The organism is Nonomuraea sp. B10E15, assembly GCF_039871615.1.
GTDB lineage: Bacteria > Actinomycetota > Actinomycetes > Streptosporangiales > Streptosporangiaceae > Nonomuraea.
Genome location: NZ_JBDPMB010000039.1, coordinates 1 through 52,594 on the forward strand (window position 1 = coordinate 1; position 52,594 = coordinate 52,594).

At 70.0% G+C, this 52,594-nt stretch carries 47 protein-coding genes; 22 read left to right on the forward strand and 25 right to left on the reverse strand.

The window, feature by feature from the left end; all coding sequences use genetic code 11:
• Window positions 1-112: 112 nt before the first annotated feature.
• Complete coding sequence (locus ABGB14_RS47970; protein WP_347650568.1) at window positions 113-526, reverse strand: DUF3616 domain-containing protein; 414 nt, start codon at window positions 524-526, stop codon at window positions 113-115.
• A 170-nt stretch (window positions 527-696) separates the two neighbouring features.
• Here ABGB14_RS47970 and ABGB14_RS47975 point away from each other — a divergent pair, with 170 nt between their 5' ends.
• From ABGB14_RS47975 to ABGB14_RS48005, 7 genes are all read left to right on the forward strand, one after another.
• The gene (locus ABGB14_RS47975) at window positions 697-1,458 is read left to right on the forward strand and encodes a hypothetical protein (RefSeq protein ID WP_347650569.1); all 762 of its coding nucleotides are present in this window, start codon (window positions 697-699) and stop codon (window positions 1,456-1,458) included.
• Window positions 1,459-1,496: 38 nt separating this feature from the next.
• Complete coding sequence (gene ftsH, locus ABGB14_RS47980) at window positions 1,497-3,443, forward strand: ATP-dependent zinc metalloprotease FtsH (RefSeq protein WP_347650570.1); 1,947 nt, start codon at window positions 1,497-1,499, stop codon at window positions 3,441-3,443.
• A 66-nt stretch (window positions 3,444-3,509) separates the two neighbouring features.
• Window positions 3,510-4,130: a DUF937 domain-containing protein gene (locus tag ABGB14_RS47985; protein ID WP_347650571.1), complete on the forward strand. Its 621-nt coding sequence runs from the start codon at window positions 3,510-3,512 to the stop codon at window positions 4,128-4,130.
• Between the two features lie 16 nt (window positions 4,131-4,146).
• On the forward strand, window positions 4,147-4,728 hold the full coding sequence (locus ABGB14_RS47990; protein ID WP_347650572.1) for a nucleoside triphosphate pyrophosphatase: 582 nt from the start codon (window positions 4,147-4,149) through the stop codon (window positions 4,726-4,728).
• A gap of 10 nt (window positions 4,729-4,738) precedes the next feature.
• Window positions 4,739-5,497 (forward strand): EI24 domain-containing protein, encoded by a 759-nt coding sequence (locus ABGB14_RS47995; RefSeq protein WP_347650573.1) that lies wholly within the window; start codon window positions 4,739-4,741, stop codon window positions 5,495-5,497.
• Window positions 5,498-5,760: 263 nt separating this feature from the next.
• A complete protein-coding gene (locus tag ABGB14_RS48000) occupies window positions 5,761-6,144 on the forward strand; it encodes a DoxX family protein (RefSeq protein ID WP_347650574.1) in 384 nt (127 codons plus the stop codon).
• Window positions 6,145-6,272: 128 nt separating this feature from the next.
• On the forward strand, window positions 6,273-7,373 hold the full coding sequence (locus tag ABGB14_RS48005; RefSeq protein ID WP_347650575.1) for a DUF4192 domain-containing protein: 1,101 nt from the start codon (window positions 6,273-6,275) through the stop codon (window positions 7,371-7,373).
• Between the two features lie 106 nt (window positions 7,374-7,479).
• Here the strand turns inward: ABGB14_RS48005 and ABGB14_RS48010 are convergent, their stop codons facing one another.
• Complete coding sequence (locus ABGB14_RS48010) at window positions 7,480-7,824, reverse strand: hypothetical protein (protein WP_132641993.1); 345 nt, start codon at window positions 7,822-7,824, stop codon at window positions 7,480-7,482.
• A gap of 181 nt (window positions 7,825-8,005) precedes the next feature.
• Between ABGB14_RS48010 and ABGB14_RS48015 the strand changes: the two genes are divergently transcribed.
• Window positions 8,006-8,557, forward strand: a complete 552-nt coding sequence (locus ABGB14_RS48015; protein WP_347650576.1) for a DUF1707 and DUF4870 domain-containing protein — start codon at window positions 8,006-8,008, stop codon at window positions 8,555-8,557.
• 158 nt (window positions 8,558-8,715) lie between these two features.
• Here the strand turns inward: ABGB14_RS48015 and ABGB14_RS48020 are convergent, their stop codons facing one another.
• The 4 genes from ABGB14_RS48020 to ABGB14_RS48035 all read right to left on the reverse strand — a co-directional run bounded on the left by ABGB14_RS48020 (window position 8,716) and on the right by ABGB14_RS48035 (window position 13,977).
• Window positions 8,716-8,958: a septal ring lytic transglycosylase RlpA family protein gene (locus tag ABGB14_RS48020; RefSeq protein ID WP_347650577.1), complete on the reverse strand. Its 243-nt coding sequence runs from the start codon at window positions 8,956-8,958 to the stop codon at window positions 8,716-8,718.
• A gap of 1,292 nt (window positions 8,959-10,250) precedes the next feature.
• Entirely contained in the window at window positions 10,251-11,774 is a 1,524-nt protein-coding gene (locus ABGB14_RS48025) for an ATP-dependent DNA ligase (RefSeq protein WP_347650578.1), read from the reverse strand.
• Between the two features lie 269 nt (window positions 11,775-12,043).
• Window positions 12,044-12,418, reverse strand: a complete 375-nt coding sequence (locus ABGB14_RS48030; RefSeq protein ID WP_132516184.1) for an FKBP-type peptidyl-prolyl cis-trans isomerase — start codon at window positions 12,416-12,418, stop codon at window positions 12,044-12,046.
• A gap of 119 nt (window positions 12,419-12,537) precedes the next feature.
• A complete protein-coding gene (locus ABGB14_RS48035) occupies window positions 12,538-13,977 on the reverse strand; it encodes a GuaB1 family IMP dehydrogenase-related protein (RefSeq protein WP_347650579.1) in 1,440 nt (479 codons plus the stop codon).
• A 97-nt stretch (window positions 13,978-14,074) separates the two neighbouring features.
• Here ABGB14_RS48035 and ABGB14_RS48040 point away from each other — a divergent pair, with 97 nt between their 5' ends.
• Window positions 14,075-14,527, forward strand: a complete 453-nt coding sequence (locus ABGB14_RS48040) for a GyrI-like domain-containing protein (RefSeq protein ID WP_347650580.1) — start codon at window positions 14,075-14,077, stop codon at window positions 14,525-14,527.
• A 21-nt stretch (window positions 14,528-14,548) separates the two neighbouring features.
• Here the strand turns inward: ABGB14_RS48040 and ABGB14_RS48045 are convergent, their stop codons facing one another.
• The gene (locus tag ABGB14_RS48045; RefSeq protein ID WP_347650581.1) at window positions 14,549-15,067 is read right to left on the reverse strand and encodes a helix-turn-helix domain-containing protein; all 519 of its coding nucleotides are present in this window, start codon (window positions 15,065-15,067) and stop codon (window positions 14,549-14,551) included.
• An 83-nt stretch (window positions 15,068-15,150) separates the two neighbouring features.
• Here ABGB14_RS48045 and ABGB14_RS48050 point away from each other — a divergent pair, with 83 nt between their 5' ends.
• Window positions 15,151-16,374 carry an FAD-dependent monooxygenase gene (locus ABGB14_RS48050; protein WP_347650582.1) on the forward strand — a complete coding sequence of 408 codons (1,224 nt, stop codon included), beginning with the start codon at window positions 15,151-15,153 and terminating at the stop codon, window positions 16,372-16,374.
• Here the strand turns inward: ABGB14_RS48050 and ABGB14_RS48055 are convergent.
• Window positions 16,371-17,492 carry a CaiB/BaiF CoA-transferase family protein gene (locus ABGB14_RS48055; protein ID WP_347650583.1) on the reverse strand — a complete coding sequence of 374 codons (1,122 nt, stop codon included), beginning with the start codon at window positions 17,490-17,492 and terminating at the stop codon, window positions 16,371-16,373. The two genes, ABGB14_RS48050 and ABGB14_RS48055, sit on opposite strands and share 4 nt — an antisense overlap.
• Window positions 17,493-17,745: 253 nt before the next feature.
• Between ABGB14_RS48055 and ABGB14_RS48060 the strand changes: the two genes are divergently transcribed.
• The 4 genes from ABGB14_RS48060 (at window position 17,746) to ABGB14_RS48075 (ending at window position 23,008) form a co-directional block, all read left to right on the forward strand.
• Window positions 17,746-19,281 carry a serine/threonine-protein kinase gene (locus ABGB14_RS48060; protein WP_347650584.1) on the forward strand — a complete coding sequence of 512 codons (1,536 nt, stop codon included), beginning with the start codon at window positions 17,746-17,748 and terminating at the stop codon, window positions 19,279-19,281.
• A complete protein-coding gene (locus ABGB14_RS48065; protein WP_347650585.1) occupies window positions 19,278-20,246 on the forward strand; it encodes an NAD(P)-dependent oxidoreductase in 969 nt (322 codons plus the stop codon). The genes ABGB14_RS48060 and ABGB14_RS48065 overlap by 4 nt, the downstream gene beginning before the upstream one ends.
• Window positions 20,247-20,391: 145 nt before the next feature.
• Entirely contained in the window at window positions 20,392-21,741 is a 1,350-nt protein-coding gene (locus ABGB14_RS48070) for an FAD-binding oxidoreductase (RefSeq protein WP_347650611.1), read from the forward strand.
• Window positions 21,742-21,748: 7 nt separating this feature from the next.
• A complete protein-coding gene (locus ABGB14_RS48075) occupies window positions 21,749-23,008 on the forward strand; it encodes a cyclopropane-fatty-acyl-phospholipid synthase family protein (RefSeq protein ID WP_347650586.1) in 1,260 nt (419 codons plus the stop codon).
• A 47-nt stretch (window positions 23,009-23,055) separates the two neighbouring features.
• On the opposite strand, the gene ABGB14_RS48080 is transcribed toward ABGB14_RS48075, so the two are convergent.
• The 6 genes from ABGB14_RS48080 to ABGB14_RS48105 all read right to left on the reverse strand — a co-directional run bounded on the left by ABGB14_RS48080 (window position 23,056) and on the right by ABGB14_RS48105 (window position 29,109).
• Window positions 23,056-23,679 carry a DUF6069 family protein gene (locus ABGB14_RS48080; RefSeq protein ID WP_347650587.1) on the reverse strand — a complete coding sequence of 208 codons (624 nt, stop codon included), beginning with the start codon at window positions 23,677-23,679 and terminating at the stop codon, window positions 23,056-23,058.
• Between the two features lie 147 nt (window positions 23,680-23,826).
• Window positions 23,827-25,122 carry a PHB depolymerase family esterase gene (locus ABGB14_RS48085; protein ID WP_347650588.1) on the reverse strand — a complete coding sequence of 432 codons (1,296 nt, stop codon included), beginning with the start codon at window positions 25,120-25,122 and terminating at the stop codon, window positions 23,827-23,829.
• A 154-nt stretch (window positions 25,123-25,276) separates the two neighbouring features.
• Window positions 25,277-26,227 carry a phosphotransferase gene (locus ABGB14_RS48090; protein WP_347650589.1) on the reverse strand — a complete coding sequence of 317 codons (951 nt, stop codon included), beginning with the start codon at window positions 26,225-26,227 and terminating at the stop codon, window positions 25,277-25,279.
• 10 nt (window positions 26,228-26,237) lie between these two features.
• Window positions 26,238-26,903: an HAD family hydrolase gene (locus ABGB14_RS48095; protein WP_347650590.1), complete on the reverse strand. Its 666-nt coding sequence runs from the start codon at window positions 26,901-26,903 to the stop codon at window positions 26,238-26,240.
• A 35-nt stretch (window positions 26,904-26,938) separates the two neighbouring features.
• On the reverse strand, window positions 26,939-27,487 hold the full coding sequence (locus ABGB14_RS48100; RefSeq protein WP_347650591.1) for an AAA family ATPase: 549 nt from the start codon (window positions 27,485-27,487) through the stop codon (window positions 26,939-26,941).
• A gap of 86 nt (window positions 27,488-27,573) precedes the next feature.
• Window positions 27,574-29,109: a long-chain fatty acid--CoA ligase gene (locus tag ABGB14_RS48105; protein ID WP_347650592.1), complete on the reverse strand. Its 1,536-nt coding sequence runs from the start codon at window positions 29,107-29,109 to the stop codon at window positions 27,574-27,576.
• A 196-nt stretch (window positions 29,110-29,305) separates the two neighbouring features.
• On the opposite strand from ABGB14_RS48105, the gene ABGB14_RS48110 reads away from it, so the two are divergent.
• Window positions 29,306-30,847, forward strand: a complete 1,542-nt coding sequence (locus ABGB14_RS48110; protein WP_347650593.1) for a GMC family oxidoreductase N-terminal domain-containing protein — start codon at window positions 29,306-29,308, stop codon at window positions 30,845-30,847.
• Window positions 30,848-31,015: 168 nt separating this feature from the next.
• Here the strand turns inward: ABGB14_RS48110 and ABGB14_RS48115 are convergent, their stop codons facing one another.
• Window positions 31,016-32,200: a transposase gene (locus tag ABGB14_RS48115; RefSeq protein WP_347650594.1), complete on the reverse strand. Its 1,185-nt coding sequence runs from the start codon at window positions 32,198-32,200 to the stop codon at window positions 31,016-31,018.
• Between the two features lie 180 nt (window positions 32,201-32,380).
• Between ABGB14_RS48115 and ABGB14_RS48120 the strand changes: the two genes are divergently transcribed.
• Together ABGB14_RS48120 and ABGB14_RS48125 are read left to right on the forward strand one after the other, a co-directional pair.
• The gene (locus tag ABGB14_RS48120; protein WP_347650595.1) at window positions 32,381-33,277 is read left to right on the forward strand and encodes an alpha/beta hydrolase; all 897 of its coding nucleotides are present in this window, start codon (window positions 32,381-32,383) and stop codon (window positions 33,275-33,277) included.
• Window positions 33,278-33,364: 87 nt separating this feature from the next.
• Window positions 33,365-34,606, forward strand: coding sequence for a cytochrome P450 (locus tag ABGB14_RS48125; RefSeq protein WP_347650596.1), 1,242 nt, complete (start codon window positions 33,365-33,367; stop codon window positions 34,604-34,606).
• Window positions 34,607-34,622: 16 nt separating this feature from the next.
• Here ABGB14_RS48125 and ABGB14_RS48130 read toward each other — a convergent pair whose 3' ends face one another.
• The gene (locus ABGB14_RS48130) at window positions 34,623-36,545 is read right to left on the reverse strand and encodes a hypothetical protein (RefSeq protein ID WP_347650597.1); all 1,923 of its coding nucleotides are present in this window, start codon (window positions 36,543-36,545) and stop codon (window positions 34,623-34,625) included.
• A 465-nt stretch (window positions 36,546-37,010) separates the two neighbouring features.
• Between ABGB14_RS48130 and leuS the strand changes: the two genes are divergently transcribed.
• The gene (leuS, locus tag ABGB14_RS48135) at window positions 37,011-39,458 is read left to right on the forward strand and encodes a leucine--tRNA ligase (RefSeq protein WP_347650598.1); all 2,448 of its coding nucleotides are present in this window, start codon (window positions 37,011-37,013) and stop codon (window positions 39,456-39,458) included.
• Here the strand turns inward: leuS and ABGB14_RS48140 are convergent.
• Both ABGB14_RS48140 and ABGB14_RS48145 read right to left on the reverse strand, forming a co-directional pair.
• Entirely contained in the window at window positions 39,455-40,423 is a 969-nt protein-coding gene (locus tag ABGB14_RS48140; RefSeq protein ID WP_347650599.1) for a TIGR03557 family F420-dependent LLM class oxidoreductase, read from the reverse strand. The genes leuS and ABGB14_RS48140 overlap by 4 nt on opposite strands.
• Before the next feature lie 52 nt (window positions 40,424-40,475).
• Entirely contained in the window at window positions 40,476-40,901 is a 426-nt protein-coding gene (locus ABGB14_RS48145) for a hypothetical protein (RefSeq protein WP_347650600.1), read from the reverse strand.
• A 147-nt stretch (window positions 40,902-41,048) separates the two neighbouring features.
• Here ABGB14_RS48145 and ABGB14_RS48150 point away from each other — a divergent pair, with 147 nt between their 5' ends.
• On the forward strand, window positions 41,049-44,198 hold the full coding sequence (locus ABGB14_RS48150) for a PDZ domain-containing protein (RefSeq protein WP_347650601.1): 3,150 nt from the start codon (window positions 41,049-41,051) through the stop codon (window positions 44,196-44,198).
• An 81-nt stretch (window positions 44,199-44,279) separates the two neighbouring features.
• On the opposite strand, the gene ABGB14_RS48155 is transcribed toward ABGB14_RS48150, so the two are convergent.
• Window positions 44,280-45,605, reverse strand: a complete 1,326-nt coding sequence (locus ABGB14_RS48155; protein WP_347650602.1) for a hypothetical protein — start codon at window positions 45,603-45,605, stop codon at window positions 44,280-44,282.
• Window positions 45,606-46,406: 801 nt separating this feature from the next.
• Here ABGB14_RS48155 and ABGB14_RS48160 point away from each other — a divergent pair.
• Window positions 46,407-46,571, forward strand: a complete 165-nt coding sequence (locus tag ABGB14_RS48160; protein WP_347650603.1) for a hypothetical protein — start codon at window positions 46,407-46,409, stop codon at window positions 46,569-46,571.
• 5 nt (window positions 46,572-46,576) lie between these two features.
• Here the strand turns inward: ABGB14_RS48160 and ABGB14_RS48165 are convergent, their stop codons facing one another.
• Genes ABGB14_RS48165 through ABGB14_RS48180 form a run of 4 tightly spaced genes read right to left on the reverse strand, consistent with a single transcriptional unit; the run spans window position 46,577 to window position 50,509 of the window.
• On the reverse strand, window positions 46,577-46,900 hold the full coding sequence (locus tag ABGB14_RS48165; RefSeq protein ID WP_347650604.1) for a helix-turn-helix transcriptional regulator: 324 nt from the start codon (window positions 46,898-46,900) through the stop codon (window positions 46,577-46,579).
• Window positions 46,897-48,075: a site-specific integrase gene (locus ABGB14_RS48170; protein ID WP_347650605.1), complete on the reverse strand. Its 1,179-nt coding sequence runs from the start codon at window positions 48,073-48,075 to the stop codon at window positions 46,897-46,899. The genes ABGB14_RS48165 and ABGB14_RS48170 overlap by 4 nt, the downstream gene beginning before the upstream one ends.
• 47 nt (window positions 48,076-48,122) lie before the next feature.
• The gene (locus ABGB14_RS48175; protein WP_347650606.1) at window positions 48,123-49,577 is read right to left on the reverse strand and encodes an SAVED domain-containing protein; all 1,455 of its coding nucleotides are present in this window, start codon (window positions 49,575-49,577) and stop codon (window positions 48,123-48,125) included.
• The gene (locus ABGB14_RS48180) at window positions 49,574-50,509 is read right to left on the reverse strand and encodes an AAA family ATPase (RefSeq protein WP_347650607.1); all 936 of its coding nucleotides are present in this window, start codon (window positions 50,507-50,509) and stop codon (window positions 49,574-49,576) included. Before ABGB14_RS48180 ends, ABGB14_RS48175 begins: the two co-directional genes overlap by 4 nt.
• 122 nt (window positions 50,510-50,631) lie before the next feature.
• Here ABGB14_RS48180 and ABGB14_RS48185 point away from each other — a divergent pair, with 122 nt between their 5' ends.
• A complete protein-coding gene (locus ABGB14_RS48185; RefSeq protein WP_347650608.1) occupies window positions 50,632-51,177 on the forward strand; it encodes a winged helix-turn-helix domain-containing protein in 546 nt (181 codons plus the stop codon).
• Entirely contained in the window at window positions 51,174-51,707 is a 534-nt protein-coding gene (locus tag ABGB14_RS48190; protein ID WP_347650612.1) for a transposase, read from the forward strand. The genes ABGB14_RS48185 and ABGB14_RS48190 overlap by 4 nt, the downstream gene beginning before the upstream one ends.
• A gap of 12 nt (window positions 51,708-51,719) precedes the next feature.
• On the opposite strand, the gene ABGB14_RS48195 is transcribed toward ABGB14_RS48190, so the two are convergent.
• Complete coding sequence (locus ABGB14_RS48195; protein ID WP_347650609.1) at window positions 51,720-52,178, reverse strand: hypothetical protein; 459 nt, start codon at window positions 52,176-52,178, stop codon at window positions 51,720-51,722.
• Window positions 52,175-52,474: a hypothetical protein gene (locus ABGB14_RS48200; protein ID WP_347650610.1), complete on the reverse strand. Its 300-nt coding sequence runs from the start codon at window positions 52,472-52,474 to the stop codon at window positions 52,175-52,177. Before ABGB14_RS48200 ends, ABGB14_RS48195 begins: the two co-directional genes overlap by 4 nt.
• Window positions 52,475-52,594 lie beyond the last annotated feature (120 nt).

Below are 52,594 nucleotides of genomic sequence, written 5' to 3' on the forward strand. Positions count from 1 at the left end.
GCACCCAAGACGGCCTGTCCAAGAAAGAGATCATCCGCTGCCTCAAGCGCTACATCGCCCGCGAGCTCTATCGGGTCATCACCAGAACTGATCATGAACCCAGTGCTTGACATCAATAGGAGCATCCAGGGGTCCGCTCGTCGAGGAGCGGCAGGCGTACGAGGATGAAGCGGTTCTCCTCCCTGACCACCGTGGCCAGCCGGTCGGCGGCCTTGGCGGGGTCCTTCGACTTGACCTTCTTGCGCTTGAGGCTGTGCGAGCCGGCCAGCCAGAGGTGGCCGTCGGCGCGGGCGAGGCCCTCGATGTCGGCTTCGTCGACGGGGCCGGCCGGGAGGTCGACGTGGTCCGCCAGCTCGAACGTGCGCTGGGCGCCGAAGTGGTCGCCCGTCCACGCCAGGTGCTCGAACGTCGCGGTCTCGTCGCCGGCGATCCAGAGGCCGGTCGCGCTCTGCCTGATCGCTGAGAGGTTTGTATGGGTTTGGGCTGCTCTGGAGGCTTGATCGAAGCGCAGCTCCACCTGTTCCACGACGCCATGATTGCACTTCGGTCGCTTCGAGGACGCCATGGCGGGATATGTCGTACGCTCCGCTCGTGCTCGATGGGGAAGATGAGATCAAGGGTTCCCGCGTGAGAACCGCTTCCAGACCTTGGGTCCCTGCTTCTCCGCCCAAACGCTCCCGCATCGGTGATCTCCGCATGCGGGTGGTGTACCGGGGGCTCGCCGTGGCCGCCGCCGTCGTGGCCGTCGCCGTGACGCTGGTCGTGGTGGTGCTCCCGTCAGGGCCGGACGAGGTCGCGGCGGGGCCGGTAACCGCGCCGCCGGCCGCACCGTCCTCGTCCGGCCCCGCACCTTCCCACGCGGCCGGCGAGCCCGTCGAGGCGGCGAAGGCGTCACCCACTCCCGGCGCCTCGCTCGCGCCCGGCTACACGGCCATGGAGGCGCTGTACGCCGACCCGCGCGTCCCCAAGCTGACCTCCAAGGTCAGGAGGGTCAAGGTGCGCCCGCCCGCCAGGCGGGTCCTCAAGGACCGGCGCACCGGGCTGGCCGTGCCGAGGCTGGGCCGGCCGTGGAAGGCGCACAATCCGGCGCCGTACACCACCAAGCAGGTGCTGCCCAGGCAGCGCGGCACGAGCCTGCGCGGGGTCCTCGTGACCTGCCCGCTCCCGATCATGGAGCAGAAGTCGCGGCGCGACACGGCGCTGCTGGCCGCCCGCTGGACGCTCAACCACCACCCCAAGGGCTCCCGGATCACCTGGCTGGCCGCGCAACCGGTCAAGCGCGGATGGATGCTGATTTATCGGGTGAAGTACGGAAAACACTCCTCCCGGGCGGCCGTCGTCGTCATGGACGGGGGAATGAGCAAGCCCGGCCTGGCGTTCGTCACAGTGCCTGACACGCAGCGCAAGCACTGGCCCGATGTCGGCCGCGTGGCCGCAGGGGTACGTGTCCTAGGCTAGAAAGATCATTGAATGCGGCGATATGGGGGAGTGACGCCGTGGAACGCTCTGGAGCGCCGCAGCCATCCGACAAGGGCAAGGGCAAGCCGCCCTGGCGCTCGGAAGGCCTGCCCGGCACACCCGGAGGGCGACCCAAGATCAACTGGTGGCGGTTCGCCGTCACCCTTCTGATCGTGTACGCGGCCTTCTTCGTGGTCTCGTCGTTCGTCGACAGCGGCTCGGTCGAGACGATCTCGTACACCGAGTTCACCAAGCAGGTGAACGCGAAGAACGTCAAGGACATCTACGCCGAGGGCCTTTCCGTCGAGGGCGACCTCAGATCGGCGGCGAAGAACCCCGAGAGCAACGAGTCCTACACCAAGTTCGCCACCGAGATCCCGGCCTTCGCCAACACCGACCAGCTCGACCAGCAGCTGGCCAACGGGCAGGTCGAGATCACCTCCAAGCCGATCACGCGCGGGTTCTTCTCCAACCTGCTGTTCTCGCTGCTGCCCGTGCTGCTGCTGGCGGGCCTGTGGATCTGGATCATGCGGCGGGGCGCCAGCATGATGGGCGGCGGCGGCCTGGGCGGGCTCGGCAAGTCGAAGGCGGCCAAGCCGGTCGAGGCCGGGCAGGTGCGCGTCACGTTCGACGACGTCGCCGGCATCGACGAGGTCGAGAACGAGCTCGTCGAGATCGTCGACTACCTCAAAGACCCCGACAAATACCGCAGGCTGGGTGCGAAGCTGCCCAAAGGCGTGCTGCTCGCGGGCCCGCCGGGAACCGGCAAGACGCTGCTGGCCAGGGCGGTCGCGGGCGAGGCCAAGGTGCCCTACTTCTCGGCCAGCGCCTCCGAGTTCATCGAGATGATCGTCGGCGTGGGCGCCTCGCGCGTGCGCGACCTGTTCGAGGAGGCGCGGAAGGTGGCGCCGTCGATCGTGTTCATCGACGAGATCGACGCCATCGGCCGGGCCAGGGGCGGCGCCGGCGGCGTCGGCGGGCACGACGAGCGCGAGCAGACGCTCAACCAGATCCTCACCGAGATGGACGGCTTCTCCGGGGCCGAGGGCGTGATCGTCATCGGGGCCACCAACCGCCCCGAGATCCTCGACCCGGCGCTGCTGCGTCCCGGGCGCTTCGACCGTACGGTGCAGGTGGGCCTGCCCGACGCGGCCGGCCGCACCGCGATCCTGGCGGTGCACACGAGGGGCGTGCCGCTCGACCCCGAGGTCGGCCTCGACCAGCTCGCCAAGACCACCCCCGGCATGACCGGCGCCGACCTGGCCAACCTCGTCAACGAGGCGGCCCTCCTTGCCGCCAAGCGCGGCAAGGAGAAGGTCTCGACGGCCGACTTCACCGACGCGCTGGAGAAACTGCAGCTCGGCGCGGCCCGCAGCATCGTCATGCCGGAGGACGAGCGCACCAGGACCGCCTTCCACGAGGCCGGGCACGCGCTGCTCGGGATGCTCCAGCCGGGCGCCGACCCGGTCAGGAAGATCTCCATCATCCCGCGCGGCCGGGCGCTCGGCGTCACGCTGTCCACCCCGGACAGCGACCGCTACGCCTACGACGAGCAATATCTGCGCGGGCGCATCACCGGCGCGCTCGGCGGCATGGCGGCCGAGCAGGTCGTGTTCGGCGTCATCACCACCGGCGCCGAGAACGACCTCGAGCAGGTCACGATGATCGCCCGCGGCATGGTCGGCCGCTGGGGCATGTCGGAGAAGATCGGCCCGCTGACCATCCTGCCCAACGACGGCCAGCAGCCCCAGGCCTCGCCTGTCACGCTCGCCATGGTCGACGAGGAGGCGCGGCGCATCGTGGACGAGTGCTACGAGCGCGCGGTCCAGGTGCTCAGCGACAACCGCGACAAGCTCGACGCGATCGTGGAGGCGCTGCTGGAGCACGAAACCCTCGACGAGGCCGGTGCGTACGCCGCCGCGGGCCTGCTGAGCCGGTCCGCGGACACCGCCGGGAGCCGGCCGAGGGAATTTTCCGAGAATTAGGCAATCCGGACGTTGACGCCGATTGTGGTCGGGGCAGATGTTCCGACAACGATCGGGGGACTTGTCGTGACACTGACTGACGAGCTTCTCGCCGAGCTCGGAGACTCAGGGCTGGAACAGGTCGCCGGGATGCTCGGCACCGACCCGGCCACGGCCCGCATCGTGACCCAGGCCGTCGCGGGCACGATCATCGGTGGCATGGCCCGCGACGCCGAGCACCTTGACGGTGCCGACGCCCTGCTCAGCGCGCTGGACGACCACAAGGACACCGACCCGTTCAACGGCGACGTGGCCTCGCTGACCCGCGACGGCCACAACATCCTCGGCCACGTGTTCGGGGGCCAGGGAACCGAGCGGGCGGCGGCCGGGCTGTCGCAGCTCGCCGCGGTGAACCCCGGGGCCATGATGAAGCTGCTGCCGCTGGTCGCCCCCATGATCATGTCGCTGCTCGCCGACCGCGCCGCCGGGCGTCACCTGGACGCGCGCGCCCTGGCCGACGAGCTCGACCACGAACGGTCCACCCTTCCCGCGAAGCTGGGCGACCTGGTGACGACCCTGCTCGACGGCATCTTCGGCGGCACGCCCGCGCAGCGGACCAGCCCGTACGACACGGCGGCCATCACCCGCGGCCGCAGGAGCGCGGGCAGCCGTGAGATCACACCGGGCACGGCGACCCCCGACTGGTGACCGGTAGGCTGTGCGAGTGATCGTTCTGGCCTCAGCCTCCTCCGCCCGCCTGGCTCTTCTGCGCAGCGCGGGCCTCGACCCCAAGGTCATCGTCAGCGGCGTCGACGAGGAGGCCTATTCGGCCTACTCACCGGCGGCGCTCAGCCTGGTGCTGGCCAAGGCCAAGGCCGAGGCGGTCGCGAGCGGGCTGGACGAAGGGCTGGTCATCGGCTGCGACTCGATCCTCGAGCTCGACGGCCGCCCCTACGGCAAGCCGGCCACACCCGAGGAGGCCCTTGAGCGGTGGCGGCTGCTGCGGGGCCGCACGGGGCGGCTCGTCACGGGCCACTGCGTCATCGACGTCGTCGCCGGCCGGCAGGCGGCGGAGACCGCCACCACCGTGGTGCACTTCGGCCGGCCCTCGCCCGAGGAGATCGCCGCCTACGTCGACACGGGCGAGCCGCTCTCCCTGGCCGGAGCCTTCAGCATCGAAGGGCGCGGCGGATGGTTCGTCGAAGGGATCGAGGGCGACCACGGCAACGTGCTCGGCATCTCGCTGCCGCTCCTTCGCGACCTGTTCGCGGAGCTCGGCTACGCGGTGACGGCTTTCTGGCGCTAGCCTGCCGGACATGCGATCAGTGCGTGACTTCTTCTCCGGCGTGGGCTTCTTCCTCCAGGGGTTCGGCTGGGTCTCTCGCAACGGGCGCTGGTGGCTGTTCGGGCTCATCCCGGCGCTCATCGCGTTCGCCGTCTACGTGGTCGCGCTGATCTTCCTCGGCACCAACGCGACCGATCTGGCCGCGTTCCTGACGCCGTTCGCCGACTCGTGGAGCTGGCGGGAGGCGTTCCGCGCGCTCGTGGGCGTCGCCCTGTTCCTGGGCGGTCTGGCGCTGGCGGTGCTGACCTTCGTCGCGCTCACGCTGGCGATCGGTGATCCGTTCTACGAGAAGTTGTCGGCGGCGGTCGACGTGCTGGAGACGGAGGAGGAGCAGCCCTGGTGGCGCACTCTGCCGCGGTCCATCCGCGACAGCCTGGTCACGCTGTTCTACGTGCTGCTCTTCACGGTTCCGCTGTTCGCGCTCGGGTTCGTACCCGTGGTGGGGCAGACGGTGGTGCCGGTGCTGGGAGCGGCCGTTTCCGGATTTTTCATGACAGTGGAGCTCACCACCCTGGCCCTGGAACGGCGCGGCATGGCCCGCAAGGAACGCTTCGCCCTCCTCCGCGCCAACAAGGCGGGCACGCTGGGGTTCGGAGTGGCCGTGTTCCTGCTCTTCCTCATCCCGTTCGTGGCGGTCATCGCCATGCCCGCCGCCGTGGCCGGCGCCGCCCTCCTCGTACGCACCCGCCTGGCCCCGGCCTCCACCCCCAGCCCTGACCCGGCGCCCTGAGGTGCTTCGGGGGGCCCGGGCTCACCTCTCCCCACGTAAAACATCAGGACCTCGCCGAGCTCGTCGGCTGATCGAGTGCGCCGCCGTCGCGTGACTGTCGGGTGGCCGCCAGGAGACGCCGGTCGCCCCGCTGCGGGGTTCGCGAGCTCGTGAGGTGCGCCACGTCCTCAGCCCTCCGGCTGACCTGCGGCCTTGCCGATGTCACAGCCCGAGGTGGCTTCTCGTCATGGGAGGTGCACGCCCTTTCGTTTCAGGAGTAGCTGATGAACCTCACCTTGTGGATCGCCGCCGGACTGCTGGCAGCCGTGGCCTTGCTCGGCGGCTTCACCAAGACCTTCGTCCCCCAGGCAAAGCTGGCCGCGAGCCATGGCGGGGGGTGGACCGGGGAGGTGAGCGCCGGCTTCGTCAAGACCCTGGGCATCCTGGAGGTCCTGGCCGCGGCGGGCTTCATCCTGCCCGCCGCGCTCGGCATCGCCCCGGTGATGGTGCCGGTGACCGCCGTCTGCTGGATCCTGTTGATGATCGGCGCGGGGATCACCCACGGCCGCCGCGGCGAATACCCGCTCGTGGCGCTGAACGCGGTCTACCTGGCGCTCGCGGCCTTCGTCGCCTGGGGCCGCCTCGCCGTCGAGCCCTTCGCCGGCTGACCCCGGCAGCAGGGTGGAGATGTGCCGGCTGCCGGGTTGTCCACAGCCTCAGCCCGCCCCCTCGCTCCATCCCCAGAACGACTTTCGGTTCTTCCGGCCCCCGCCCGCCCTCGGCACCCTTGGGGCCCATGACGACCGACAGCTCCACCCCCGCTCCCGCCTTCACCGACGAGCCCCGCCTCACCCTGGCCGGCCCCTCCGACGTCCTCGCAGCCGTCCCCTACCTGGTGGGTTTCCACCCGAAGACCTCCCTCGTGGTGATCGGCATCGACCACGGCACGACCAAGGTCGTGGCCCGATGGGGTCTCCCGCTGGAGCCCGGCACCCTCGACCCGCTGGCCCCCCTCCTGCAGCGGGAGAGCGTCACGGAGATCGTGATCGTGGGCTACGGTCCCGGCGAGGTGGTCACCCCCGCGGTCGACGAGGTCAGGCGGCTGGCTCCACGGGCCGGCGTCCGCGTGGGGGAGGCACTACGCGCCCATGAGGGCCGCTACTGGTCCTACGTCTGCGACGTCCCCAGATGTTGCCCTGCGGACGGCACCACCTACGACCCGTCCACCAGCCGGATCGCCGCGGAGGCGACGGTCCGGGGCCTGGTGGCCCTGCCCGACCGCGAGGCGCTGGAGCACACGCTGGCCCCTGTCACGGGTCCGGTGCGCATGGCGATGCGGCGGGCCACGTCCGACGCCGTCGCGGAGGTCAGGGCCGGGCTCACCGCCACTCCCGACCTCGACGCCCACGCCCGGCAGTTCGTCTCGGAGGGCCTGGCCAGGGTCCGGTCGGCGGTGCGGACCCACGCCGGTGGCGGCCGCCTCGACGACGCCGAGGCCGCCAGGCTCGGCCTGGACCTGGCGGTCATCCGCGTCCGCGATGAGGCCTGGACCCTCATGGACGAATCCCACGCGTCCCTGTGGAAGGATCTGACGCGCAGGCTGGAGCCCCGCTTCACGCCACCGGCCGCCTCCCTCCTGGCCATGGCGGCCTGGCGGGCGGGAAACAACGTCCAGGCCACCATCGCCCTCGAGCGCGCCCTGACCGTCGACCCCGGCTACTCGATGGCCAACCTCCTCATGCACGCCCTGCAGAACCTGCTCTCACCGAGCGTCCTGCGAGACCGTCTCCCCACCCCGGCCGAGCTCGACGCCGCCATGGGCCCCGTCCACGCGGTGTGGTTGCTGCCCCTGGTCAACCTGCTCGACGACGAGGCACCGCCGCCACCTCTCGAATAGCCGTCCACCATGGTCCTACTCTTGAGGGCCGTGCGCGGTGAAGGGATATGACCCTCGGCCGTCTGGAAAATCGCACGGAGGAATATCCGAATTCCGGATGTCCGGGTTAGAGGGTGTCCTCCTCGCGGCGGCGGCGCTCGTTGTAATCGCGCATCCGCCGCGGATATCCGGTGAGCTGAACGTCGTACACCGGCAGGGCAAGATTGCGAGCGACCTTGCGGATGACGGCCGGTGAGCCGACCCTCCGCCTGGTCCACTCGCCGTCGTCGGCCACCGCCACAGCGGTCGTGTCGGTGGCGAAAGTCTCTGGCTCGACGTAGAACTCGACGCCACGCCGCGAACGGGCAAAGGCGATGAGCGCTTCGATGTCGGCGTCTGTCGCCTCTCGGTCGAACTTTGCGACTTTGGGGCCGCGCAGCCGACGCAGGCCGTAGCGGTCGCGCCATCTCATGAATCCTTTTTATACGATCTGAGGGCTCCGCGCCGGGGGATGATCTAAGGGACGGATCGGGGATTCTCCGGATAGCACCCGGGCCTTCGAAGACGCAGTATGGGGGGAGACCGTTCGATTCTCACCGAGGAGAGGCATGGCGATGATGGCTGGGGTACCGACAACCCCTGGGCCGGGACAGGTGCCGCCAGCTCAACTGCGCGTCACCCACCAGGACCGAGAGCACGTGGTGGAGCACGTCAAGGCCGCCTACGCTGAGGGCCGCTTCGACAAGCTCGAGTTCGACGACCGGCTGGAGCGCGCGATGACGGCGCGCACGCACGGTGACCTGATGCCCATCATGACCGAGATCTACGGCACCCAGGCCGTGCCCCAGCTCGCCCCTCCTTCCGCGGCCGAAGTCCGCCACGAGCGCGTGCCGGAGAGCAACGAACGCCTCGGCGCCGCGCTCGGCCACATGGTGCTGCTGCTCGGCGTACCGATCGTGGCACCGCTGATCCTGCTGCTCACCGGGGGCAAGACCTCCCCCTACATCCGCCGGCAGGCGCTGGAGGCGCTCAACTTCCAGATCACGCTCGTAGGAGCGTCGATCTTGCTGCCCTTCACCATCATCGGCATCGTGCTGGTGCCGATCATCTGGGTCGTGGCGGTGGTCCTCGCGATCGTCGGCGGCGTCTCGGCCCTGACGGAGGGAAACTTCCGCTACCCGATGACGCTCCGCCTGGTGAAGTGACACGACGTTTCGTCCCGCTTCTTTCGCGTACGCCCCGCCGAGGCCCTGACCTCCGCGGGGCGCGTCGCGTCCTTCCCCGCACACGCCCGCTCCCGAGCTCCCCAACCGTCCGGTGCACGGCCGACCGCCGTTCTTCCGCTGGCCGGCTGTGGCCAGGGTCAGCGGGCCAGCACCTGATACTTGACCTTCATCACACCGGCACTGGTGTTGCCGATGGCGGCGAAGGCGGCTCTGGACAGGTCGAGGCAGCGGCCGCCGATGTACGGGCCGCGGTCGTTGATGCGAACCGTGACCGTCTCTCCGCTGGCCGGGTTGGTCACGCGGACCTTGCTGCCCAACGGGAGGGTCTTGTGCGCGGCGGTCATCGCCGAGGGGTTGAAACGCTCGCCGCTGGCCGTCATCTGGGGGTCGCCATTAGAGCCTCCTGAGGGGACCGTCGCCTGCAGGCGATGGGGGAATCGGGAGCGGGAGGGCCGCCAAGGCCCGGGCGTTCTGTGGCGGAACCTCGGACACCGTCGCCTCCTGCGGATAGGATGGTGCTTGTGCTTTCGGGCATCGGTCAGGGCTTGGCCGTCGTCTCCCGCGTAAGCGGGGCGAGAAGCCGCTTCCTTCAGGGAGCGGAGGAGTCACAGTAGGAAGCGCCGCACCTGCCGGACGACAGCACACGGAGCTTGGGCTTCGAGGAACGCGTCTTCGGCTCGGGTGATCCGGGCTTCGCCGTCGCCTGGGATTCGGTCTTCGCTCCCGGTCCCCGGGATTCAGCCTTCGCCCCGGTCCCCTGGGACTCCATCTTCGCGCCCGGACGCCGCGCGCCAGGGCCGGGGGTCGCCGTCACCGACCCGGACCCCTGGGAGCCGGTGTTACCACCGGACTCAGGGGATGTCGTCGTCTTCGGGTGGGCCGCCGGGGTCCTGGAGAGGGGGACGGTTGCGGGCTGTTCCGGCGGGCGGCTTCGCCGGGGGTGCTGGCCTGACCGGGAGCGCCCATCGAGCGCCGGAAGGGGTCGTCGTCGCCGAAGGCGGCCCACGCGGTCGTCGAGGCGGCGCAGACGACGGCGGCGCCGGCTGCGACGGCGGTCCACCGCTTGGCGGGAGAGAGCTTGCGGTCATGCGGAGACGGCTTGCGGGAATGCTGGCCCAACGTAAACCACGGGTCCTACATAGGGGATAGGGCTAGGAAGGGCCGGGCGCGAGGGGGCGAGGGCGTACGGCGGCCGATCCGCGGGCGGGCTGGGGGTCCCGCGCGACGAGGACGAACATATGCGACAAACGGCGAGTAAAGATGGGACATTAAGTGACTCATCTCACGGGCTCGCCCCAGCGGTGTGGCAGCCGGCCGAGGAGCGGCACGTGTACGTCATCGAGGACGCCGCTCGCGCCGGAGGCGGTGTGGCATGATCGGGCCGGACGATCCGGTGCCCGAGGCGGACGGGACCGCGGGGCAGGGGCGCGGCCGGCGGAGGGGAGCGGAGCGGTCGGGCAGGCGGAGGGGAGCGAGGCAACATCCGTCTTTCGCGACGCCGGCCGCGACTGGCGGGCCGGAAGACTCCGCGACGCTTCCTGACGGTTGCCTCCACGCAGAGCGCGTCCCGCGGCCGCGGCCGCGAGCGGGGCGTGCCGGTCCGTGCTTGAGGGGCGCGCTCGTACCGACGCCCTCCACGGCCCGTCGCCGGTGGGCGGCGAGGCCGTGTGGATCACAACATCAGCGCGCGTACGGTCTCCACCGTGTCGGCGTCCTCGACCCGCTTGTCGGGGCGGTAGCGCAGGACGCGGGCGAAGCGCAGGGCCATGCCGCCCGGGTAGCGGGGTGAACGCTGCACCCCGTCGAAGGCGATCTCCACGACCACCTCAGGTCGCACCCTGACCGTCCAGCCGTCGGTGGGGCCTTCGGCGAGCTCGAGGAAACGCTCGGTCTGCCAGGCGAGCAACTCGTCCGTCATGCCTTTGAAGGTCTTGCCGAGCATCACGAACCCGCCATCGGGGTCTCTGGCCCCCAGGTGGAGATTGGACAGCTTGCCCTGGCGCCGCCCGTGACCCCACTCGGCCGCCAGCACGACCAGGTCGAGCGTGTGACGCGGCTTGACCTTGATCCAGCCGGCGCCACGGCGGCCCGCCGCGTAGGGGGAGGCCAGGGACTTGACCACCAGGCCCTCGTGGCCGGCCTTCACCACGTCGGTGAAGAACTGCTCGGCCTCCGTCACCTCGTCCGCGATCAGCCGCGGGGTCAGCAGACCCTGGGGGACCAGGCGGGTCAGCGCCTCCTGGCGCCGGGCGTAGGGCTGGTCGAGCAGGTCGGCGCCGTCGACCCGCAGCGCGTCGAAGAAGAACACGCTGAGCGGCGTCCGCTCGCGCAGCCGCGCGACGTCGGTCTTGCTGGACACCCGGCTCGCCGTCACCTGGAACGGGTGCGGCCGCCCGTCGGGGCGCAGGGCGATCACCTCGCCGTCGAGCACCAGATCGTCCGCGGGCATCGCGAGCACGGCCTCGACCAGCTCGGGAACCTGCGGCGTGATGTCGTCGAGCGTGCGGGTGAAGACCTTGACCTCCGAGCCCGCGCGGTGGGCCTGCACCCTGACCCCGTCGAGCTTCCACTCCAGCGCCGCGGGCGTGCCCGCCTTCTTGAGCGCGGCCGCCACGTTGGGCGCGCTGCCCGCCAGCATGGGCGAGACCGCCCGCCCCACCTCCAGCCGGAACGTGTGCAACGCCGCCACCCCGCCGGCCAGCGCGGCAGCCCCGACGGCGGGCAGCGAACCGCGCAGCGTGAGCGCGCGGCGCACGTCGCTCGCGGGAGCGCCGGACGCCTTGGCCACCGCCTCGATCATCACGCCGTCGAGCGCGCCCTGCCGCAGCTCGCCGTGGAGCAGCCGGCTCATGAACTGCTGCTCCTGGCTGGTCAGCCCCGCGAACAGCTGCGCCACCAGCGTCTTGCGCGCCGTTTGCGAGCCCTGCCCGGACACCGCCTTGATCGTGCTCAGCAACGCGTCGACGGCGGTCAGCGTGGCGGTGGCGGCCAGTTTGGGCTGGGGGAGATCCTCCAGCGTGCGCCAGCCGACGCCCACCTGCCGCTGGGGCAGCTCGCCCGAGAGATAGGAGATGGCGATCTCGGCTTCGCCGGGGCCGACCCGGCCCAGCAGCTCCGCCAGATGACCGATCTTGCCCAGCCTGGCGGACGTGCGCGTCACCGCCTCGGACACCCGGACCACGTCGATCAGAAGCACACGTTCATGGTGCCTCACGTGGCCGACATTTCCGTCCACCGGGTGCAAGGATTCTCAGTGATTCGCCCGGTGCGCGATCGACGCGAGCGCTCGGGCGCAGGAGAACCGCTCCGCCGAGCGCCGGGCCTGTGGCGGCTTCCGCAACCCCGGCCAGGTGGTGGCTTGCGCGCCGGGCCCGAAGGATGGCTCCGCTGGTGGTGTCGGAAGGTGGCCTTCGGGACCGGCTTCGACCGGGTGACCGGGCAGGCCTTCCCGGAAGGAGGGAGACGCTAGCTGACGCCGAGCAGGTCGACGACGAAGATGAGCGTCTCGTTCGGCTTGATGCGGGCGCCCGCTCCGCGGCTGCCGTAGCCGAGGTGCGGCGGGATGACCAGCTTGCGCCGGCCGCCGACCTTCATGCCCGCGACGCCCTGGTCCCAGCCGGCGATGACCCGCCCGCCGCCGAGGGGGAACTCGAACGCCTCGCCGCGGTTCCACGACGCGTCGAACTCCTCCCCGGTCGAGAACGCGACGCCCACGTAGTGGACGCGTACGTTGTGGCCGGGCTTGGCCTCCTGGCCGTCGCCGACGGTCAGGTCGACGATCTCCAGGTCGGCGGGCGGATTGCCTCCGGGAAAGTCGATCTCGGGCTTCTCGAGTGCCACGTAGTGCTCCTGTTGACGATGAGAACTGACCCGACGACTCTATGCGCTCGGGACATCGTCGTCGTTCGTGACTCCGCCGATTCCCGACCCGGGCGGGCCGCTGTTGCGGGGACGCGCGGTCACCAGCTCTGGTGCAGGGGCATGCCTTCGGCGTAGCCGGACGAGCTCTGGACGCCGACGACCGCCTGCCGGTGGAACTCCGCCAGGTTGGAGGCCCCCGCGTACGTGCACGACGAGCGCAGCCCGGCCACGATGGCGTCGATCTGGTCCTCCACGCTGGGCCGTTTCGGATCCAGGTACATCCGGGACGTCGAGATGCCCTCCTCGAACACGGCCTTCCTGGCCCGCTCGAACGCCGAGTCGTCGGCCGTCCTGAGCCGCACGGCCCGCGCGGAGGCCATGCCGAAGTTCTCCTTGTACTTGCGCCCGTTGGCGTCCGTACGGGTGTCTCCCGGCGACTCGTACGTGCCCGCGAACCAGGACCCGATCATCACGTTGGAGGCGCCGGCGGCCAGCGCCAGGGCGACGTCGCGCGGGTGCCGCACGCCACCGTCCGCCCACGCGTGCCGCCCCAGCCGCCGGGCCTCGGCCGCGCACTCGACGACGGCCGAGAACTGCGGCCGGCCGACCCCGGTCATCATCCGCGTGGTGCACATGGCGCCGGGGCCCACCCCGACCTTGACGATGTCGGCCCCGGCGGCGACGAGATCGCGTACCCCCTCGGCGGTCACCACGTTGCCGGCCGCGACGGGGACGGGGGCGTCGAGCGCCTTGACGGCGCGGAGCGCGGAGATCATCTTGTCCTGGTGGCCGTGGGCGGTGTCCACGACCAGGCAGTCGATCCCGGCGTCGAGCAGTTCCGCGGCCCTGGCGGCCACGTCGCCGTTCACGCCGACGGCGGCCGCGATGAGCAGCCGGCCCTGGGGGTCGACGGCGGGCTGGTAGAGGGTGGCGCGCAGCGCGCCCATGCGGGTGAGGATGCCGACCAGCCGCCCGGCGGCGTCGACGATGGGCGCGAGCCGGTGGCGGCCCTCGTGCAGCCGGTCGAAGGCCGTGCGCGGGTCGAGCCCGGCGGGCAGCGTCAGCAGCTCGCTCGACATGACCTCGGAGAGCTGGGTGTACATGTCCACGCCCTCGCAGTCGGCCTCGGTCACGACGCCGACGGGCTGGTTGTCCCAGTCGACCACGATGACGGCGTTGTGCGCCCGCTTGGGCAGCAGTTGCAGCGCCTCGCCGACCGTGTCGTGCGGGGTGAGGGTGAGCGGCGTGTCGTGCACGAGGTCGCGGTTCTTGACCCAGTCGACCACGTTGGCCACGACGTCCAGCGGGATGTCCTGCGGGATCACGGTGATGCCGCCGCGCCGCGCCACGGTCTCGGCCATGCGCCGGCCGGCGACCGCGGTCATGTTGGCCACGACGAGGGGGATGGTGGTGCCGGTGCCGTCGTTGGACGAGAGGTCGACCGCGAGCCGCGAGCCGATCGAGGACCGCGACGGGACCATGAAGACGTCGCTGTAGGTCAGATCGTACGGAGGCTCGAGGTCATTGAGAAATTTCACGTTCATCCATCTTATGTGGTGACAGGGTGTGCCAAGGGTTTCCCCCTTTCTCGGGGGCTTATGATCGGCCGGGACACTTTTGGGGGAGGGAGGGCCTGTGGACGTCACCGAACGGGCCGAGCTGACCGTGGTCGGCTTCGCCGTACGTACCACCAACGCCGACGAGAAGGATCCGGAGCGGGCCAAGCTGCCCGCGCTCTGGAAGCGAGCGGGTGCGCCGGGGGCTTTCGCGCACGTGCCGGGACGCGTGGACGAGAACCTCTACGCCGTGCTGACGGACTACGAGAGCGACCACAACGGGGCTTTCACGCAGATCGTCGGCATCGGCGTGCGCACCGTGCCGCGGTTGCCCGAGGGCATGGTGGCCGTCCGGGTGCCGGCGGCCAAGTCGCTGAAGCTGGAGGCCCGCGGCTCGATGCCGCAGGCGCTCGTGGAGGCGTGGCAGCAGGTGTGGCACTACACCGAGTCGGGCGGTTCGCCGGCGCGCGCGTTCACCACGGATCTGGAGGTGCACCACCGCGACGGCGCCGACCTGTTCATCGCCCTCTAGCGAGGGCCGGACACGGGTGGATCAGAGGCCGAGCGCGGCGGCCGCCGCCTTGACGGCCGTCGGCTTGACCTCTTCGATCGGCCGGTCGGCGTACTCGACCGTGCAGTCGGACATGCCGCCGAGCGCCACCGTGGCCCGGATGCGCTGCTCCTGCGTGACGTCGGCGCCGAGCAGCAGGCCCACGAGCCGGCGCCGCCAGTCGAACAAGCGGTCGGTCAGGTCGAGCTGGCCCAGCGTGGCCAGGTCGCTGAGCACCATGACGAGCACCTGGCGGTGCCGCCAGATCATCTCGAAATAGTCATCCAGCAGCTCGCGCGGGTCGCCGGGCGCTCGTGCCGTCACGAACCTGTCGTGGTCGTCGATCAGCGGCTGGACGATGCTGCGCACGAGGTCGTCGCGCGAGGCGAAGTGGTAATAGAGCGCGGGCTTGGTGATGCCCAGCCGGTCTGAGATCTGGCGCAGGCTGGTGTTGCGCACGCCCTGCTCGGCGAACAGTTCGCGGGCGACCGCCTGGATGCGGGCCTTGGTGTCACTGGGCATGAGCCAAGGCTATCCCTTACCTATCGTTAAGTAAGGGGCCGTGCTAGCGTCGCACTTACCATCCGTTAAGTAAGGAGAGTGCGGTGCGAATCCTCATCTCGGGGGCGAGCGTGGCGGGACCGGCGCTGGCGTACTGGCTCAGCAGGTACGGCTTCGAGGTCACCGTCGTGGAACGCGCTCCCGCGCTGCGGAAGACGGGCGGCCACGCCATCGACCTGTTCAGGCCGGCCATGGACATCGTCGAGCAGATGGGCGTGCTGCGGCAGGTCCTGGACAGGAGGACCGGCACGGATGTGCTCACGATCTACCGGGAGGGGCACGCGCGCCCCGTGAACGTGGAGGTGCGCCGCCTCATGGCGGGGGTCTCCGACCGGCACGTCGAGATCATGCGCGACGACCTGAGCGAGATCTTCTACGACGCCACCCGGCACGACGCCGGCTACGTCTTCGGCGACTCCATCGCCTCGATCTCCGACGGCGGGGAGGTGGTCTTCGACAGCGGCAGGACAGGCGCGTACGACCTGGTGATCGGCGCCGACGGCCTGCACTCGAACGTGCGCCGCCTGGTCTTCGGCCCCGAGTCGCGCTTCACCTCGTGGATCGGCGCCTACCTGGCCGTCGCCTCGGTGCCCAACCACCTGGGGCTCGACGGCCGGATGGAGGGCGTGACGGGGGCCGGCAGGATGGCGGCGCTCTACGGCGCGGCGCACATGGCCGACGCGCGGGCCGTGTTCCTGTTCAGGACCCCGGAGCCGCTCGACTACCACTACAGGGACGTCGCCCGCCAGAAGGAATGCCTGCGAGAGCACTTCGCCGACGCGGGATGGGAGGTGCCGCGGCTCATGGAGGAGCTGGACCGTACGCCGGCCTTCTACTTCGACTCGATCACCCAGCTCCGCCTGGACACCTGGTCACGGGGCCGGGTGACGCTGGTCGGGGACGCCGGCTACTGCCCGGGCCCGGCCGTCGGGGGCAGCACGAGCCTCGCGGTTGTGGGGGCGTACATCCTGGCGGGCGAGCTGGCCGCCCACGGCGGCGACCACACGCGGGCCTTCCCCGCCTACGAGGCGGAGATCGGCGCGTACGTGCGCCGCAGCCGGGCCTTCGCCATCGCCGCGGCCAGGCGCCTGGTGCCCGGCAGCCGGTTCGAGGTGTGGGCGCTGGTCCAGGCCGCGCGGCTGATCGATCACCTGCCGGCCGCCGTGACCAGGGCGGCGAGCAAGATCGGCGCTGCCAAGGGGGTGCGCCTGCACGACTCGATCACGCTGAAGGACTATGCGGCCCACGCCGTGGCGACGGCACGCTAGGCGAGCACTCCCTGGGCGCGCAGCTTCTCCGCCTCCTCCGGTGACAGGCCCCAGCCCGACAGGTCGGCCTGGCGGGTGGCGGCTGACAGGTCCTGGGCGGGCACGCCCAGCAGGCGGGGCGCGGGCACGGGATGGGTCACGCCGCCGACCTCGACGAACGAGCCTCTGGCGACGTTGTGCGGGTGCGCGGCGGCCTCCGCCATGGACAGCACGGGGGAGACGCACGCGTCCGAACCCTCGAAGAGTGCCTCCCACTCGGCCCGCGTCCGCGTCCTGAACTCCGCCGCCAGGCGGGCCCTCAGCGCCGGCCACTGCGCCCTGTCGTTCCTGTCGGGCAGGTCGGCCAGGCCCATCAGGGTCACCATCGCCTCCCAGAACTGCGGCTCCAGCGCCCCCACGGCGACGTACCCGCCGTCGGCCGTCTCGTAGGTGTCGTACTGCGGGGCGCCGGTGTCCAGCAGGTTCGTGCCGCGCGGCCCCCAGAGGCCGCTCTGCACGGCCTGGTAGAACATGGAGAACAGGATGGCCGCGCCGTCGACCATGGCCGCGTCGACCACCCTGCCCCTGCCGGTGCGCTCCCGTTCGAACAGGGCGAGCAGCACGCCGTACGCGAGCATGAGCCCGCCGCCGGCGAAGTCGCCGAGGATGTTGATCGGCGGCGTCGGCTTGTCACCTTCGCGGCCCAGCATCGACAGGACGCCGGAAACGGCGACGTAGTCGATGTCGTGCCCGGCGGTGGGGGCGAGCGGCCCGTCCTGCCCCCAGCCGGTCATCCGGCCGTAGATCAGCCGCTCGTTCACGGCGTGCAGGTCGTCCGGCCCGATGCCGAGCCGCTCGGCCACCCCGGGCCGGAACACCTCGATCACCACGTCGGCGTGCCGGGCCAGCTCCTTGAACGCCGACACGCCCTCCGGGATCTTCAGATCCAGCCCGACCGTGCGCTTGCCGCGGTCCATGACGTCGGTGCGCGGCCGGTCGGAAACCGCCTTGACACGGTCCACACGCAGGACTTCCGCGCCGTGATCGGCTAGCATCATCCCGGCGAACGGCCCTGGAGCGAGTCCGGCGAGTTCCAGCACGCGCACTCCGGCCAGCGGGCCACGGCGATCATCAGGCATGTACGTCTCCTCGGTGTGAGCCCAGCTCCAGTAGAACAACCTTCGGTCGCCTGTGGCAAGCCGCCCATCCGAGCCTCGCGACCTTCGCGACCTTCCCGCGAAGTTGGGGGAGGTATGGGAAACTTGCCCACTGTTCGGATGGTCTACAGGCGGCCGCGTACGACGGCCGTCTGCAGAAGGCGTACGCGTCTCCACGGACTCCCGCGTCCAGCGGTCGTCCCGTGGCAGGCGCCCGCCGCTACAGGGGTAGGACATGGTTTCGGAGAGCAACCACCTCATCGCAGGTCGCTACCAGTTGCTGCGCGAACTGGGCCGCGGGGGGATGGGCGTGGTCTGGGAAGGCCGCGACACCTTGCTCAATCGGCAGGTGGCCGTCAAGGAATTGCTGCTGCCCGAGGGCTTCTCGCCCGCCGACCAGGAGCGGCAGCTCCTGCGTACGGCCCGCGAGGCGCGCACCGCGGCCCAGCTCAACCATCCGTCCGTGGTCGCGATCTATGACGTGGCCGAGGACGGTGGCCGGCCGTGGATCGTGATGGAGCTCGTGCGGCACCCGTCGCTCGAGGAGGTCGTGCTCACCACCGGCGCCCTGCCCGTGCGCGAGGCGGCGGGCGTCGGACGGCAGGTGCTGTCGGCGCTGAAGGCCGCGCACGAGGCCGGCATCCTGCACCGCGACGTCAAACCCAGCAACATCCTGCTGGCCGACGACGGCCGCGCCGTGCTCACCGACTTCGGCATCGCCACCGCCGAGGGCGACGCGTCGCTCACCCAGACCGGCATGGTCACCGGGTCGCCGAGCTTCCTCGCTCCTGAGCGGGTCCGCGCCGCCGACGCCGGACCAGCCTCCGACCTGTGGTCGCTGGGGGCCACGCTGTACGCCTGCATGGTGGGGCGCTCGCCGTTCGAGCGCGGCGAGCCCATGGCGACGCTCAACGCGCTGCTCAACGAGGAGCCCGACTACCGCAGGATCCCGCCGGCCCTGCACGAGGTGCTGCGCGGCCTGCTGCAGAAGGAGCCCGAGGACCGGATCGACGCGGAGGAGGCCGACCGGTTGTTCGCGGCCATCATCGCGAACCGGCCCACGCACGACGACCAGCACGTCGAGGAGAGGAAGCCGGGCAGGCGCCGCGGCCGGGCCCTGCTCGCGGCCGGCGCCGCGGCGGTTCTGGTCATCGCGGGCGGCACGGTGGCCTACCTCGAGTTCGCCGCCCCCGCGGAGGGCACGCCGCGCACCACGACGCGTCCGGCCGCGGTGAGCAGCCCGCTCACGCCGGTCGCCACGGCGACGCGGCCGAGCGCCTCGCCGACGCCCACGCCGAGCGCGACCAGGGCCGTCCCGATCGTGCGGGCGTGGAAGTCGCGGGACGGCTGGTCGATCATGCGGCCGACGGGCTGGCGGGGCGCGCTCGCCGAGGCGTACACCGAGTGGACCCGCCGGGACAGGAGCGCGCACCTCGGGGTCGAGGCCGTCTACGCCGAGCTCGACCCGCACCAGATCATCCGCGACTCCGAGGAGACGTTCAAGCAGAACGCCGTCAACGTCGTCGACCGCGGTCTCAGGAGGGTCACCCACCAGGGCGTCAAGGCCGTGGAGTGGGAGTTCTCCTGGACCGCCGGCGAGGCGGGCGACGCGCGCTGGGTGCGGCCGGGCGTCCGCTACCGCGAGGTGCGCAGGGCGGTCGCGATCGGCGACACCGCCTACATCCTGTCCTGGACGGTCACCGAGGGGCAGTGGCGCCGCAACAGGGAGCTGATGCGGCAGGTGATCAGCAGCTTTACCGTAGGCGCATGAAACCCTGGAACCTGCTCGCCCTGCCGCCGCTCCCAGAAGAGGTGACGCGCCGCCTGCTCGCGCCGCTCGGCGACCGGGTGGCCGTGCGCGTTCCCGCGGCCCGCGAGCGCGAAGCGCTCCTGGCGGCGCTCCCGGAGGCGGAGATCGTGCTCGGCGACTGGACGGGCACGCTCGCGCTGGACGCCGAGGCGGTCGGCGCCGCGCCCCGGCTGGCGTTCGTGCAGCAGCCGTCCGTGGGCGTCGACGGCCACGACCTCGACGCTCTGGCCGCGGCCGGGGTGCCCCTGGCCAACACCCCCGGCGTCAGCGCCGTCGCGGTGGCGGAGTGGTGCCTGGCCGCCACGCTGTCGCTGTCGCGCAAGCTGGCCGCCGCCGACGCGGCCGTGCGCGCGGGCGAGTGGCCGCAGCAGGGCCTGCAGCCCCAGGAGATGCGCGGCCGCCGCGTCGGCGTGGTCGGCTACGGACCGATCGGCGCGGAGTGCGTCACGTTGTTCCGCGCGCTCGGCTGCGAGGTGTCCTACTGGACCCGCACGCCGCGCCCCGACCCCGGCTTCGAGGCCCTGGACACGCTCGTGGCCACCGCCGACGTCGTGGTCGTCGTCATCGCGCTGTCGGACGAGACCCGTGGCCTCGTCGACCCGGCACGCATGAAGCGGGGCGCCCTGCTGATCAACGCGGCCAGGGGCGGAGTCGTGGACCAGGGTTCGCTCGCTGAGGCGCTGCGCTCCGGGCACCTGGGCGGAGCGGCACTCGACGTCTTCGACGTGGAGCCCCTGCCACCCGGCGATCCGCTGCGCCACCTGCCGGACGTGCTGCTCTCCCCGCACGTCGCGGGCGTCACTCCCGAGGCCACCGGCCGCCTTCTCACGGCCACCCTGGACAACCTGGCCGCGGCGGTCGAGGGCAGAAAGGTGGACGCCGTGCTGAACGGTGTCGCGCCGCTGATCTCCAGAAAGTTTACGTAATCGCCTACCACGCAGGCGGTTCACCTGGCACGATAAACAGTTTTCGTGTCTTTAACGACCCCGGTCTGGTTCGGGCCGCCCGCGAGAGATAACGTCTTACCGGCGATCTCTACCGGCTCAAGGGGGTGCTTCCGTGACGACGACGATGTCGACACACCAGCGGGCAGTAGAGCAGATCCGGCGGTCCTACGCCGAGATCCCGGGCGGGGCCGCGCCCCGGCTGGCCAAATCGACGTCCAACCTCTTCAGGTTCCGCGACCAGGGCCGCACGGCCAAGCTCTCGGCCCGCGATCTCGACGAGGTCATCAGCGTCGACCCGGAGACCATGACGGCCGAGGTCCAGGGCATGACCACGTACGAACACCTGGTCGACGCCACGCTGCCGCACGGGCTCATGCCCTACGTCGTCCCGCAGCTCAAGACCATCACGCTGGGCGGCGCCGTGACGGGGCTCGGCATCGAGTCCACCAGCTTCCGCGACGGCCTGCCGCACGAGTCGGTCGAGGAACTCGAGATCCTCACCGGTGACGGGCGCGTCGTCGTGGCCCGCGAGGACAACGAACACCGCGAGCTCTTCCGCGCGTTCCCCAACTCGTACGGCACGCTGGGCTACGCGCTGCGCATCCGGATCAAGCTCCGCAAGGTGCGGCCGTACGTGCATCTCACGCACGTCAGGTTCACCGACGCGGGCAAGTGCATGCTGGCCATGCAGGAGATCTGCGACAGCATGGTCCACGACGGCGAGAACGTCGACTTCGTGGACGGCGTCTTCTTCACGCCGGGGGAGATGTACCTGACGCTCGGCCGGTTCGCCGATCGTGCCCCCTACGTGTCCGACTACACCGGGATGCGCATCTACTACCAGTCGATCCGGCAGCGCAGCCGCGACTGGCTGACCGTCCGCGACTACCTGTGGCGCTGGGACACCGACTGGTTCTGGTGCTCGCGGGCCTTCGGCGTGCAGCAGCCGATGATCCGCTCGCTCATGCCGCGCCGCTACATGCGCTCCGACGTCTACCGCAAGCTGGTGGCGCTCGACCGGAAGTACGGCCTGACCGCCCGTGTCGACCGGTGGCGCGACCAGCCCGTGCAGGAGTCGGTGATCCAGGACGTCGAGGTCCCGGTCGAGCGCGGCGCCGAGTTCCTTGACTTCTTCCACGACAAGGTGGGCATGACACCTGTGTGGATGTGCCCGCTCCGCGCCGGCTCCCGCTGGCCGCTCTATCCGCTGGAGCCGGGCAAGCTGTACGTCAACTTCGGATTCTGGGGCATGGTGCCGCTGCCGCGGGGGCAGTTCGACGGCTACTACAACCGGCTCATCGAGCGGTCGGTCCACGAGCTCGACGGGCACAAGTCGCTCTACTCGACCTCCTATTACGCCCCGGAGCAGTTCTGGCAGCTGTACAACGGCGAGGCCTACCGGCCGGTCAAGCGGGAATACGACCCGAACGGTCGCCTGCTGGACCTGTACGAAAAGTGTGTACGGGGAAGGTGAAACACGGATGGCGCTGGCAACCATCTTCGAGAAGATCGTCGGCACGGACGCGAACGTCGCGTTCACGGCCTACGACGGGAGCAAGGCCGGGCCGGACGGGGCAGACCTGGCCATCGAGGTGAAGTCCCCGATCGCGGTGGCCTACCTCGCCCAGGCTCCCGGAGAGCTGGGCCTGGCCCGGGCGTTCGTCTCCGGGCACATCGACGTGCAGGGAGACCTCTACACCCTGCTCGACCGCATGTGGAACATCACCACCAACGATCTCACGACGTCGGAGAAGCTCGCTGCCGTCCGGGCTCTCGGCATGAAGCCGCTGCTCATGCGCGTGCCTCCGCCCCCGCAGGAGATGCGCCAGAGCGCCCTGGCCAGGCTCGGCTCCCGCCACGCCAAGCAGCGCGACGCCGAGGCCATCCACCACCACTACGACGTCTCCAACCGCTTCTACGCGTGGGTGCTGGGCCCGTCCATGGCCTACACGTGCGCCGTCTTCCCCTCCGAGGGCTCCACGCTCGAGGAGGCCCAGTTCGCCAAGTTCGACCTGGTGGCCCGCAAGCTCGGGCTGGAGCCAGGGATGCGCCTGCTCGACGTGGGCTGCGGCTGGGGCGGCATGGTCATCCACGCCGCCCAGCACTACGGCGTCAAGGCCCTGGGCGTGACGCTGAGCAAGCAGCAGGCGGAGTGGGGGCAGAAGGCCATCGCCGACGCCGGCCTCGAGGACCTGGCGGAGATCCGCTTCATGGACTACCGCGACGTCCAGGAGACCGGCTTCGACGCGGTCAGCTCGATCGGCCTGACGGAGCACATCGGCAAGGCCAACCTGCAGGCCTACTTCTCCTTCCTGAACGGGAAGCTGAAGCCCGGCGGGCGCCTGCTCAACCACTGCATCACCCGGCCGACCGGCAAGGAGAAGACCTTCAACAAGGGCGGCTTCATCAACCGCTACGTCTTCCCCGACGGCGAGCTGGAGTCGGTGGGCCTGCTGATCAGGCAGATGGAGGACCTCGGCTTCGAGATCCGCCACGAGGAGAACCTCAGGGAGCACTACGCGAAGACCCTGCGGCACTGGTGCGACAACCTCGACGCCAACTGGGACGACGCGGTCCAGGAGGTCGGCATGGGCACGGCCCGGGTGTGGGCCCTGTACATGGCGGGTTGCATCGTGGGCTTCGAGCGTAACAAGGTGCAGCTCCACCAGGTGCTGGGCGTCAAACTCGACCGGAACGGCCGGTCGGGGGTGCCGCTGCGGCCGGCGGTCGACTGGCCGTGACGGCCCGCGCGGGAGGGCCCGCCGGTCCTCCCGCGTGACGGGCTCCGTCAGTCGTACGGGTCGTGGTCGCGGCGCTCGTAGCCGCGCTGTTCGTAGCCGCGCTGCTCGTAACCTCGCGGGTCGTGGCGGGGCTGCTCGTAGTGCGGCCGGTCGTAGCCGCGCGGATCGTAGCCCCGCTGCTCGTACGGGTGCGGCTCGGGCTCCGGCGCCTCCTCCAGGGCCGTGCGCCCGATCGACGTCAGCAACGAGGCGATGGCGATGCCGATGACGAGGTTGATGGCGGCCGTGGCGATCTGCTCCAGGAGATCGGCGGAGTGCATGAACGGCAGGATCGTGATGATGACGGCGAAGAGCCCGGCGATCCAGCTGAAGAACCTGGCCGGCTCGGGCGTGGAGAGCATGAGGACGAAGAGCAGCAGCGTGGCCACGAGCGCGGCGGCGGCGGCCGAGATCGCGTAGCCCGTGATCGCCGCGCTGCCGTGGACGGGATCGCCGTCGGGGGCGATCACGCGGATGCCGAGCAGGCTCTTGCTGATCATCACGCCGACCACCGCGACCAGCGCGGCCACGACGGCTGCGGCGACCCCTCCTCCCCACACTCGCGCCGGGTTGACCCGTGGTCCGGCCGAGCCAGGGCGGCGATCGTAGCGATCGTGCGAGGGGTATGACATGAGCTCACCTTTGTCGCGGATGCCGATCAAGCACTGCGGAAACCTTACACGCGCCGTCAAGAGCCGCCAGGGGAGCCGGCCCACCCTGATCGCCCCTGCGGGCGGCCGGACGGCTGCCGATGGCGTGCGGGTGGAGCCGCTCTCCCGTCAGGAGGTCGTGCAATCCGCGCCGTTGAGGGTGAAGGAGTCCGGCTCCGCGGTGTCGCCGCCGTGGGTGGCCTGGAAGCCGAACGTCGCCGACGCGCCCGGGGCGATCGTGCCGTTGTAGGGGGCGTTCGTGGCCGTGACCTGGCCGCCGGCCGGCGAGACGGTGGCGTTCCACGCGGAGGTGACCGTCTGGCCCGGGGGAAGCGTGAAGGCGAGGGCCCACGAGCCGACCTGGGACGAGCCCGTGTTGGTGATCGTGACGGCCGCCGTGAAGCCGGTGTTCCAGCTGTTCATGGTGTACGTGACCCGGCAGGCGCCCTCCGGATCCGGCGTGACGGTCGGCGAGGTGGTCGGTGAGGTGGTCGGGCCGCCGTCGCCCGACAGGCCGAAGAAGTCGATGACCGCGGCGGCCATCCCGCTCTGGGGCAGGCTGTGGCCGACGCCCTGGATGCTGATCGCCTCGACGGGCGGGGTGGTCCCGGTGCCTCCGTACCTGGTCCTGGTCCAGCTGGGCTGCGGCCGGTCGGTGAGGCTGGGCGTCTGGCTCAGGCCGTGGACGTCGGTCCACTGCTTGATCTGCTCCTGGAAGTTCGGGTAGCGCAGCGTGCCGTCCTCGGTGCCGTGCCAGATCTGCATGCGCGGCCTGGGGCCGCTGTAGCCGGGATAGGCGGCGCGCACCAGGTCGCCCCACTGCTGCGGCGTCCTGCTGATCTGCCCGTTGGCGCAGGCGCTGTTCCAGCTGGAGCCGTCGGTGGTGGCGAAGCAGCCGAACGGCACCCCCATGAACGCCGCCCCGGCCTTGAACACGTCGGGGTAGTCGCCGAGCAGGACGTTGGTCATCATGCCGCCGGACGACGCCCCGGTGACGTAGGTGCGGTCGGGGTCGGCGCCGTGGCGCTGCTGGACGTACCTGACCATGGAGACGATCCCGACCGGGTCACTGCCTCCGTCGTGCCGCAGCGCCTGCGGCGAGGAGACGTCGAAGCAGGAGCCGCTCCTGGTCGCCGACGGGTAGATGACCACGAACTTGTGCCGGTCGGCCAGCGAGGCGAACTCCGTGCCGGAGTGGAAGGCGGGGCCGGACCCGGTGCAGTAGTGCACGGCCACCAGGACCGCCGGGCGGGCGGGCACGCCGTCGGGGACGTACAGGTGCATGCGCAGGTTGCTGGGGTTGGCGCCGAAGCCGGTCACCTCCGTCAGCTGTGCGGAGGACGCCGGGGCCGCCGTGATCAGGCCGGCGACGACGAGGGCCGCGGCGGCCGTCACGGCGCCTGCTATCCGGGATCTCAGGTTCATCGAGTTCCTCTCCCACGCGGCTGAAACATTGCGAGTGTGAAGAGAAACTTTCAACCTGGCAATCTTCCCGGTACGGACCCGCGCGGCCGACACGTGCTGAGCTGCCGGGAAGGGCCGGCGGAGGGCGGCGCCGGCCTGAAACTTTCGGCTACCGTCAGGACGTCGCGCGCAGCTCCTCGAGAGTGCCGGCCAGCGACGTCCAGGCCTGTTCGGCGTCCGGCGTGCGCCCGTGCGGCGAGCGCAGCCACTCCACGAACTCGGCCACGTCGTCGAGGGCCCATCGCAGCCGGTAGAACGCCAGCGCCCGCGGGTCGGGCGTGCGGCCCGTGGCCTCGGCGTACCGGGCGAGGTCGCCCGGCTCCACGGCCACCAGCCAGAGGTCGCGCTCGGGCGGAGCCAGGCCGACCGTGTCCCAGTCGACCAGGGACCACTGGCCGTCCGCGCACAGCAGGTTGCCCGGATGCGGCTCGCCATGGGTCACCACCGGCTCGCCGAGGACGCCCGCCAACCGGTCGAGCTCCGCGAGCCTCCGGCGCAGCGTGCCCGCATGCTCCGCGATCAGCTCCCCGGCGGGCTCGGAGAACGGGCCGCCGAGCCAGGGACGGTCCGGCTCGCCCAGGCACGACTCCAGGACGGCCCGGCCGGCCAGCTCCGGCGGTCGCGGCGGAGCCGACAGCGGAGGCGGTGTCGCGTGCAACCCGGCCAGCAGGTCGATGACGGCGCCGCGATCGGAGGGCGACAGCTCGTCGCCGAAATGCCCGGCGGTGCCCGCGGCGTACGGGAAGACGCTCATGGCGTAGCGGTGCCGGTCGAGCCGGCGCAGCGTCGTGCCGTCCGAGGCGCGCATCGGGGCCACCACGAAACCGAGCCCCGCCTCCTCCCGCAGGGCCGCCGCGGTGTCCATGGCCAGCCCCAGCCCGTCGAACGTCCGGCGCCGCACGTCGGCGACCGTGACGAACCACCGCCGCCCGTCCCCGTCGCCCGCGACCCAGTGATAGTCGCCGAACCCGACGGGCGCGTAGTCGAGCGTGGTGGCCCGCACGTCCCACGCGCGCAGCGCGGGACGCAGCAGCCCTTCGTCGAAGTCCTCCGGCCGATCTCGCACGCGACCCACGCTATCGGTACGAACCAGGCGATTTCCCGTCAACAAGCCAGTCGATGGCCCCGACGACGTCCGTGACGACATGGTCGGCTCCGCCCCCGGACGGCTCCGCCACCGTGCCCCGGTCGACCCAGATCGTCCGCAGGCCCGCCCCCCGCCCGCCGCCGACGTCGTTCGTGAGATCGTCGCCCACCATCCAGCCGCCGGCCGCCGGAGACGCCCCGCACCGCCGGATGCCGATCTCGAACAGCCGCACGTCGGGCTTGCTCACGCCCTCCGCGCCCGAGATCGCCCACCCGTCCAGCCGGGAGGCCAGCCCCGTGCTTTCGAGCTTGCCCGTCTGGTTGTCGGCCCTCCCGTTCGTCACGACCCCCACCGCCCAGCCGGCCGCGCGCAACCGGTCGAGCCCTGCCAGGACCTCGGCCCGGCACGACACCAGCTGCGGCAACCGTGCCCGGTAGGCCCGCCACAACTCCCCGGCCGGCTCGGGCAGCCGGAAACGCTCGCGTACGAGCTCGAAGAACGTCTCCATCGGCACGGAGCCGTTCGCGTCCAGCTCCACCATCCAGGAGGCCGCGCCCTCGCCCAGCCCTCGCTCGGAGGCGAACTCGGCGGTCCACCGCCGGAACGCGTCCAGCCGGTCGATCAACGTGTTGTCCAGGTCGAAGAGCGCCAGCATCAGGTCTCCTTGTCGTGACGGGAACGCGGGCGGCTTCACGAGAGGGGCGCCGCGCCGGCGACGAACGCGGCCCGCTCCTCGACCGTCGCCCTGGGCAGCGCCACCACGTCGTATCCGTGGTCGGCGTAGGCCCGGACGACGGCCTCATAGGTCCGCTCGGCCTCATCGAGGCTCTGCTTGCGCTCGCTGTCCTGCTCGTAGATCTCCGGCCACGGCGGGGCGGCGAACACGCGCCGGTGGTAGCGGAACGTCTCGGCCGCGGTGATCAGGTGCGGCGGCACCGGACGCCCCAGCATCCGCAGGTAGCCGATGGTGTCGACGAGCCCCCGATCGAACACCACCGGTCCCCGCCCCGCGGCCGTGCGGTGGGAGCGAAGGTCCCACGACACCATCAGCTCCGCGAACAACTCCGGATCCACCCAGGGCAGCGCGCGCCCGGAGATCGCCACCTGGTCCTTGATGATCGCCCGCCCGGCCTCGGGCCGCGTGGCGAACCCCTGGGCGCCCAGGTGCTCGACCAGCGTGCTCTTCCCCGAGCCTGGTCCTCCGGTGATGACGATGTAGCGGTCGTGGTGTTCGGGCATGCGGCAGCGTTCCCCTTCTCTCGGTGGTGACAGGAAGGCCGCCGGTGAGGGCCGGGCGCGGGAGGCACGCGCCCGGCACGTCGCGCCTAGCGCAGCTCCCGCTTGAGGATCTTGCCCGTGGCCGTCATCGGCAGCTCGTCGCGGAACTCGATGATGCGCGGATACTTGTAGGCCGCCATGTTCTCCTTGCACCAGGCGATCAGCTCGTCCTCGGTGATCGTGGCGCCGGGGGTGCGGATGACGTACGCCTTGATCTCCTCGCCGTGGGAGTCGTGGGCGACCCCGACCACGGCGGCGAGCGAGACGGCCTCGTGGGTGATCAGCACCTCTTCGAGCTCGCGCGGGTAGACGTTGAACCCGCCCCTGATGATCATGTCCTTGGAGCGGTCGATGATGGCATAGTAGCCGTCGGCGTCGCGGGTCGCGATGTCGCCCGTCCTGAACCAGCCGTCGCGCATGACCTCCGCGGTCGCCTCGGGGCGCCCGTAGTAGCCCTTCATGATGTTGTGGCCGCGGATGGCGATCTCGCCGGGGCCCTCCCCTTCGACGGTCTTCCAGTCGCCGTCGACCAGCTTCATCTCCACGCCCCAGATCGGCGTGCCCACGGTGCCCGCCTTGGCGGGCCGGCCGGGCTGGTTGAAGCTGGCCACCGGCGAGGTCTCCGACAGCCCGTACCCCTCCAGGATGCCGACCCCGAACGTCTGCTCGAAGTCCTTGAGCACCTCGACCGGCGAGGAGGCGCCGCCCGCCACGGCCACGCGCAGGGAGCGCGGCACCTCCACGCCGTCCGCGTGGATCTTGGAGAGCAGACCCCAGTACATCGTGGGCACCCCGGCGAAGAACGTGACGTTCTCCTTCGTCATGAGCGCGAGCGCCTCGCCGGGGTCGAAGCGCGGCATCAGCACGATCGCCGAGCCGCGCAGGAAACCCGTGTTCATGACGACGGTCTGGCCGAAGGAGTGGAAGAGCGGCAGCACCGCCAGATAGACGTCGCCGCCCTCGCTGTCGGGGAACATCGTGTCGCTGACCATGGCGTTCATCAGCATGTTCTGGTGGCTGAGCTCGGCGCCCTTCGGCTGGCCCGTGGTGCCCGAGGTGTAGAGGATCACCGCGGTGTCGTCGGCGGCGGTCTGCACGGTCGCGAACTCGCTCGCCATCCCACCGAGCGCGGCCCAGATCGACTCGCCGTGCTCCGACTCGGTCGCCAGCGGCGTGGCGGGGAGGACGAAGAAGTGCTCGCAGCCGGCGGCCGCCTCGAACCCGGCCTTCCCGCGCTCACCCAGCGGCAGCTCGGTCGTGCCCTCGAAGCAGAACAGGGCCTTGGCGTCGCTGTCGTCGAGGTGGTAGGCGATCTCGCGGGACTGCAGCAGCACGTTCAGCGGCACGACCGTGGCGCCGGCCTTCAGGATGCCGAAGTAGACGAACGGGAAGTACGGCAGGTTCGGGCACGCCAGCGCGACCTTGTCGCCCTTGCCGATCCCGCGCGACACCAGCAGGTTGGCCACCTGGTTGGCGACAGTGTCGATCATGGAGTACGGCAGCCGCATGTCGCCGAAGACGATCGCGGTGCCGTCGGGGGTGTTCCTGGCGCTGTCCTCCAGGACGACCGACAGATTGAGCATGACGCCTTCCTCCCTCTCAGCAGGCTTCGGCGCCATCTTCGCAGGGGCAACATACCGGCCGGTAGGGCAAAATCGTGATTTCTCCCGCTGCGGCGCCCCGGACGCGGCCCGCCGCAGGTTCCGGGGGTCACCTCGGGATATGGACGTGCCCCCGCGCCTGGAGTAAGCAGTAAGCAAACACTCCCCAAGGAGGGGCATGGAGTACGACTATGTGATCGTCGGGGCGGGGTCGGCGGGCTGCGTGCTGGCCGGCCGCCTCTCGGAGGATCCGGATGTGTCGGTGGCGCTGGTCGAGGCGGGCGGGCGGGACGACAAGCTCGAGATCCGGATGCCCGCGGGCTTCTCCAAGCTGTTCAAGACCGGCGACGACTGGAACTTCACCACCGCCAAGCAGGGCGAGCTGTCCGGCCGCGAGCTCTACTGGCCCAGGGGCAGAGTGATCGGCGGCTCGTCCTCCATGAACGCCCAGATGTGGGTGCGCGGCTGCCAGCGCGACTACGACCAGTGGGGCGTGCCCGGCTGGACCTACGACGACGTGCTGCCGTACTTCACCAGGGCCGAGCGCCGCGTCGGCAGCAACGAGGGCGGCGTCTACGGAACCTCGGGCCCTCTGTACGTCTCCGAGCTGCGCAGCCCCAACGTCACCACCGCCGCGTTCCTCCAGGCCTGCGACGAGCTGGGGTTGTCCCGGCTCGGCGAGCTGAACGGGCGCTCCAACGAGGGCTACAGCCCCACCCCCGTCACCCAGCGCAGGGGCCGCAGGTGGAGCGCGGCCGACGCCTACCTGCACCCGGCGACGAAGCGGCCCAACCTCCATGTGATCACCGGGGCCTCCGTCGAGCGGGTGCTGTTCGACGGCCGCCGGGCCGCCGGCGTCGAGCACGGCGGCGGGCGGATCGGGGCCAGGCGCGAGGTCATCCTGTCCGCCGGCACGATCGGCTCACCCCACCTGCTCATGCGCTCCGGCGTGGGCGCGCCGGAGGAGCTCCGCGACGCCGGAGTGCCCGTCGTGCGCGCGCTGCCCGAGGTCGGCGGGAACCTGCAGGACCACCTCTCCACCGGCGTGTTCGTCGAGTGCCGGCAGCCGGTGACGCTGTCCAGGGCCGAGTCGATCGGCAACCTGCTGCGCTATCTCGTCCTGCGCACCGGCATGCTCACCACGAACGTCGGCGAGGCCGTGGCGTTCATCAGGACCTCGGACGAGGAGCCCGCGCCCGACATCGAGCTGGTCTACGCGCCCGTGCCGTTCGTCGACCACGGCCTGTCCAAACCGGCCGGCCACGGGCTCACCGTCGGGGTGGTGCTGCTGCAGCCGGACAGCCGCGGCAGGGTCGGGCTGAGCGGAAGGGACGTGGTGATCGACCCCGCCTACCTGACCGCGGAGGCCGACCTCCGGCGCCTGGTGGCGGGGCTGAAGGCGGCCAAGCAGGTGTTCGCCACCGCCGCCATGAAGCCGTACGCGGGTGGGCCGATGGCGCCGTACTGGGGGCCGGAGAGCGACGAGGAGCTCGCGCAGTGGGTGCGCGAGCGCGCCGAGACCCTCTACCACCCCGTCGGAACCTGCCGCATGGGGGTCGACGACGCCTCCGTCGTGGACCCCGAGCTGCGGGTGCGCGGTGTCGAAGGGCTCAGGGTCGTGGACGCGTCGATCATGCCGACACTGAACCGTGGCCACACCCACGCCCCGGCCGTCATGATCGGGGAGAAGGCGGCCGACCTGATCAGGAACGCGGGATGACGTAGGCGCGCCACCTCGCCCGCAGGATCGTCCTCGACGCCGGTGATCCGGGCACGCAGGCCTGGTGGGAGCGCGACCGCGTTCGCGGCGGGTGCTCCGGCGGCGGGCCGAATAATGCTAGGTTTCGCAGTCGTGACTCCTCCGCCCCCTGAAGGAGGCGGCTTCTCGCTAAGCCGCTTCCGCAGGTTCGCGAAGGGCAAGCCCTGCCCTGAGGATGTTGACCGCCGCATTCACGTCAGCGTGCGCGGCATGCCCGCACGCCGTACAGGCGAACCCGGCCTGGGTGACGCGGTTCTCCCGTGCGCTGTGCCCGCAGCGGGCGCAGGTGCGGGAGGTGCCGGCGGGGTTCACCGCGATCAGCGTGCGACCCGCGCTTTCAGCCTTGTGCGACAGGATCGTCAGGAACACCCCCCAGCCCGCGTCCAGGATGCTCCGGTTGAGGCCGGACTTCTGCGCGACATTCCGGCCGGGGTGCTCGATCGTGCCGGACGCCGAGCGGGTCATGTTCGCGATCCGCAGGTCCTCGTGCACGATCACGTCATAGGCGGCCACCAGGGCGAGCGCGGCCTTGTGCGCGCCGTCCAGACGTTGCCTGCGCACCCTGGCGTGCAACGCGGCCACGCGGGCCACCGCCTTGCGCCGCCGCTTGGAACCCCGTTCCTTGCGGGCCAGAGCCCGCTGCGCGGCGGCCAGCCGGTCAGCGGAGGCGGCCAGGGGGCGGGGGTTGCTCGGATGCTGTCCGTCGGAGGTGGTGACGAGGGACGCCACGCCCATGTCGATCCCGGCGACCACGCCCGTGGCGGGCAGCGGCTCGGCGGGCACGTCGTCGCACGACAGGACCACGAACCAGCGGGAGCCCTCGCGCTTGACGCTGATCGTCTTCACCTGGCCGCGCACGGGCCGGTGCCGGTGGACGCGGACGTGCCCGACGCCCTGGAGGCGCACGTAAGTCGTGGTGGGGTGGCCGGGCTGAGCATCCCACCGGCAGCCGTCGCCGTCCTTCGGCCATTCGACCGTGTCGAACCGGCCACGCCCCTTGAACCGCGGGAACCCCGGCGCGCGACCCGCGCGGACCCGCTTGAAGAACGCGGCGAACGCCTTGTCGAGCCGCCGCAGCGTGGCCTGCTGGGAGGAGAACGACCAACGCGCCTGCCCGTCCGCATCATCGGCGCGGATGTGTTTCAGCTCGGCCGACTGCTCGCCGTACCGGACGCTCACGCCCGCCCTGGCGTAGGCGGTGCGGCGGTGCTCCAGAGCGGCGTTGTAGAGCTGGCGGTGGTCCTCCAGGCACGCCGCCAGCGCCGCCGCCTGCCGGGCGGTGGGGCGCAGCAGGAACCGGAACGACCTGCGCACACCCCACCTCCCATCACGTTCGGTAACGGCATCACCACGATATCGGCTGGCGCCGACAAAACCAGGAAGGACATCCGTGATGCGCAGATGTGACAGGTCGGGGCACGATCGGGCCTTGACGGCCCTCCCGCTCCCGATTCACCCGTCGACTCAAGGCGACGGTCCCCTCGGGAGGATCTGATGGAGATCAGGAATGTCCACGCCAACGGGGTGGAGTTCGCGTACCTGACGATGGGGGAGGGGCCGCTGGCGCTGTGCCTGCACGGCTTCCCCGACACCGCCCACACCTGGCGCCACCTGATGCCTGCGCTGGCCGAGCGCGGCTACCGCGCGGTCGCGCCGTTCATGCGCGGTTACGCACCCACCGAGGTGCCCGCCGACGGCGCGTACGAGCAGGCCGCGCTGGTCGCCGACGTGCGCGCCCTGCACGAGGAACTCGGCGGCGACGCCGACGCGGTCGTCGTCGGCCACGACTGGGGCGCCTTCCCCGTCTACCTCACCGCCGGCCGCTTCCGCAGGGCCGTGGCACTCGCCGTGCCGCCGCCCGGCGTGCTCGGCTCGAGCTTCCTCGACTACGACCAGCTCAAGCGCTCGTTCTACGTCTTCCTCTTCCAGACCGGCATGGCCGAGGCCGCCGCCTCCAGGCCCGGCTTCTTCGACAACCTCTGGCGCGACTGGTCGCCCGGCTACGACGCGCGCCAGGACCTCGAGTTCGTCCGGCGCAGCATCGGCGCGCCCGCCAACCTCAGCGCGGCCATCGGCTACTACCGCTCGATGCTCGGCACCACGCCGCCCTCCGGCCGCTATCCGGAGGTCGAGTCCAAGGTGACGGGGCCCGTCCTCTACCTGCACGGCGCCCAGGACGGTTGCCTGAGCGCCGAGCTGACGCGCGACGCGCCCGGCCACCTGCCCGAGGGCTCACGGGTGCAGCAGGTGGCCGGCACCGGTCACTTCCTCCATCTCGAACGGCCCGCCGAGGTCAACCGGCTCATCCTCGACTGGCTCGGCCCGGCGTCCTCGGCCGAGCTGACCCAGATCCGCCCGATGGGCTTCAACCCCGGCTCCGGGCCTTTCTGAGCACCTGCCACCCCGGATGCCCGGCAGATACGTACGGTGTACGTCCGGACCATTGACGTAAGTGGCCGCTTTCCGAATGATGGCCACATGAGCGTCCTCGACTTCGATCTGTCGGACCCCGAGTTCTGGGCCAAACCCATGGACGAGCGAGAGAGGGCGTTCGAGCGGCTGCGCTCGCGCGAGACGCCCGCCTTCTTCGAGGAGATGGAGCTCTCCTTCGCGCCCAAGGGGCCCGGCTACCACGCGCTGGTCAAGCACGCCGACATCCTCGAGGCCAGCCGCAATCCCGAGGTCTTCAGCTCCGGTCAGGGCGGCGCGACGAACATCCCCGACATGCCCGCCGAGTTCACCGAGTATTTCGGCTCGATGATCAACATGGACGACCCCCGGCACGCGAGGCTCCGCAGGATCGTCTCGCGCGCGTTCACGCCCAAGATGATCAAGCAGTTCGAGGCGGACGTCGAGGCGGCGGCGGGCGCCATCGTCGGCGACCTCATCGCCAAGGGGTCCGGCTGCGACTTCGTCACCGAGGTCGCCGCGCGCCTGCCCCTGAAGATCATCTGCGACATGATGGGCATTCCCGAGCACGACTACCGGTTCGTCTTCGACCGCTCCAACATCATCCTCGGCGGCTTCGACCCCGAATACACCGGCGGCGACCTCACCCAGATCGCCGACCGCCTGCTCACCGCCGGCATGGAGCTGCAGCAGCTGGTCCAGGACCTGGCCGCCCACCGCGCCGACCACCCCACCAACGACCTGACGTCATCCCTGGTCAACGCGAACATCGACGGTGAGCGGCTGACGATGCAGGAGCTGGGCTCGTTCTTCATCCTGCTGGTCGTGGCCGGCAACGAGACCACCAGGAACGCCATCTCGTACGGCCTGCGCCTGCTCACCACGAACCCCGGCCAGCGCGCGCTCTGGCTGGACGACATCGACGGGCGCGCGCCGGGAGCCGTGGAGGAGATCGTGCGCCTGGCCTCCCCGGTGAACTTCATGCGCCGCAAGGTCACCCGCGACCACGAGATGAACGGCCACCTCTACCGCAAGGGCGAGAAGGCGGTCCTGTTCTACTGGGCGGCCAACCGGGACGAGGACGTGTTCGCCGACCCGCTGCGCTTCGACATCACCCGCGACCCCAACCCGCACGTCGGCTTCGGCGGCCCGGGCCCGCACTTCTGCCTCGGCGCCCACCTGGCCAGGCGGGAGATCACGGCGATGTTCCGCGAGCTGCTGCGCCGCGTCCCGCACATCGAGGGCGGCAAGCCGGACCGCCTGCACTCCAGCTTCATCAACGGCATCAAGCACATGGAGTGCGCCTTCTAGCCGTCGACGCCCCGGGTCAGGAGGTGAGCCTGATCTGGTTCATGACCGTGCGGACGTCGGGCAGGAGCCGCTTGCTCTCGGCCGGGATCGACATGTAGACGATGGCCGGGACGTTGCCGCCGGTGTTGACGGCCATCGTCACGATCGTGGCCTTCTCGGTCTGCGACGTCAGCGAGTACGCGATCAGCCGTCCCGTGGAGTCGCCCACCTTGATCGCCTGCTGGGCGATCTTGCGGACCTTGTTGTCCTTGGGGAAGTAGCTCCTGCGGGCGGAGAGCACGACCTGCTTGATGGCCGGCTCCAGGTCGTCCGGCTCGTAGTACGAGGCCAGCCGCTGCGACAGCGGTGCCGTCATCAGCTGCGCGTAGCGCTCGGGCGCGACCTGGACGTACTGCCGGGTGTCGAAGCCGTACGTGGCCTTGACCGTGGCGCGCTGGTCCAGCCGCCAGTCACCGCCGAGGCGCGGGACCGAGATGCGGGCCGGCGCGTCCGGGATCCTGCCGATGACGGGGGAGGGCTTGCCGGAGTATTTCGGCAGCGGGCCGATCGACGACGAGGTCTTGGTGGCGCGCGGCTTCTTCGAGGCGGACGGCTGCGCCGCGACGTTGGAGCTCGCCGGGTCCTCGCTCGCGAGCGGTCCCGCGAGGAACGCCCAGATCAGCGCGATCACCAGGGCGACCGCCACCGAACTGCCGAGGGCGTACATCCAGACAGGTTTGCCCGGTTCCTCCTCCAGGGCGTCCTGTCCGCCCATGGCCTGGTAGTTGTCGCCGAAGACGGTGTTCCAGAGCTCCTGCTGGCGCTCGGGCGGCGGGGTGCGCGACCCGCTGATCTGGCCCGCCGTCACGAAGCGGCGGTCGGGGTCGGAGGGATCACGGTTGAGGTTAGAGCCGGGGCGGGAGGCGTGGTCCTCGCCGGGGGGCGTGTCAGTGTGGGGGGAGTCCATGGGGGAGGAGGGCACCGCGCGATCGTCTCGCAGGTTCTCGGAGTGTCTGGCGTACGTGATCGTCCGCTCGGAGGCGGGGACGGAGGACGGGGGAGGGTGGGCTGTGGACGGGCCGTCGTGCGGCGGGGTGTTGTTCGGGGCGGACTGGCGGTGCGAGGGCGTGGGCTCCGGCGACTCGGCCGCGTGGCGCTTGCCCCGTGGCGCCGGTTCGTCCGGCCACGCGCCGGGAGCCGGGGCCGGCGGCTGCGCCCACGCGGGCACGGGGTCGGGGACCTGAGGCTGCTCGGGGTGCTGGGGCGCCTTCGTGCCGCCCTGCGGTGGCCGGTCCTGCCGCGAGGAGGGGCCCGAGGCGGCCTGCGGTGGTCCGGCCGTGCTCTGGGGGGACGCCTCCGGCCAGGACATGGGCACCTCGGAGGACGTCTCGGGCCACGAGACCGGCACGTCCTGGTGTGGCGCGTCGGGCCGGGAGGAGGGAGCGGCGGCGTTCTGCGCGGAGCCGGGCGGCCATGCGGAGGGCCCCGCGCGGTCCTGCGGCGGAAGGTCCGGCCAGGAGGGGGCGCCTGCGCTCGGCTGCGGCGATGCCTGGGGCCACGCGGAAGGGCCGGTGCCCAGTGCGGAGGGGTCGGGCTGAGCAGGCCCGGAAGCGCTCTGCGCGGAGCCGGACCGGGAGGAAGAGCCGGCGGTGTTCTGCGGTGGGAGGTCCGGCCAGGAGGAGGCGCCAGGGGCGGTGCTCCGGGGCGGCTCGGGCCAGGACGGGCCGGTCGTGTCCTGCGGGGAGGCCGCGTGGCGTGAGCGGCGGGGCGGCTCGGGCCAGGAGTCGTCCTTGCGCGGCGGCTCCGGCCAGGCGGGGTCGCCGTGGGCGGGCACCGGTGCCTCGGGCCACGCTGTGGGAACGTCGGCGGCGTGCGAGCCGGACGACCGCGTGCCGGATCCGTCGCGTCGCGGCGCGTCGGGCCAGGACGGCAGGTGTGATCCGGAATCATCCGCTGCCATGGCCGGCCCTCCCGATGTAGTGTCCGGATTCGCCCTTATATCCGGATTTGACGTCCGAGGCATGATCTCATGGGATTTTCCAGGAGATGCAGGCGGTTCCGCAGCGAAACGAGCGAAGCCGTCAGGATCGGTCGGCGGATCCTGGAGCGGCAGGTCGGCTTCCGGACGATCAGGCTCAGCTGGGTACACCACGGCGACAAGGCTATTCTTCTGGGACGAATGAGGTCACAACGGATACATCACCATCAGGTCTCGCTGGACCTGAAGGATCTATTGTGCCCGCCGGCCTCGATCGAGTATCTGCATTCAGCCGAAGACGTGCGCTAGGCTTGACACATGCGTTCCGCGACCCTGCTTCTTATCGGGCCGCGACGGCCCTGAAGATCTCGCCGTCGCGGCTCCACCCCTCGTTGTGTGCACGGGGGGTTTTCTTATGGGTCCGAGTCAATTCAAAGGACAGTAGCCGTGAGTGAGTACGATCCGCAGGCGCTGCAGGCCAAGTGGCAGCAGCGATGGGAGGAGCAGGACCCCTACCGGGCGAGCGAAGACCCGGCCGACCCCCGCGAGCGGCGCTACATGCTCGACATGTTCCCCTACCCGTCGGGCGACCTGCACATGGGCCACGGTGAGGTCTTCGCCATCGGCGATGTCATCGCGCGCTTCTGGATGCAGCAGGGCTACAACGTCCTGCACCCGATCGGCTGGGACTCCTTCGGACTGCCCGCCGAGAACGCCGCGATCAGGCGCAACGCCCACCCGGCCGAGTGGACCTACGCCAACATCGAGACGCAGGCCACCTCGTTCCGGCGCTACGCCGTCTCCTTTGACTGGTCGCGTCGCCTGCACACCAGCGACCCCGACTACTACCGGTGGAACCAGTGGCTGTTCAACCGGTTCTTCGAGCGCGGCCTGGCCTACCGCAAGGGCGGCCTGGTCAACTGGTGCCCCAACGACCAGACCGTGCTGGCCAACGAGCAGGTCGTGGCCGGCAAGTGCGAGCGCTGCGGCGCCGACGTCATCCGCCGCGAGCTGACGCAGTGGTACTTCAAGATCACTGACTACGCGCAGCGGCTGCTGGACGACATGGACCAGCTGGACACCTGGCCCGAGCGGCTGCTGACCATGCAGCGCAACTGGATCGGCCGCTCCGAGGGCGCCGACGTGCTGTTCGAGATCGAGGGCCGCGACGAGCCGGTCCACGTCTACACCACGCGGCCCGACACCCTGTTCGGCGCCACGTTCTTCGTGGTCGCCGCCGACGCCGCGCTGGCCGACGAGATCGTCACCGACGAGCACCGCGCCCGCTTCGAGGCCTACCGCGCCGAGGTCGCCAAGCTGAGCGACATCGAGCGGCTGGCCACCGACAAGGAGAAGACGGGCGTCTTCCTGGGCCGCTACGCGATCAACCCGGTCAACGGCGAGCGCATCCCCGTCTGGGCGGCCGACTACGTGCTGTCCGACTACGGCCACGGCGCCATCATGGCCGTGCCCGCCCACGACCAGCGCGACCTGGACTTCGCGGTGAAGTTCGGGCTGCCGGTGAAGGTCGTCGTGCACACCGGCCTGGCCGACCCGGGCGAGACCGGCGAGGCCACGCCCGGCGAGGGCACGCTGGTCAACTCCGGGCCGCTCGACGGCCTGAGCAAGACCGAGGCCATCGCCAGGATCATCGAGGTCCTGGAGCGTGACGGCAGGGGCACGGGCGCGGTCAACTACCGGCTGCGCGACTGGCTGCTGTCCCGGCAGCGGTTCTGGGGCACGCCGATCCCGATCATCCACTGCCCCGACTGCGGCGAGGTGCCCGTCCCCGACGAGCAACTGCCGGTCACGCTGCCCGACATGCGGGGCGAGGCGCTGGCGCCCAAGGGCGTCTCCCCGCTGGCCAGCGCGACGGAGTGGGTCAACGTCGAGTGCCCCAAGTGCTCCGGTCCCGCCCAGCGCGACACCGACACGATGGACACCTTCGTCGACTCGTCGTGGTATTTCCTGCGTTACTGCTCGCCGGGCTACACCGACGGCCCGTTCGACCCCGAGCAGGTGCGCAAGTGGGGCCCGATCGACCAGTACGTCGGCGGCATCGAGCACGCGGTGCTGCACCTGCTGTATTCGCGGTTCTTCACCAAGGTCCTGCACGACATGGGCATGGTCGACTTCACCGAGCCGTTCGTCCGCATGCTCAACCAGGGTCAGGTGATCAACGGCGGCAAGGCCATGTCGAAGTCCCTGGGCAACGGCGTGGACCTGGGCCAGCAGATCGACGACTTCGGCGTCGACGCCGTGCGCCTGACGATGATCTTCGCCGGTCCGCCCGAGGACGACATCGACTGGGCCGACCTCTCACCGGCCGCCTCGCAGAAGTTCCTGGCCCGCGTGCTGCGCGTGATGTCCGAGGTGACCAGCGAGCCCGGCGTCGCGTTCGAGGGCGGCGACGTGGAGCTGCGCAAGGTCACGCACCGCACGATCGACGAGGTCACCAGGCTGGTCGAGTCCTACCGCTTCAACGTGGCGGTGGCGCGCATGATGGAGCTGACCTCCGCCACGCGCAAGGCCGTCGACTCCGGCCCCGGCCCGGCCGACCCGGCGGTGCGCGAGGCCGCCGAGACGCTGGCCGTCATGCTGTCGCTGGTGGCCCCCTACACCGCCGAGGAGGGCTGGGAGCGGCTGGGCCGCACCGGTCCCGTCACCTTCGCCGGCTGGCCGGTGGCCGAGCCGCAGCTGCTGGTGCAGGAGTCGGTCACCTGCGTGGTGCAGGTGGCGGGCAAGGTCCGCGACCGCCTGGAGGTCCCGCCCGGCATCAGCGAGGACGACCTGCGGGCGCTGGCCCTGGCCTCGGAGAAGGTCGCCCCCTACCTGCAGAACGCGCCCCGCAAGGTGATCGTCCGGGCGCCCAAGCTGGTCAACATCGTCCCTTAGAGGGAGCGCAGGGCCGGCAGCAGTTCCTTCTCCGCCCAGTCGAAGAAGGGCTGCTGCCGGTCGTGCCCGATCTGGACGAGCGCGATGTGGGTGTATCCCGCGTCGACGTACTTCCTCGCGGCCTGCACGACCGCGTCCACGTCGTCGCCGCAGGGCACGCTCTGGGCCACGTCCTCCGGGCGCACGGTGCCGGCGGCGGCGGCGAAGTTCACCGGCGCGGGCAGCTCGGCCATGACCTTCCAGCCGCCGGTGGCCGCCCAGCGCCACAACGTGTGAGCGCGCTCCTTGGCGGCCTCGACGTCGGTGTCGTAGGAGAGGGCGAGCTGGCCGTAGACGGGCCTGCCGTGGCCGCCCGCCGCGTGGAACTGCTGCACCACCTCCGGCAGCGGCTCGTTGACCACGAGCACGTCGCCGTACTCGGCGGCGAGCTCGGCGGACTGCCCGCCGGAGGCGGCGATGCCGATCGGCACCGGCCGCTCCGGCAGGTCGTAGAGCTTGGCGGAGTCGACGTCGTAGAACTCGCCCTGGCGGGTGACGTACTCGCCGCTGAAGAGCTCCCTGATGATCTGTACGGCCTCGGCGAACATGCGGTGCCTGGTGTCGACCGGCGGCCAGCCCTCGCCGATGACGTGCTCGTTGAGGTTCTCGCCCGCCCCGAGCCCCAGGGTGAACCGGCCCCCGCTCAGCACGCCCATCGTGGCCGCCTTCTGCGCGACCACGGCCGGGTGGTAGCGCATGATGGGGCACGTCACGTAGGTCATGAGCGGGAGCCGCTCGGTGACCTGGGCCGCGGCGCCGAGCACCGACCAGCAGTAGGGCGAGTGCCCCATCTCCTCCAGCCACGGGAAGTAGTGGTCGGAGATGACCGCGTAGTCGAAGCCGATCCGCTCGGCCGCCGCGGCGTAGTCGACCAGCTCGCGGGCCGGGGTCTGTTCGGACATCAGGGTGTAGCCGATGTGTACCATGCGTCCCGGCTACCCCTGTCAGCCGGGATTAGCGTCCAGGAACCGGAGATCGTCAACGGCAGCGGTCGCGCATCTCCTCGGCCACCAGGCCCAGGCCGATGCCCAGCAACCAGACGTCCTTGGCGATCGCGACGCCCTGCTCGGAGGGCCGCAGGCTGCCATCCTGCCGCAGGCCGGGCGTCTTGAGATACAGGCCGAGCAGGCCCGCCGCGAAGCCCGTCAGCGCGGCCCCCGCCAGGAGTGAAGGCACCAGCGGCACCAGCAGGGCCACGCCGAGGGTGATCTCCGCCTTGGAGAGCAGCCTGGTGAAGGTGAGCGGGCTCATCCTGTGCAGGAACGGATAGGTGCCCGAGGCCATGCCGTGCAGGCTCGCGGCGGTGTCCTCGCCTGCGCCTGACTTGCTGAGCCCGGAGTTGAGGATGACGGCCGCGGCGGCCAGCCGGGGCGGGAGCTGGTGCGGGCGGGCGAGGATCTTCATGGTGCCTCACAGGATGCAGAAGCCGGAATTCGTGCCATTCCCCTGCATGTCCGGCGCATCCCGGACTTGGCCGTTCCGAGGACAGGGTCAGTTCGCTGGGGAGAGAATTCTTGGGCTGGCCTTGGTCTCGCGCATTAGTGTGCATCTGTGACAAATGGCGCATACCTCAGACACCCGCACCTGCACGGTGACATGGTGACCTTCGTCGCCGACGACGACGTCTGGCTGGCTCCCCTGACAGGAGGCAGAGCCTGGCGCTTCACCGCGGACCGCGTATCGGTGTCGCATCCGAGATTCTCGCCCGACGGCAGCCGCATCGCGTGGACCAGCGGCAAAGAGGGCGCCCCGGAGGTGTTCGCGGCCGAGATCGACGGCCCGGAGGGCGAACGGCTGACCCACTGGGGCAACACGGCGACCGGCGTACGCGGATGGACCCCCGAGGGCGACGTGCTCGCGGTCAGCGCGGCCGGACAGAGCGAGACCAGCAGGAACTGGGCCTACGCGGTGCCGCTCGACGGGGGACCGGCCACACGCCTGCCGTACGGGTGGCTGAGCGACGTCGCGGTCAACGGCGTCCAGGTGGCGACCGTGTCGCCGATGTGGCGAGAGCCCTCGCAGTGGAAGCGGTACCGAGGCGGCACCGCCGGCAAGATCTGGGTCGACGCCGACGGCGACGGAGCGTTCACCAGGCTGTTCGCCGACAGCGCGGCACAGTACTGGTCGGCCGGCTGGGTGGGCGACAGGATCGTGTTCCTGGCCGACATCGACGGCGCCGGCAACCTCTACTCCGCCCGCCCCGACGGCTCCGACCTGCGCAAGCACAGCTCCCACGAGGAGTTCTACGCCCGCCACGCCGCCGGTGACGGCGAGCGGGTGATCTACAGCCACGCCGGCGACCTGTGGCTGCTGGAGAGCCTGGACGCCGAGCCGTACCGGCTGGACGTGCGGCTGGGCGGGCCGCGGCCAGGACGGGCCAGGCGGCCGGCGCCCCTGCGGGCGGGCTCGTTCTCGCCCGACGCGAGCGGGCGGGCCAGCGCCGTGGAGATCCGCGGCACCGCCCACTGGGTGACCCACCGCGACGGCCCCGCCGGCGTGCTCCGCGCGCAGCCCGGCGTCCGCGTACGCCTCCCGCAGGCCCTGGACTCCGACGGGCGGGCCGTGTGGGTGTCCGACGCGAGCGGCGAGGACGGGCTGGAGGTCGGCACGCCAGGAGGCGAGATCAGGACGCTGGCCACCGGTCAGCTCGGCCGCGTGCTCGACCTGGAGGCCGCCCCCGACGGCAAGCACGTGGCGGTGGCCACCCACGACGGGCGGCTGCTGGTCGCCGACCTCGAAACCGGGAACCTCCGCGAGCTCGACCGCACCACGCAGGGAGACGTCAGCGGCCTGACGTTCTCGCCCGACTCGAGCTGGCTGGCCTGGGTGCATCCGGACCACGAGCCGCTGTCACAGATCAAGATCGGACGCGTCGACGGGACCTCCGTCATCGACGTGACCCCGATGCGGTTCGCCGACTACGGCCCCGTCTTCACCAAGGACGGCAAACACCTGGCGTTCCTGTCGATCCGGACGTTCGACCCCGTCTACGACACCCACAGCTTCGACCTGTCGTTTCCCCAAGGCTGCCGCCCCTACCTCGTGCCGCTGCAGGCCGGCACCCCGTCGCCGTTCGACCCCTCGCTGCAGGGCCGCGGATTCAACGGCGAGGACGACAAGGCCGCCAAGGACGACGGGGCGAAGGACGACGCGCCGCCGCGCACCGAGGTCGACCCCGACGGCATCGCCTCCCGCGTGGTGCCGGTGCCGGTGCCCTCGGGGCTCTACAGCAACCTGCGCACCGCCAAGGACGCCCTCCTCTGGCTGCGCCACCCCCTCACCGGCCGCCTGGGCGACGGCACCGAGTCCGAGAACGACACCGTGCTCGAACGGTACGACCTCAAGAAGCGCGCCAAGGCCGAGCTGGGCAAGGAGGTGCGCTCGTTCGAGGTCAGCGGCGACGGCGCCAGGCTCGTCACCAACGGCAAGGACGGCCTGCAGACCCGCTCCGCCTCCGAGGGGGACGAGGTCGTCACCATCGACCTCGACCGCGTCACCGTCCAGATCGACCCGGTCGCCGAATGGCGGCAGGGCTTCCGCGAGGCCGGTCGGCTCATGCGCGACCACTTCTGGCGCGAGGACATGAACGGCGTCGACTGGCAGGCCGTACTCGACCGCTACGAGCCGCTGGTCGACCGCATCGGCTGCCACTCCGAGCTGATCGACCTGCTCTGGGAGGCCCAGGGCGAGCTGGGCACCTCGCACGCCTACGCCGTGGCCAACGCCGGCGGCCACGACCCCCGCCGCCGCCAGGGACTGCTCGGCGCCGACCTGGCCAGGGACGGCGACGGCGTGTGGCGGGTCACCCGCGTCCTGCCCGGCGAGTCGTCCGACCCCGCCGCCCGCTCGCCGCTGCTCGCCCCGGGCGTCGGCGTCCGCCCCGGCGACGCGATCACCGCCGTCGGCGGCCGCCCCGTCGACCCGGTACGCGGGCCGCTCGCCCTGCTGGCCGGCACTGCCGACCGGCCCACCGAGCTGACCATCCGCCCCGCCTCAGGGGGCGAGCCGCGCCGCGTCGTGGTGAACCCCATCGCCGACGAGACGCAGCTGCGCTACCACGACTGGGTGGAGGACCGCCGCGCCCACGTCAGGCAGGCTTCGGGCGGCCGGCTCGGCTACCTGCACGTGCCCGACATGGTGGCCTCGGGGTGGGCGCAGTTCCACCGCGACCTGCGTACCGAGATGGCCCGTGACGGGCTCATCGTGGACGTCCGCGAGAACAGCGGCGGGCACCTGTCGGAGCTGGTGCTGGAGAAGCTGTCCAGGAAGGTCACCGCGTGGTCGCTGGTTCGCGGGTACGAGCCGATGCGCTACCCGGAGGACTCGCCGCGCGGGCCGATCGTGACCGTCACCGACGAGTTCGCCGGCTCCGACGGGGACATCGTGAGCGCGGGGGTCAAGAACCGCGGGATCGGGCCGCTCGTGGGCACGCGGACGTGGGGCGGCGTGATCGGGATCGACTCACGCTACACGCTCGTCGACGGGACCCGCGTGACGCAGCCGCGCTACGCGTTCTGGATCGAAGGCCCCGGGTGGGGGGTGGAGAACTACGGGGTCGACCCCGACGTCGAAGTGGTGATCACGCCGCAGGACCGGGTCGCGGGGCGTGACCCGCAGCTCGACAAGGCCATCGAGCTGGCCATGGCCGCCCTGGAGGAGAACCCGCCCGCCACGCCCCCCAGCCTGCCGCCCGCCCGCTGACCGCGCACACCGGTGGGGAGGGGCCGTACGGCTCCTCCCCACCGGTGCGCGCCGGCCGACGCGGGTACTGGGGGAGATCACTTATTCGGAGGGTGCAGTATTCCCCCGCTGGAGGTCCTCGGCTCGGGCGGCGAGGTAAGCGCTCCAGTCCCGTTTGGCGATGTCGGCCCACCGAACGGCGGTGCTGATGTGCAGGCCGAGGATATCGGCCATGACCGGCGCGGGGACGTCTTCCACCAGAGCGATGAGGGCAGCGTTGCGTGCCGGGCGGGCCTCGATACCGTGCTCGCAGATCTTGCGGCCGAACGCGGACGAGCTCGCGGGCTGGCCAGGGACGAGGCCAGGAAACAGCCAGGTGACCGAGACAGCCATATTGCTGCGGTTGACTGGAGTAGCAGCCAGCTCACGGAGCAGGACTGCGAGCCGAGGCGGGATGAGCAGCGGATGGCGTCCGATGTCCAAATAGGTGCCGTCGTCGCGATCTTGTAGGTGCTCGGCACGCAGCAGCCGGATGCGCGAGATGGGCAGGCCGAACAGCAGCAGCAAGGCTCCGGCTACCCGAACGTCGAGAGGCAGGGCGGTGTCGGCGAGGCAACGTTGGAATTGCCCCCAGTGTTCTTGCTCGTCCAGGATGCGGGCCGGGTCCTGGCGGGGAATGGGCGGGATAGTCAAGCGGGGGGCGATGCCGCGGTCGGCGGCCCAACCCAGGAAGTAGCGAATGGTGTGGTTGCGGGTGTTGCCAGCGGCGAGCCAGCGATCCAGGTCGGCCTGGGTAAGGGTGGCCAGGCTGCCGTCGTGATCATCGAGCCAGGTCAGCAGTTCCAGGGCAATGCGGATCCAGGTGCGCAGGAAGGCGCCGGTGTGCGCTGGGTGGCGACGGCGTTCGGCCCGACGGCGGGCACGTTTGAGCAGGAACCAGTGCACGTAGGGGCGGACGAGACGGGCGTGTTCGACGGGACGGTCGACCAGCAGTGTGTTCAGCCAGGCGGGGATGCGATCGAGGTCTTCACGCCGCTCGGGCAGCACGCCAGCGGCTACCAGGGCCTGACGAACATAGTGCTCGTGACGGCCGGGCGGGAGCTCGTCAAGCAGCTCATGGGTGATTGCCTGGCCGCTGGCGGCGAGCTCAGCAAGCAGGCGGGCGTTCGGACTGTGCTTGAGCCAGTTCAATACGGTGCGGGCGTTCTCAGCGCTGGCCATGGCCTGTAGTAGCGGTCGCAACTGGGCGTTGACCTGCCCGTCGGGGCCGGCCAGGTGCTGATCGAGGCGGACCTTCAGAACGCAGCGAGGACAGCAGCCGTCAGCGTAGAGACGTCCGCCGGTCCCGCAGCCGGGACAGATATAGGCACCGGGCAGTCCAGCACAGGGGCCGCAGATCTCGTCACCGTCGGTGGTGCGGGCGATCATGGGCTGGCAGCTTCCGCAGGCAGCGCACTGATCGGGGTGCTCCAGCACTCGGTCATAGCAGGCGGGGCAGACCGGACCGAGCGGCCAGTATGCCCCAACCGGCCGTAACTGGTCGCAGAGGGAACAAGGGCTCTTCTTGCGGGGTCGGCAGGAGCGGCAGACAAAACCGTACTCAGCGTTGTTGGAGCAGGGCTTGACCTGATGACAGATCGCGCATTCGGCCTGCGGTGGTCGGCTGCAGCTGTAGCAAAGATCGGGATTATCGGCGGTGGCTCGTCGGGAGACGGAGCGCTGTTTGCCACACTTGCCGCAGATTCGTCGCGGCTGGCGGAGCCGCCGGTAGCAGGACGCGCACAGGACTTCGTCCGCGCTGTTGACGTGGGCCGGGCCCACCGCTCCGCAGGCGGTGCAGGTGTGGGCGGGAGCTGTCCAGCAGTTCTGACACAGTGCCCGGCCGTCTGGTTGCCGGGTGACGGGCCTGCGCGTCCGTCCGCAGCCTGCACACTCCTCGGTGACCTGAGGGTCAATCCGGTAGCACGCGGCGCAGATGCCGCCCTCTGGGCGGCGGGCCAGGATGCGCGCGTTCCGGCCGCACCGGCTGCATGGTCTCTTGTCACCTCGGGCGCCGCAGGCCGAGCAGACTCGCCCGCCCGGACCGGTTCGGGGCAGGTCGATCCCACTGCGGCCGCATTCAGAGCAGCCGGGCGCGACGACTTGAGAGTATCCGGCCTCGCACAAGGCGCGCGCGAGCCGTACCACCACGGCTGGGCAGCGAGGATCGGCGGAGGTCAGCGCGTCGGGATGAGCGGCCAGGTGCTCGTCCAGGGTGCACAGTGCTTTGCCCCAGTCAGCGCGGATCTCTGTCAGTACCTGTTGAAGCGCGGCATGGTTGAGCTCGGGCAGGTGGGCAGCCAGCGTGGTGGTGATGCGTTGGTGGCGTTCCTCGGGCCGCAGCTGGTCGCGTAGGCGGTTCATGAGCCAGGGCGGCGAATCTGGGTCCGTCGGTGCTGGGGCAGCGCCGCTGGCTGGGTGCCGTCGGCCGTCTTGCGGACCTGGGCGTTGACGGCCTCAACTTGAATCAGGTCGTTCGGGGTGCAGCTCAAGATGTCGCAGAGGGCGGCCAGGGTGTCCATCGACAGCCGCTGCGGTGGCTGGGTGACCAGCCGGAACACCTGTTCCCGAGACAGGTGGACGCCACGTTCGGCCAGCGGCGAAACCAGGTCTGTAGTCTGGAACATGTCCTGGGCGGCCATCAGCTTGCGCAAGTTCCAGACGATGCCCATCTTCTTGATCACTCATTCTCCCATAGGTCGGGGTGACGGCTCTTGAGCACGCGTTTCACTAGCCGGCTCCGATACTCATCCGAGACGCCGGTGTAGATCGCCGTGGTGCTCGCGTACTCGTGGCCGACCTGGAGCGACACAAATCGCTCGGGGTAGTCAAACTCCACCAGATGCGTCACGTAGCTGTGTCGTAGCGAGTGCAGATCGAGTTCAGGCGGCAAATCAGCCGCATCGCGGGCGTTGGAGAAGGCGGTGTTGAGGCCGCGCAATGACATACGGCCGGACCGCTCGGTGACGAAGAGGGCGGGCAGTCGGCCCGGGGAGAACAACGGCCGGACCTCGTTGATCCAGTCGTCGAGCACGTCGACGATCCAGTCCATCTCCTGGATTGTCAGCACAGTGCGCCGCTTGGGCGGGCTGCCTCGGGAGGCCTTGCCATAGCGGACATATAACCCGCCATACTGTCGGAACTGGGGCATCTTCGGGGCTCGCCGTAGATCACCGACATCCAGCATGCGGGCCTCGTTGCGGCGCAGACCGAAGGCGTAGATCGTCTTGAGCAGGGCTGCGTCCCGCCGAGCGGTGAGACTGCCCTTGCGGCCAAGGTCCTGAGCCTGCTCCACCCGTGCGTCGATGGCATCGAACAGGGCTTGGACCTCATCGAAAGTGAGCGGACGCCGCCCTGGCTGCCCCTCATACTCGGTGACGTGGGCGACCCGGTTGTCCTCGGTGAAGATCTGCTGCGGAGCCGCCCCGAAGCGACGTTCACACGCCTCCGGCCAGCCGTAACGCCGGTCGGAGAGATAGCTCATGAACAGCGCCAGCGTCGTCTCATAACCCCGGCCGGTCGACACCGCGATCGGCCGAGCCCGGTTCGGGGAGCGCAGATGCGCGATGAAGTCCTCGGCGTCGGCCGGTCGCCATTGCCAAGGGTAAGCGTTGGTGAACTCCACCAATCGCCGCACCATCGTCAGTCGCGGACTGATTGTGCCCTTCTCGTTCAGGAACCGGGTTCGCTGCTGACGTGCCCACCCGGCCAGCATCGCGTCCAATACGCTCTGTTCCGGATCAAGGGGGATAACCCCCTCGACCAGTTCCAGATGCGCAGCACCAGGCAGATCAGCAGCTTGAGCCACGGCCACCTCCGTTGCATCTACTGCAACATTGTTGAGGTGATCGTGTCGCATCGCAAGCGTTTTCCTGGAATCAGCTCGTCCTGCACACCTTTTGCTCCTTAATTCTTAACCAGCAGGGCTCGTGCGTACTGGCCCGGCTCGCCCATGTCCCAGTAGGTCCAGGTGGGCGGCATCCGATCCCATATGTTACCGAGCAGCAGTGCGCAGGCGCCCGGCATGGCCATGAAAAGATGCAGCTCAGGGGGTCGGAGATGCCTTCGAAGGGCTCGCAGTTCATCTCGAAGTTGGAACATTACAGCTCGAGCATGCGAAAGGCTCGCCAGCGCCGTGCGGCCAGGAACAGGCAGCCGAGCCTTGAGGTGATAAGCGTTCGGGAGCGCCTCAGACAGATACTCATCGACATCGTCGGCGATGTCGATGGCGAAGCTGACGCTCACCGCCCAGGGACGTCGGATTGAATCACCAGCCTCATCCGGGAGGATGATCTCGAGATCTCTCTGCTGATTTGGAGAGGCGTCGGAATGCCAGAGGCCGTCCCGGGCCTGTGCGCTGACGGTGAAGCCTGCCGTGCTGGTGAACTCGGCGCCGATCGCGAACCACAAGGGCAGGCGCATCGGTCCGTCAACCTCGATGTCGCAGGCTGCAGCACCTCTGAATCGCTGTCGCGCAACAGCGAGTTCCGCGCCAATCCGCTCGCGAGCGACGATCGGATTCGCGAACGCGCGTCGACAACGGGGGTCATCTCCCTCGAACAGGTCCGTCCAGTCGAGGGAGTAGGCGGCCGTACTGGCTCGCGGGTTGTGCTCCAGCGCTTGAACCACAAATAGTGGACGAGCTGTCGAGGCGCGTAGTCCCAGTTCGTCGATCGTCGCCGTGAGTTGGGCAGGTGTGAATCTCTGTCGCGGCGCCTTGACCCAGTTGCGCACCTGCTGGACAGCCACTGCTGCCGCCGTGTCGTCTGTTCGGACTCGGGCTCCTGCCGCAGCGTCATGGACTTTCTCTCTCCATTCCGCTTCGGATAGAGCGTGGCGGATCTCGAAGCACTCAAGAAACTCGAGCAGTTCGTTCTCATTGACTCCGAGATGGTCCGCCCAACGTGTGCGCGCTTCTGCAAGCGTGCCGGTCCCGAGCCGCAATGTCTCAACGATACGGGCGTCTAGCGTCGCCCGCAGTCCAAGCACCTCGTCGGTCGGATTGATCGCCTTAGTGGTGGCCAGGACGATTTTCGGCGGCTGATCGTGTCGAGGACGTAGTTTCACCCAACTAGCGTGCAGCCGCTGCAGAAGGCTCAGCTTGCCTTTCGGCTGTTCAAGCAGCCAGGCCTCAGTGAGCGGGCTGGTGGAGTCCACAGAGGCCTTGACCTGCCAGTACTCGTCCGGCCCCTGCTCACGACACAAAGTAAGATCGTCCACGTTTCCGGCACCAGAGGCTTCGACCGCTAACTCGATGATCGTCGAGTCCACTCGCTGGGTGCGTAGCACGTGATACCAGACGACGAGGTGCTGGACATCGTCGCCCAGCAGTCGGGCCCCGCTGGCGGCCCGGGTCGTCATCTTGTCAGCGCCTCGAATGGCCTGGTGGGTGGTGTCCGGGCGAGGACCTCATGAGCGATCAATGCGTCGAGGGCGACTCCGTGACGGTATGCGGCAAGAACCATCTCCGGGATCAGCCGTTGACGAAGGTCGGAGTAGGTGTAGCCGTAAGATCGGTCGGCGGATTCGCCGGTGGCCGCGGCCAAACCGTCGATTTCCGTGTCCGACAGCTTGGCTCCGGATAGATGCCGGGCGAGCAACGCAAACCTCTGCGCACGATTGGGACGCCCGAACACCTCGATCGCCGCAGCGCGACGCTGCACTGCAGGATCGAGCGCGTCGAGCCGGTTCGTGCACAAGATTGTGAGCACGGGTAGGCGATCGGTCCGCATCCCGTCGATGCCACGCAGCAGGGCGTTCACCCCCGCTCGGTCTTCGTGATGCATCTGAGCAAGTTCTCGAGACTGGGCCAGGGCATCAGCCTCATCGATGAGCAGGACACCGAGACTGGAGGCGGTCCCGTCACTTCGCCGCGCTCGGACGAAATCGGCGCTGATGCGCTCGAAGGCCCGAGTCAGCAGCGTGGTCATCTCGCCGACAGCGCCGCGCCCCCGGGCTGTCAGACTCAGCGGATATAGGGTCACGTCGGCGTCAGCCCGGGTTGCAATCACCTGACCGATCACTTCGGCGACTTCGGTCTTGCCGACCCCGACGTCGCCCGCAAACACAAGGAGCGGAGTGCGGTCCGCAAGTGCCGTGACAGCCGGAATGACCTCGCCATGCACGGCCTTGCTCCATGATTGGATCGTGGTGGGATCCAGCAGCGCAACTGCATCCGTCGCGAGACGGTCAATCAGGTCATCCAGCCCAACGAGCGCGGCCAGCCTGGCCCGCGCCGACGAGTTCGGGAACTCCTCGGTGCGGGCGAACAACCCTTCGATGCCCTCGGTCACGACCAACTCCGAAAGACGGCCCGCTGCAACCCGACGCCCCCTGCGGCATACAGAGGGTGAATTACTGAGGTGTCACCTCGTGGTTGCCTGTGCGGGGCGGGGTTGGGGAGTATGCCGGTGGGATGCGTTATCCGGATGGTGGTGGTCTGACCCCGGCGGCGCGAGCCAAGCGTGAACAGGTCCGCTTGGAGGCTGCCGGGTTGTTCGCCGCGGGCATGTCGCCGCCTGAGGTGGCCAGGAAGCTGCGGGTCTCTCGTAAGTCGGCCTATGTCTGGCATCGGGCTTGGCGTACGGCGGGAGTTGAGGCGCTGGAGTCGAAAGGGCCGGGCGGGCCGCGCTGCCGGCTGAGCGAGGCGCAGGTGCAGCGGCTGGAGGCGGCGCTGGACGCCGGTCCTGCAGTCTGGGGGTGGACCGAGGATCAGCGCTGGACCCTGGCCCGGGTCGCGGTGCTGATCGGCCGGTTGTTCCACGTCACCTACACCCCGCGCGGAGTGTCCTATCTGCTGCACCGGCTGGGCTGGAGCCCGCAGGCGCCCCAGCGCAAGGCGGCCGAACGCGACGACGAGAAGATCGCCACCTGGGTGAAGGACACCTGGCCGCTGGCGGGACCACCGCGCGGGACCAGGACGCGTGGATCTGCTTCGCCGACGAAGCAGGCCAATCACTGAGGCCGCCCAAGGCCCGTACCTGGTCCCGCCGCGGACACACCCCCATCGTCACCGTCTCGGGCAAGGGCTCCGGCCGCGTCAACCTCGCCGGGCTGATCTGCGTCAAACCGGGGCAGCGGACCCGGCTGCTGTTCCGCATCAGGATCTACCGGCGGCGCAAGCACGAACGCAAAGGGTTCGGCGAGAACGACTACGCCCGCTTACTCGACGCCGCCCACCAGCAGCTCGGCGGCCCGATCGTGCTCATCTGGGACAACGTCAACATCCACGTCGATGCCCTGATGCGCAGCCTGATCGACGCACGCCCGTGGCTGACGGTGTTCCACCTGCCGGCCTACGCGCCCGAACTCAACCCGGTGGAGATGGCGTGGTCACACCTCAAACGCTCCCTGGGCAACCTGGCCCCCTGCACCCTCGACGACCTCGCCCAGGTCATCCGCAGCCGGCTCAAACGCATGCAGTACCGACCCGACCTCCTGAACGCCTTCCTGGCACACACCAACCTGATCATCAACCCGAGATCGACATGAAACCCCAGACTTTCATCCTCTGTAGGAACGCTCATTCTCCCAGTAGCCGTGTGTGTCGCTGGGCAATGAACCCGTGCCCCTGGTGAAGGGAAGCTTGCTCTTGACGGCCTCCCTCGCGGAGGCATCGAGCGCATACCAATCCGCCGAATAGGTCAGAAAGTTGAACCAGCTCGCCTGACTGACATCGACCCCCGACGGGACACCGCCAGCGCCGCCGGTGAGCTCCCCGTCCGGACCAACGGTGTAGCGCAGCGACCAGACCACCCGGCCGTCTTTCTTGAACCCGAACTGATATTTGTCGACATAACCGCCGACGAGGAGTTCTTCAAGTTCAAGCCGATAGTCCTGAAGGCTTCCGCTGCTCGGGCTGCCATAGAGGATAGAGCTTTGTCGTAGATCGCTGGTAACCCTGCCGGCCAGGCGGCGCGCATGGACGCGTGTGAAGGTCTCGGCATAGGTGTAGCTACTCATGTCGCCGCCTTGAAACTGGTGCCCAGGACGTCTTGCCAGAGCTCGACCGCCTGGCCCTTGGTCGGTTCGTAGTAGGCCGTCGAGATCGCGTCGAACGCCTCCTGGGCTGCGGCGACGAGCCGGTCGCGGTCCTTTATCTCGTAGTGTTCGGCTACGTTGTTGTCGAAGTTGACCGGGTCCAGAATCTGAATCGGTGCACTCCCTCGATCGGGCAGGTCAGACGTGGGGTGGTAGTCAGTGAAGGCGATCTGTTGATCGAACCCGCCATTGACGATGAAGGCGAAAAACTGGAGCAATGATCGAAACCTGTGGATCTGACGGGAAGGGGTGTACCTTCCCGAATCATCTGATCATGGTTTCGAGATAAGGCCGACGTTGGCGCGTCGGTCGGGAAGGCACACCCGTGCTCACCGTAG

What these genes read in the sequence shown, in the direction of transcription:
- ABGB14_RS47975 (WP_347650569.1), top strand. Translation starts at nt 697, where the DNA reads ATGCGGGTGGTGTACCGGGGGCTCGCCGTGGCCGCCGCCGTCGTGGCC.
- ABGB14_RS47995 (WP_347650573.1), top strand. Translation starts at nt 4,739, where the DNA reads ATGCGATCAGTGCGTGACTTCTTCTCCGGCGTGGGCTTCTTCCTCCAG.
- ABGB14_RS48000 (WP_347650574.1), top strand. Translation starts at nt 5,761, where the DNA reads ATGAACCTCACCTTGTGGATCGCCGCCGGACTGCTGGCAGCCGTGGCC.
- ABGB14_RS48005 (WP_347650575.1), top strand. Translation starts at nt 6,273, where the DNA reads ATGACGACCGACAGCTCCACCCCCGCTCCCGCCTTCACCGACGAGCCC.
- ABGB14_RS48010 (WP_132641993.1), bottom strand. Translation starts at nt 7,824, where the DNA reads ATGAGATGGCGCGACCGCTACGGCCTGCGTCGGCTGCGCGGCCCCAAA.
- ABGB14_RS48020 (WP_347650577.1), bottom strand. Translation starts at nt 8,958, where the DNA reads ATGACGGCCAGCGGCGAGCGTTTCAACCCCTCGGCGATGACCGCCGCG.
- ABGB14_RS48045 (WP_347650581.1), bottom strand. Translation starts at nt 15,067, where the DNA reads ATGCCCAGTGACACCAAGGCCCGCATCCAGGCGGTCGCCCGCGAACTG.
- ABGB14_RS48055 (WP_347650583.1), bottom strand. Translation starts at nt 17,492, where the DNA reads ATGCCTGATGATCGCCGTGGCCCGCTGGCCGGAGTGCGCGTGCTGGAA.
- ABGB14_RS48060 (WP_347650584.1), top strand. Translation starts at nt 17,746, where the DNA reads ATGGTTTCGGAGAGCAACCACCTCATCGCAGGTCGCTACCAGTTGCTG.
- ABGB14_RS48065 (WP_347650585.1), top strand. Translation starts at nt 19,278, where the DNA reads ATGAAACCCTGGAACCTGCTCGCCCTGCCGCCGCTCCCAGAAGAGGTG.
- ABGB14_RS48070 (WP_347650611.1), top strand. Translation starts at nt 20,392, where the DNA reads ATGTCGACACACCAGCGGGCAGTAGAGCAGATCCGGCGGTCCTACGCC.
- ABGB14_RS48075 (WP_347650586.1), top strand. Translation starts at nt 21,749, where the DNA reads ATGGCGCTGGCAACCATCTTCGAGAAGATCGTCGGCACGGACGCGAAC.
- ABGB14_RS48080 (WP_347650587.1), bottom strand. Translation starts at nt 23,679, where the DNA reads ATGTCATACCCCTCGCACGATCGCTACGATCGCCGCCCTGGCTCGGCC.
- ABGB14_RS48085 (WP_347650588.1), bottom strand. Translation starts at nt 25,122, where the DNA reads ATGAACCTGAGATCCCGGATAGCAGGCGCCGTGACGGCCGCCGCGGCC.
- ABGB14_RS48095 (WP_347650590.1), bottom strand. Translation starts at nt 26,903, where the DNA reads ATGCTGGCGCTCTTCGACCTGGACAACACGTTGATCGACCGGCTGGAC.
- ABGB14_RS48100 (WP_347650591.1), bottom strand. Translation starts at nt 27,487, where the DNA reads ATGCCCGAACACCACGACCGCTACATCGTCATCACCGGAGGACCAGGC.
- ABGB14_RS48105 (WP_347650592.1), bottom strand. Translation starts at nt 29,109, where the DNA reads ATGCTCAATCTGTCGGTCGTCCTGGAGGACAGCGCCAGGAACACCCCC.
- ABGB14_RS48110 (WP_347650593.1), top strand. Translation starts at nt 29,306, where the DNA reads ATGGAGTACGACTATGTGATCGTCGGGGCGGGGTCGGCGGGCTGCGTG.
- ABGB14_RS48120 (WP_347650595.1), top strand. Translation starts at nt 32,381, where the DNA reads ATGGAGATCAGGAATGTCCACGCCAACGGGGTGGAGTTCGCGTACCTG.
- ABGB14_RS48125 (WP_347650596.1), top strand. Translation starts at nt 33,365, where the DNA reads ATGAGCGTCCTCGACTTCGATCTGTCGGACCCCGAGTTCTGGGCCAAA.
- ABGB14_RS48130 (WP_347650597.1), bottom strand. Translation starts at nt 36,545, where the DNA reads ATGGCAGCGGATGATTCCGGATCACACCTGCCGTCCTGGCCCGACGCG.
- ABGB14_RS48140 (WP_347650599.1), bottom strand. Translation starts at nt 40,423, where the DNA reads ATGGTACACATCGGCTACACCCTGATGTCCGAACAGACCCCGGCCCGC.
- ABGB14_RS48145 (WP_347650600.1), bottom strand. Translation starts at nt 40,901, where the DNA reads ATGAAGATCCTCGCCCGCCCGCACCAGCTCCCGCCCCGGCTGGCCGCC.
- ABGB14_RS48155 (WP_347650602.1), bottom strand. Translation starts at nt 45,605, where the DNA reads ATGATCGCCCGCACCACCGACGGTGACGAGATCTGCGGCCCCTGTGCT.
- ABGB14_RS48160 (WP_347650603.1), top strand. Translation starts at nt 46,407, where the DNA reads ATGAGCGGCCAGGTGCTCGTCCAGGGTGCACAGTGCTTTGCCCCAGTC.
- ABGB14_RS48170 (WP_347650605.1), bottom strand. Translation starts at nt 48,075, where the DNA reads ATGCGACACGATCACCTCAACAATGTTGCAGTAGATGCAACGGAGGTG.
- ABGB14_RS48175 (WP_347650606.1), bottom strand. Translation starts at nt 49,577, where the DNA reads ATGACGACCCGGGCCGCCAGCGGGGCCCGACTGCTGGGCGACGATGTC.
- ABGB14_RS48185 (WP_347650608.1), top strand. Translation starts at nt 50,632, where the DNA reads ATGCGTTATCCGGATGGTGGTGGTCTGACCCCGGCGGCGCGAGCCAAG.
- ABGB14_RS48195 (WP_347650609.1), bottom strand. Translation starts at nt 52,178, where the DNA reads ATGAGTAGCTACACCTATGCCGAGACCTTCACACGCGTCCATGCGCGC.